General features: G+C 30.8%; 58 protein-coding genes. 2 read left to right on the top strand and 56 right to left on the bottom strand.

Features of this window, described 5'->3' with window-relative positions; genetic code table 11:
* Positions 1–101: 101 nt before the first annotated feature.
* The 4 genes from B5D16_RS08575 to B5D16_RS08560 form a co-directional block, all read right to left on the bottom strand.
* The gene (locus B5D16_RS08575) at positions 102–1,244 is read right to left on the bottom strand and encodes a glycoside hydrolase family 5 protein (RefSeq protein ID WP_242943022.1); all 1,143 of its coding nucleotides are present in this window, start codon (positions 1,242–1,244) and stop codon (positions 102–104) included.
* An 89-nt stretch (positions 1,245–1,333) separates the two neighbouring features.
* Entirely contained in the window at positions 1,334–2,380 is a 1,047-nt protein-coding gene (locus B5D16_RS08570; protein ID WP_341465207.1) for a D-2-hydroxyacid dehydrogenase, read from the bottom strand.
* Positions 2,381–2,398: 18 nt separating this feature from the next.
* Positions 2,399–2,986 (bottom strand): TIGR01440 family protein, encoded by a 588-nt coding sequence (locus tag B5D16_RS08565; protein ID WP_078766574.1) that lies wholly within the window; start codon positions 2,984–2,986, stop codon positions 2,399–2,401.
* A 106-nt stretch (positions 2,987–3,092) separates the two neighbouring features.
* Entirely contained in the window at positions 3,093–3,638 is a 546-nt protein-coding gene (locus B5D16_RS08560; protein ID WP_078766573.1) for an ECF transporter S component, read from the bottom strand.
* A 325-nt stretch (positions 3,639–3,963) separates the two neighbouring features.
* On the opposite strand from B5D16_RS08560, the gene B5D16_RS08555 reads away from it, so the two are divergent.
* Positions 3,964–4,512, top strand: a complete 549-nt coding sequence (locus B5D16_RS08555; protein ID WP_078766572.1) for an NADH peroxidase — start codon at positions 3,964–3,966, stop codon at positions 4,510–4,512.
* A 438-nt stretch (positions 4,513–4,950) separates the two neighbouring features.
* On the opposite strand, the gene B5D16_RS08545 is transcribed toward B5D16_RS08555, so the two are convergent.
* On the bottom strand, positions 4,951–6,417 hold the full coding sequence (locus B5D16_RS08545; RefSeq protein ID WP_078766571.1) for a CpaB family protein: 1,467 nt from the start codon (positions 6,415–6,417) through the stop codon (positions 4,951–4,953).
* Positions 6,407–6,931 (bottom strand): RNA polymerase sigma factor, encoded by a 525-nt coding sequence (locus B5D16_RS08540; protein ID WP_078766570.1) that lies wholly within the window; start codon positions 6,929–6,931, stop codon positions 6,407–6,409. Before B5D16_RS08540 ends, B5D16_RS08545 begins: the two co-directional genes overlap by 11 nt.
* Before the next feature lie 420 nt (positions 6,932–7,351).
* On the opposite strand from B5D16_RS08540, the gene B5D16_RS12675 reads away from it, so the two are divergent.
* A complete protein-coding gene (locus B5D16_RS12675; protein ID WP_242943021.1) occupies positions 7,352–8,272 on the top strand; it encodes a transposase in 921 nt (306 codons plus the stop codon).
* Here the strand turns inward: B5D16_RS12675 and B5D16_RS08530 are convergent.
* The 50 genes from B5D16_RS08530 to B5D16_RS08295 form a co-directional block, all read right to left on the bottom strand.
* Positions 8,159–8,902, bottom strand: coding sequence for a HipA domain-containing protein (locus B5D16_RS08530; protein ID WP_078766569.1), 744 nt, complete (start codon positions 8,900–8,902; stop codon positions 8,159–8,161). The genes B5D16_RS12675 and B5D16_RS08530 overlap by 114 nt on opposite strands.
* Before the next feature lie 4 nt (positions 8,903–8,906).
* Positions 8,907–9,452 carry a helix-turn-helix domain-containing protein gene (locus B5D16_RS08525; protein ID WP_078766568.1) on the bottom strand — a complete coding sequence of 182 codons (546 nt, stop codon included), beginning with the start codon at positions 9,450–9,452 and terminating at the stop codon, positions 8,907–8,909.
* Between the two features lie 157 nt (positions 9,453–9,609).
* The gene (locus tag B5D16_RS08520) at positions 9,610–11,052 is read right to left on the bottom strand and encodes a hypothetical protein (protein ID WP_078766567.1); all 1,443 of its coding nucleotides are present in this window, start codon (positions 11,050–11,052) and stop codon (positions 9,610–9,612) included.
* Position 11,053: 1 nt separating this feature from the next.
* Positions 11,054–11,560: an RNA polymerase sigma factor gene (locus B5D16_RS08515; protein ID WP_078766566.1), complete on the bottom strand. Its 507-nt coding sequence runs from the start codon at positions 11,558–11,560 to the stop codon at positions 11,054–11,056.
* 160 nt (positions 11,561–11,720) lie between these two features.
* On the bottom strand, positions 11,721–11,984 hold the full coding sequence (locus B5D16_RS08510; RefSeq protein WP_159444349.1) for a hypothetical protein: 264 nt from the start codon (positions 11,982–11,984) through the stop codon (positions 11,721–11,723).
* Between the two features lie 91 nt (positions 11,985–12,075).
* Positions 12,076–12,354: a hypothetical protein gene (locus B5D16_RS08505; protein ID WP_078766564.1), complete on the bottom strand. Its 279-nt coding sequence runs from the start codon at positions 12,352–12,354 to the stop codon at positions 12,076–12,078.
* 114 nt (positions 12,355–12,468) lie between these two features.
* Complete coding sequence (locus tag B5D16_RS08500) at positions 12,469–14,067, bottom strand: hypothetical protein (RefSeq protein ID WP_078766563.1); 1,599 nt, start codon at positions 14,065–14,067, stop codon at positions 12,469–12,471.
* The gene (locus B5D16_RS08495) at positions 14,067–14,588 is read right to left on the bottom strand and encodes an RNA polymerase sigma factor (RefSeq protein ID WP_078766562.1); all 522 of its coding nucleotides are present in this window, start codon (positions 14,586–14,588) and stop codon (positions 14,067–14,069) included. The genes B5D16_RS08500 and B5D16_RS08495 overlap by 1 nt, the downstream gene beginning before the upstream one ends.
* Positions 14,589–14,847: 259 nt before the next feature.
* A complete protein-coding gene (locus B5D16_RS08490; RefSeq protein ID WP_078766561.1) occupies positions 14,848–16,158 on the bottom strand; it encodes a hypothetical protein in 1,311 nt (436 codons plus the stop codon).
* Positions 16,145–16,672, bottom strand: coding sequence for an RNA polymerase sigma factor (locus B5D16_RS08485; protein WP_078766560.1), 528 nt, complete (start codon positions 16,670–16,672; stop codon positions 16,145–16,147). Before B5D16_RS08485 ends, B5D16_RS08490 begins: the two co-directional genes overlap by 14 nt.
* 211 nt (positions 16,673–16,883) lie before the next feature.
* The gene (locus B5D16_RS08480) at positions 16,884–17,381 is read right to left on the bottom strand and encodes a hypothetical protein (protein WP_078766559.1); all 498 of its coding nucleotides are present in this window, start codon (positions 17,379–17,381) and stop codon (positions 16,884–16,886) included.
* 185 nt (positions 17,382–17,566) lie between these two features.
* On the bottom strand, positions 17,567–18,064 hold the full coding sequence (locus B5D16_RS08475) for a hypothetical protein (RefSeq protein WP_078766558.1): 498 nt from the start codon (positions 18,062–18,064) through the stop codon (positions 17,567–17,569).
* 19 nt (positions 18,065–18,083) lie between these two features.
* Positions 18,084–19,400, bottom strand: coding sequence for an ATP-binding protein (locus tag B5D16_RS08470; RefSeq protein ID WP_078766557.1), 1,317 nt, complete (start codon positions 19,398–19,400; stop codon positions 18,084–18,086).
* Positions 19,401–19,549: 149 nt separating this feature from the next.
* A complete protein-coding gene (locus tag B5D16_RS08465; protein ID WP_078766556.1) occupies positions 19,550–22,060 on the bottom strand; it encodes a DUF6273 domain-containing protein in 2,511 nt (836 codons plus the stop codon).
* Positions 22,061–22,091: 31 nt separating this feature from the next.
* Positions 22,092–22,490, bottom strand: coding sequence for a hypothetical protein (locus tag B5D16_RS08460; RefSeq protein ID WP_078766555.1), 399 nt, complete (start codon positions 22,488–22,490; stop codon positions 22,092–22,094).
* 30 nt (positions 22,491–22,520) lie between these two features.
* Entirely contained in the window at positions 22,521–22,742 is a 222-nt protein-coding gene (locus B5D16_RS08455; RefSeq protein ID WP_078766554.1) for a hypothetical protein, read from the bottom strand.
* A 25-nt stretch (positions 22,743–22,767) separates the two neighbouring features.
* Positions 22,768–23,127 (bottom strand): hypothetical protein, encoded by a 360-nt coding sequence (locus tag B5D16_RS08450; protein WP_078766553.1) that lies wholly within the window; start codon positions 23,125–23,127, stop codon positions 22,768–22,770.
* Between the two features lie 184 nt (positions 23,128–23,311).
* Positions 23,312–24,754: an ATP-binding protein gene (locus B5D16_RS08445; RefSeq protein WP_078766552.1), complete on the bottom strand. Its 1,443-nt coding sequence runs from the start codon at positions 24,752–24,754 to the stop codon at positions 23,312–23,314.
* A gap of 174 nt (positions 24,755–24,928) precedes the next feature.
* The gene (locus tag B5D16_RS08440; RefSeq protein ID WP_078766551.1) at positions 24,929–25,381 is read right to left on the bottom strand and encodes a hypothetical protein; all 453 of its coding nucleotides are present in this window, start codon (positions 25,379–25,381) and stop codon (positions 24,929–24,931) included.
* Positions 25,382–25,538: 157 nt separating this feature from the next.
* A complete protein-coding gene (locus B5D16_RS08435) occupies positions 25,539–26,765 on the bottom strand; it encodes a protein kinase domain-containing protein (protein ID WP_078766550.1) in 1,227 nt (408 codons plus the stop codon).
* Between the two features lie 441 nt (positions 26,766–27,206).
* On the bottom strand, positions 27,207–27,329 hold the full coding sequence (locus B5D16_RS12730) for a hypothetical protein (protein ID WP_278286381.1): 123 nt from the start codon (positions 27,327–27,329) through the stop codon (positions 27,207–27,209).
* Between the two features lie 183 nt (positions 27,330–27,512).
* On the bottom strand, positions 27,513–27,992 hold the full coding sequence (ybaK, locus tag B5D16_RS08430) for a Cys-tRNA(Pro) deacylase (protein WP_078766549.1): 480 nt from the start codon (positions 27,990–27,992) through the stop codon (positions 27,513–27,515).
* A 10-nt stretch (positions 27,993–28,002) separates the two neighbouring features.
* A complete protein-coding gene (locus B5D16_RS08425) occupies positions 28,003–29,256 on the bottom strand; it encodes an ATP-binding protein (RefSeq protein ID WP_078766548.1) in 1,254 nt (417 codons plus the stop codon).
* A gap of 99 nt (positions 29,257–29,355) precedes the next feature.
* Complete coding sequence (locus B5D16_RS08420) at positions 29,356–29,892, bottom strand: metal-dependent hydrolase (RefSeq protein WP_078766547.1); 537 nt, start codon at positions 29,890–29,892, stop codon at positions 29,356–29,358.
* 26 nt (positions 29,893–29,918) lie between these two features.
* Positions 29,919–30,467: a GNAT family N-acetyltransferase gene (locus tag B5D16_RS08415; protein WP_078766546.1), complete on the bottom strand. Its 549-nt coding sequence runs from the start codon at positions 30,465–30,467 to the stop codon at positions 29,919–29,921.
* Positions 30,468–30,577: 110 nt separating this feature from the next.
* The gene (locus B5D16_RS12475) at positions 30,578–30,736 is read right to left on the bottom strand and encodes a hypothetical protein (protein WP_159444348.1); all 159 of its coding nucleotides are present in this window, start codon (positions 30,734–30,736) and stop codon (positions 30,578–30,580) included.
* A 139-nt stretch (positions 30,737–30,875) separates the two neighbouring features.
* The gene (locus tag B5D16_RS08410; protein WP_078766545.1) at positions 30,876–32,420 is read right to left on the bottom strand and encodes a hypothetical protein; all 1,545 of its coding nucleotides are present in this window, start codon (positions 32,418–32,420) and stop codon (positions 30,876–30,878) included.
* A gap of 236 nt (positions 32,421–32,656) precedes the next feature.
* Positions 32,657–33,289 carry a hypothetical protein gene (locus B5D16_RS08405; RefSeq protein ID WP_078766544.1) on the bottom strand — a complete coding sequence of 211 codons (633 nt, stop codon included), beginning with the start codon at positions 33,287–33,289 and terminating at the stop codon, positions 32,657–32,659.
* A 708-nt stretch (positions 33,290–33,997) separates the two neighbouring features.
* Positions 33,998–34,267, bottom strand: a complete 270-nt coding sequence (locus B5D16_RS08400) for a hypothetical protein (protein ID WP_078766543.1) — start codon at positions 34,265–34,267, stop codon at positions 33,998–34,000.
* Positions 34,268–34,315: 48 nt separating this feature from the next.
* Complete coding sequence (locus B5D16_RS08395) at positions 34,316–36,124, bottom strand: hypothetical protein (protein ID WP_078766542.1); 1,809 nt, start codon at positions 36,122–36,124, stop codon at positions 34,316–34,318.
* 2 nt (positions 36,125–36,126) lie between these two features.
* The gene (locus B5D16_RS08390) at positions 36,127–36,507 is read right to left on the bottom strand and encodes a type II toxin-antitoxin system death-on-curing family toxin (RefSeq protein ID WP_078766541.1); all 381 of its coding nucleotides are present in this window, start codon (positions 36,505–36,507) and stop codon (positions 36,127–36,129) included.
* A complete protein-coding gene (locus tag B5D16_RS08385; RefSeq protein ID WP_078766540.1) occupies positions 36,504–36,749 on the bottom strand; it encodes a hypothetical protein in 246 nt (81 codons plus the stop codon). The genes B5D16_RS08390 and B5D16_RS08385 overlap by 4 nt, the downstream gene beginning before the upstream one ends.
* A 144-nt stretch (positions 36,750–36,893) precedes the next feature.
* The gene (locus B5D16_RS08380; protein WP_078766539.1) at positions 36,894–38,297 is read right to left on the bottom strand and encodes a hypothetical protein; all 1,404 of its coding nucleotides are present in this window, start codon (positions 38,295–38,297) and stop codon (positions 36,894–36,896) included.
* Positions 38,287–38,808 (bottom strand): RNA polymerase sigma factor, encoded by a 522-nt coding sequence (locus B5D16_RS08375; protein ID WP_078766538.1) that lies wholly within the window; start codon positions 38,806–38,808, stop codon positions 38,287–38,289. The genes B5D16_RS08380 and B5D16_RS08375 overlap by 11 nt, the downstream gene beginning before the upstream one ends.
* A gap of 230 nt (positions 38,809–39,038) precedes the next feature.
* A complete protein-coding gene (locus B5D16_RS08370) occupies positions 39,039–41,426 on the bottom strand; it encodes a hypothetical protein (protein ID WP_078766537.1) in 2,388 nt (795 codons plus the stop codon).
* Positions 41,426–41,935, bottom strand: coding sequence for an RNA polymerase sigma factor (locus tag B5D16_RS08365; protein WP_159444347.1), 510 nt, complete (start codon positions 41,933–41,935; stop codon positions 41,426–41,428). The genes B5D16_RS08370 and B5D16_RS08365 overlap by 1 nt, the downstream gene beginning before the upstream one ends.
* A gap of 104 nt (positions 41,936–42,039) precedes the next feature.
* Positions 42,040–42,960: a LysR family transcriptional regulator gene (locus tag B5D16_RS08360; RefSeq protein WP_078766535.1), complete on the bottom strand. Its 921-nt coding sequence runs from the start codon at positions 42,958–42,960 to the stop codon at positions 42,040–42,042.
* A 213-nt stretch (positions 42,961–43,173) separates the two neighbouring features.
* Positions 43,174–44,601: a nitrogenase component 1 gene (locus tag B5D16_RS08355; RefSeq protein WP_078766534.1), complete on the bottom strand. Its 1,428-nt coding sequence runs from the start codon at positions 44,599–44,601 to the stop codon at positions 43,174–43,176.
* 22 nt (positions 44,602–44,623) lie between these two features.
* Entirely contained in the window at positions 44,624–45,943 is a 1,320-nt protein-coding gene (locus B5D16_RS08350) for a nitrogenase component 1 (protein ID WP_078766533.1), read from the bottom strand.
* A 28-nt stretch (positions 45,944–45,971) separates the two neighbouring features.
* Positions 45,972–46,682, bottom strand: a complete 711-nt coding sequence (locus B5D16_RS08345) for an amino acid ABC transporter permease (RefSeq protein WP_078766532.1) — start codon at positions 46,680–46,682, stop codon at positions 45,972–45,974.
* 14 nt (positions 46,683–46,696) lie between these two features.
* Positions 46,697–47,383, bottom strand: coding sequence for an amino acid ABC transporter permease (locus B5D16_RS08340; protein ID WP_078766531.1), 687 nt, complete (start codon positions 47,381–47,383; stop codon positions 46,697–46,699).
* Between the two features lie 20 nt (positions 47,384–47,403).
* Positions 47,404–48,216 carry a transporter substrate-binding domain-containing protein gene (locus B5D16_RS08335; RefSeq protein ID WP_159444346.1) on the bottom strand — a complete coding sequence of 271 codons (813 nt, stop codon included), beginning with the start codon at positions 48,214–48,216 and terminating at the stop codon, positions 47,404–47,406.
* 242 nt (positions 48,217–48,458) lie between these two features.
* On the bottom strand, positions 48,459–49,445 hold the full coding sequence (locus tag B5D16_RS08330; RefSeq protein ID WP_078766529.1) for a PLP-dependent cysteine synthase family protein: 987 nt from the start codon (positions 49,443–49,445) through the stop codon (positions 48,459–48,461).
* 180 nt (positions 49,446–49,625) lie between these two features.
* Positions 49,626–50,741: a hypothetical protein gene (locus B5D16_RS08325; protein WP_078766528.1), complete on the bottom strand. Its 1,116-nt coding sequence runs from the start codon at positions 50,739–50,741 to the stop codon at positions 49,626–49,628.
* The gene (locus B5D16_RS08320) at positions 50,742–51,260 is read right to left on the bottom strand and encodes an RNA polymerase sigma factor (RefSeq protein ID WP_159444345.1); all 519 of its coding nucleotides are present in this window, start codon (positions 51,258–51,260) and stop codon (positions 50,742–50,744) included.
* Between the two features lie 192 nt (positions 51,261–51,452).
* Positions 51,453–52,961 (bottom strand): helveticin J family class III bacteriocin, encoded by a 1,509-nt coding sequence (locus B5D16_RS08315; protein ID WP_159444344.1) that lies wholly within the window; start codon positions 52,959–52,961, stop codon positions 51,453–51,455.
* Between the two features lie 252 nt (positions 52,962–53,213).
* On the bottom strand, positions 53,214–54,257 hold the full coding sequence (locus tag B5D16_RS08310; RefSeq protein WP_078766525.1) for a hypothetical protein: 1,044 nt from the start codon (positions 54,255–54,257) through the stop codon (positions 53,214–53,216).
* A gap of 30 nt (positions 54,258–54,287) precedes the next feature.
* The gene (locus B5D16_RS08305; RefSeq protein ID WP_078766524.1) at positions 54,288–55,301 is read right to left on the bottom strand and encodes a hypothetical protein; all 1,014 of its coding nucleotides are present in this window, start codon (positions 55,299–55,301) and stop codon (positions 54,288–54,290) included.
* 1 nt (position 55,302) lies between these two features.
* Positions 55,303–55,812, bottom strand: coding sequence for an RNA polymerase sigma factor (locus B5D16_RS08300; RefSeq protein ID WP_078766523.1), 510 nt, complete (start codon positions 55,810–55,812; stop codon positions 55,303–55,305).
* Between the two features lie 176 nt (positions 55,813–55,988).
* The gene (locus B5D16_RS08295; RefSeq protein ID WP_078766522.1) at positions 55,989–57,266 is read right to left on the bottom strand and encodes an adenylosuccinate synthase; all 1,278 of its coding nucleotides are present in this window, start codon (positions 57,264–57,266) and stop codon (positions 55,989–55,991) included.
* Positions 57,267–57,671: the final 405 nt, after the last annotated feature.

The raw sequence follows: 57,671 nt of genomic DNA, 5'->3' as shown, positions 1-57,671 counted from the left end.
ACAATAAAGGCCACAGATATCTTAAAATTATCCATGACCTTTATTTCTATAGTTCAACATAAATGCACGTATTATAAGCATTTTAACTATCCAAAAATCAGCTATCTATACTTACTCTTTATCCAATTTCCCATTGTAGATAAATCACCATCAGAGAAGCCTGACTTTTTCTGGCAACCACTATTTAGTAATGAAGCTGATTCTGCTTTATTTGAAAGAGACCAACATACATAGCTTATCTTATTCTTATTAAGGAAACTAATCCAAGCATCACCTTCTGATGTGTTAATATAACCATCACCTGAACTTTCACAACAACTAAATTCAGTACAGAAAACTGGAAGTCCCTTATTAATAGCTGCCTGAACTTTATCTCTATAACTCTGTCCATGTGTTGCAGCATAAAAATGAACTGTATACATTACATTCTTCTTTTTCTTAACCGGAGAATTTGCTGCAATATCAACATCCTGTGACCAGTTAGGAGTACCAACAATTATAATAACCTTCTTATTAACCTTTCTAATTGTCTTAATTATGCTATTTGCATAAGTTCTAACTTCACTCCAACTAGTACCACCATTAGGTTCGTTACAAATCTCAAAAAGAACATTACCTTTTTTCTTATACTTTTTTGCCATCTTCTTAAAGAACGCTTTAGCCTGTTTCTGATACTTCTTAGGTGTTTTATCATTTAAAATATGCCAGTCAATTATACAATACATACCAAGGCTCTTAGTATACTTAACTGCCTTATTAATTGTATTTAAAAGATCCTTTCTAGAGTTCTCATCTGTAATGCAGTAGCCATTATAGTCCTCAGTATACATTGCAACTCTAACGCAGTTAGCCCCCATCTTATCTCTTAAGAACTTAAAAGCTCCATTATTAACATATGGCTTTCCAACATCCCAGTTAATACCATGTGTTGAAATACCTTTTATCTGAAACTTTTTACCCTTCTTATCTACAAGATATCTACCTTTAACCTTAAGTCTTCCATGAATAGCATATGGTGTCCTCTTTTTACCCTTTAATGCCTTATCAAACACAGGTTTATTGTGTTTTAAAACCTTATATGATAAGGTTGATTTCCTTCCAATCTCACTTCCCTTATTCACGTTATCGTTTACCCTGGAAAATTTATTCGTTGTTTCATCAAACAAACCCTCACCATAAACCATCGTACTCATCATACCTACACAAAGTGCCACAGCACTTGCTCTTTTAAAAAACTTCTTCATAACATTCTCCTATAATTCTACTCTCTCCATTAGTATTCATAATACATATTATCGGAATGTATATTTATGATTACTATACTAATGGAGATCTATTTATTTACTACATTTTGTTTTTCACCATCTAAAAAGCTTTTTAGGTTGCTAGCGACGACGTCAACTAATCGTTCTCTTGCTTCAAGACTTGCCCAAGCCATATGCGGTGTGATTGTTATGTTTTGGGCTGTAAGAAGTGGATTATCTGCTTTCATAGGTTCAACGGATACCACATCAACTGCTGCAGCTTTAACTTTACCACTATTAAGTGCATCAGCTAAGTCTTTTTCATTTACAAGACCACCTCTTGAAACATTAATAAGAATTACTCCATCTTTCATCTTATTGATATTTTCTTTTCTGATAATCTTATCTGTTTCATCTGTCATAGGGCAGTGAAGTGAAATAATATCTGATTTAGATAAGACTTCATCAATTGTAGTTAGTTGCAATCTACTACTATCTTTCACTTCATCATTATCATCTATATAACTAGCATTAATTCTTTTTACTTTTTTATCATATTTTTCAGGATGTGCAGTTGAAACCAAAACATTCATTCCAAAATCAAGTGCTAATCTAGCAACCTTGCTTCCGATATTACCAAATCCAATAATACCAAGTGTTTTACCTGCAAGTTCCATCATAGGTTCTTTCCAATAACAGAATGTTTCACTTCTAACCCAGTCACCATTCTTAACACTTTCATTATGCATGGATAATTTGCAAGCATTTTCTAAAATCATAGCCCACGTAAGCTGAACTACACTATCCGTACTATAAGCAGGAACATTCGTTACAACAACTCCATGTCTTCTTGCTGCATCTAAATCAATTACATTATATCCAGTAGCACAAACACCTACATACTTTATATTAGGACAACGACTAAATAATTCCTCATCCATTATAACTTTATTAACAAGTACGATTTCTGCATCACCTATGTGTTCGTACTTATTATCTTCAGTTGTATTATCAAAAATTGTAAGTTCACATATATCTTCTAATTTATCCCAAGATAAATCACCACTATTAATCGCACCTGCTTCAAGCAAAACTGCCTTCATCATAGACTCCTTTAATACATAATTATTTATCATCTTATAATCAAACAAATATTATTCGTACTTTGCTCTCTCGCCACCGATGTATTTAGGTCTAGTCTTAGCTGCAAGAACTAAAGCCTCACCTATATGATTATTCTGTAATCTCACTGGAACTGCAACTTTCTTTAAATGCATTCCGATAAGAGTACATCCTATATCAAGTCCGGCATGTGCTGCTATTTCCTCAACAGCTATAGGATCCTTAGCATTTTCGTAAACTGTAGTAGCCCATGATCCACCCGCCTTTGGCTTTGGAACTACGCATACTTCCTCAGCATAAGGTAGAGCTTCTCTTTCAATTATAATTGCACGATTTAAATGTTCACAACACTGTGCTGCAATGAAAACACCTGCTTCATCAGTTGCTTTCTTTATACCTTTATATACATATTTAGCTATATCAACACTTGATTCATGGCCAATTACGCCACCACCAATCTCACTACTTGAACATCCTACAACAAGAATATTACCTTTCTTAAGAGAAGCTTCGCCGATTATCTCCTTAGCAGCTTCGTAAGATTCTTTTTCAATCTTTTCAAGTACCTCTGTTGCAAATGTTTCCTTTGATACTCCATCAACTTCATATGTATCTGACATTTTATCATCTTCCTTTCATATAAAAAGTGCGCCTTTTTAGCGCACTTTCATTATATCACAATTTATATTATTATCAAATTTATACATTAACTATCTATATATGTAGTTATACTAATAATCTCTTAACAATACTTGTTACATGAACCTTTTCAAGAGCAGATACTATAACAATTGATATAATAACATTTGCTCCACCTTGGAATATATTACTTATAACAGCTGCCCCAGCACCTGCACCATATCTTAAAATAATAAACTCATATACAAAGTAACCTGCCACCATAATTGTTTCTGCAACAACAGCTGAAACTACATATGTAGCAATCTTCTTGCTATCTGATTTCTCCTTCTTACCAGTTCCTAATCTATATATAGCCCATGCAGCAATCGCCATTGTAAACTTAATAATTGTTGTTCCTGGAACATATGCACCATAGCCCGCTAAAAGATCAGCAAGTCCAGAACCAATTCCTGCTGCAAGGCCACCATAAGGACCGCCAATAACCCAGGCTGACAATAGAACAATTGAATCACCTATATTAACGTAGCCATTAGGTCCAAGCGATGGAACTCTAATCATCATTGTAACAACACATGTAATAGCAGCAAATACAGCAGCAAATACCATTTTTACAACCTTTTTATCACTCATAAAGTAACTCCTTTCATTACATAAATCATTTCCTTATCTATAATAAACTAGTGTTAACTCTTGCTTATTTCTTGCATATTCTATCTCAAATAGTATAAATTGTAAAGTAAATAATTTATATAATTTGTGATAAATAATGTTTATATCTACACAATTACAATCGTAAAGTACATCAATTTAAAATTCATTTTATTATAATTTGCTTATATAATATCAATTTCGTTCCCTAAAAAACAAAATATAAATAATCATTGCTTATATTTTTGCGCAATGTTAAAATGTCATTAGATGGCGAAAATATCGCAATGTAAAGGAGGAATTTATTATGGCAAAATATGTATGTACAGTATGTGGTTACGTTCATGAAGGCGACAATCCACCAGAAGAATGTCCAATTTGTAAACAGCCAGCAAGCGTTTTCAAGAAGATGGAAGAAGACGGCGAAAGAACATGGGCTGCAGAGCATGTAGTAGGTATCGCTAAAGACGTTAGTGAAGATATAAAGAAAGACCTTCGCGCTAACTTCGAAGGTGAATGTTCAGAAGTAGGTATGTACCTTGCAATGTCTAGAGTAGCTTTCAGAGAGGGCTATCCTGAAGTTGGTATGTATTATGAGAAAGCTGCTTTTGAAGAAGCTGAACATGCTGCTAAATTTGCTGAATTACTTGGCGAAGTACTTACAGACAGCACAAAGAAGAACCTTGAAATGAGAGTTGACGCTGAATTCGGTGCAACAGACGGTAAGACAGATCTTGCTAAGCGTGCTAAGGAAGCTGGTCTCGATGCAATTCATGATACAGTTCATGAAATGGCAAGAGATGAAGCTAGACACGGCAAAGCTTTCGAAGGTCTCTTAAAGAGATATTTTAGCTAAACAATAGTAATATAAAATGAGGTGGAAAAATCCACCTCATTTTTTACTATTTTTTAACAAAAATTTTTATTCTAGCAATAGTTTCCTTATAATCGAGTAGGAGGAATTTCTCACAAGTGAGAAATTCCGACCTCTCACACCACCGTGCGTACGGTTCCGTACACGGCGGTTCAATCAACTTAACAAGTAACACACCTTTCGGTGTAGTGATCTAACATTGAGACTAATCCAAATGAGGTTAGTCTCTTTGTACTTATAGCCTTTTGTACCCATCCATTGTGAGCGAATTTTGCATATCTGTCTCCACAATAGGCGATTTTATATGCCGCCCATCTAGGAACATCTAGCTTTATTAGCTTGCAGCTTCCTTCAGATTCCACCTCACAATGGACACCCTTGCTGTTCGGCTATACACTTCCCTTTCATATAATATTTTTATTACTTTGTTTTTTTCGTATTCATCGCCATTGTATAACTATCTTCACCAAAATAGCTAATTAATTTATAAATTTCTTTTGCTTGCTCCTCAGTTAATTTCAATGTAATATTACTATACATTTCAGTTCCAGTAGCATGATTTGATACCGCTAATATTTCAATATTATCATATCTTTTCACATCTAAATATTCATATACTTCCTCTAACGTCATATCTTGGTTTGGACCAAATAATGTTTCCACATCTTTCTCTCTCTTTATTAACTCCCTATCTATATTACTATCATTTTTCCTAGAATCTTTATATTTTCCTACCCCATTAATATAATCTCTTAAATCATCACCACCACCAGGCATACATAAAAAATCTATTGTATCACCAACTTCTTCATATCCATCAATGCCTTGTCTTTCAGAAGCTTTAATTGTGAATGCGACCTCACCATCTTTAAGTTTAGATGATAAGAATTTTTTATCAGTAACATTTTCACTGTTATGAAGAAGTAATGCACAATCTTCTAGTCCAAACATTGCATCTAATTTTTCTATTGCTTTTTCATCATCTTTTTTTAATCTAAGAGTAACATTATAATATTCTCCTGTAGTGTCAAAATAATTACTAATTGCTAAAATTTCTATGTCAGGAATTACCTCCGCATCAAATACACTAAGTATATCATCCAATATCATATCTTGGTTTGGACCATATAACAACTTTCCATCTTCATTCCTTTTTCTTAACTTACTATTTTTTTTACCTTCATTTTTCTCAGTATTTTTATACTTTCCTGTCCCATTAATATAATCTCTTATATCATCAATATCCCTTGGGATGAATAAAAAATCTACCTTATCGCCTACTGAAATATAACCATCAATAGCCTCTTTTTCATTAACTTTAATCGTATATGCAATTTCATCATTATTAAGTTTTATAGATTGATAATAATATGCTACTTTCAAACTATATTTATCAATCGTTTCTCCTGCATATAAACGACCAGAATTCACCTTATCTATTAATTCTTCTTTTGATGTTACTATATTATCTGGATTATCTAATGTTTTTAAATCAACTTTTTTTTCCACAAACTTCTTTTTAATGTCTTCTAAAGAAATAGGCGTTCCTGCCTTAATATCCTCCTTTGGTACTATGGCATTTATATATTTAGCTTCCATCGTATCCTTAGCCGCATCACTAGTTTTTTCACCTCTGTTATATAATGAAACACTAAATAAAATAGCTCCTGTAGCAATTATAGAAAATGATGCTACTAAAGCTTTCTTTAATATGTCACCATGTTTATTATTTTTCATCTTTTCAATCCTCCTAACACTAAGGTCTGATATTCCAGCCTTAAGTTCCTGCTTTTTTTCTATGCAATCAGCTAGGAGATCATTAACTTCTTCTTCATTCATCCCAAGATTTTCATATGCTTTATTCTTTTCAATATCCTTATATTTCATAAATCTTCACATCCTCTCCATACTTTTTTTCATAGGCCACTTTAACCTTATCTCTTGCTCTTTGTAATCTTTTTTTAACAGCATTTGCTGAGATTTCCAATATATTTGCAATCTCATCTATGGAGTAATCTTCATAATAATAAAGCATTATTACACTTTTGTATTTATAATTTAGATTAGCTATTTTTATTAATTCATCTATGTCTTTCTTTTCGATACCCTCTTTATATACAAGGCTTTGTTCTACTTGCTCATATGGAACATATGCACGTATCTTATGGGAGCGAAGAAAATCTCTACACCTATTCTGAGCAACTTTTAAGAGCCAAGCTTTTTTATGTTCTTCTTCATTAAAGCTTATGTTAGTTGTCATATATCTATAAAATGTATCCTGAACAACATCATCAGCATCAGCTTTATTCTTAAGCATAAAAAAGCTTGTTCTATATAAAAGATTGGTATATCTTCTTATTGTATTTTCAATATCTTCATCACTTCTTAAAAATATACTCATAAGCAGTTAATAATCTCCTTCAAAAAGTCTGCGCGCACCATCATGAATACCTATCATGATTTACCTTTTCACCCTGTACACGTACCAGAAACTAAAATGGTGACATTTTTTATTATAGTTTTATTATATCATCATTTAATAGCCTATACATACTCACTAATATAAACGTAGCCATAAACACAAGTTCATAACTGCTTTTTCATTAGGTGATTTTTATACTTGAAATCCAAATTAGAAATTCTCAAAAATTCTTCAAAATATCCATTATCATATTTTTCCTTTGAAGCAACTATACACATAAGTCTAAAAAAAGTCACAACTTTTTTATTTTACATTAAAAAAAGGGGCTGTAAAAAAACTAACCTAACAGAAAAACGGCTATGAGCTCGCGCTCATAGCCGTTTTTTGATATAATTAATTATGCTAAAAAATAAAAATATCAATGATAATTATACAGCACGTCAGCTAAAATTACCATTGGTTATCGAAAAAATAATTAATATTTCTGATCCAGTTTATACTTTCTGTGATGTAATGGATCACATTGACCTAACACCATACTTTGTAGAAGAGAAAGGCTACAAAACAGGTCGACCAAGATGTGATGCAGAAAAGTTGCTAAAAGTAATTCTGTTTGCTTTCATGGAGAACGGCTACTGTTCATTAAGAGAAATCGAAAAACTTTGTAATACTGACATAAGATTTATGTATCTGTTGGACGAAATGAAAGCACCTACCTTTGCCACATTCGGCAACTTTATCCGAAATGAACTAACCTCATCAATTGAGGAAATATTTAATGCCATAAATGCTTATATATTCAACAAGGAAAAAGTTGATCTTAATCATACATACATAGATGGAACAAAAATTGAAGCAAATGCAAATAAGTATACTTGGGTTTGGAAGAAATCCTGTATAACAAATCGAGATAAGGTTTTTGGACATGTTTCTGCATTAATTAATGAAATAAATTCTGAAGTATTATGTACATTTGGAATTAAGATTGAACATAGAGATGAATACGCAATTGAATATCTGGAGGAGATTTTAAAAAAATATACTGAATTAACATCACTTGATTTTGACTCTTTTGTCTATGGAAAAGGCCACAGAAAAACTATCTATCAACGGCAGTATGAGAAACTGAATAACTATAAAGAAATACACCTGCATTGGCAATGGCCAATACAGGTGTGTTATTTAGAGACTTTTTTTACATCCCCTTTATTTTGTCTTACTAAACAAATATTCATATTTTCTTCTCATCTGCATAATAAGTTCAATCACACGAACTTTAACATCATCATTATAAATATCTGCAATATCTACCTGTTCTGAAAAATCATCACAAAAAGTTTTAGCTTTAACTTTATCAACAATTAATAACACATCTTTAGATAGAGGATATTCCATCATTGTATCAGACATAAGCCCAGCACCATTATCAAATATAGGCGCAAGTTTAAACTCACCCTTATTATTTGTCATCACTGCTATATTATGCGTATGCCTATCCTCATTTAAAAATAATGCATCAATTGTTAACATTTTACTCATATACTTTCCAAAATCTTTTAAACCCGTTGCTCTTTCAACCTGTTCAACGAAAATTCGAAGTCTGTCACTATAATCTGGTATTGAATAAATTATTTCGTTAAGTCCTGTCCCATAGGTACTCTTAAAAAGTCTTTCTAATGTTATTAGACTCCAACCTTCTGTAAAATCCTTGCTTTTACATCCATTAAAAATATTACCATTATATTCTATCTGCTCAAGTTCATAATCAACATACTCAATCTTTTCAAGATTTGAAAAAGCAAGAAGTTTTGAAACCGTATATTCCACAAGACCCTCATACCCTAAGTAATCTGTTTTAAACCAATTTCCATTCCTTTCAAACTTTAACTGATTACCTTTAGAAGACCTTCTCCCTTGGTCTTTAATTTCTTCTTCAAAAAGTTTAATCAAACTATCACCTCTCTATTTTAATCCAAAACTTATCATCTGCCATTCTTCCCTCAGTTTTTTCTATTATCATTATAGGATCATAAAATGGAATTCCTAGTTTTTTTAATTCAATTTTCATCTTGTCTCTTGAACGCGGGAAGCATCTTGATTCTAAAAAATCTTCATACTCCTCAAATGATGGCTCTGTATTTACACCAAATGCTCTATATAACGTATTATCCACATAATTTCTTATTTTTACTTCTCTACTTACTTCATCAACATCTATAATTGTACATGTCATATTCTCATACATATACCAAAGACGAAGCTTAAGTTTTTTATTAGGTATTTCAAGTTTTTTAACAAAACCTGGTTGTCTCATAAGTATTTCAACCAAAGGAACAATAGGTCCCTTGATGTTCTCTCCGTTACTTTCCCAATTTTCAACTGTTCTTTTTGAACAATTAACAAATTCAGCAAATTCCTTCTGTGTCATAGCAAGAGTCTCTCTTACCTTTTTTATATCTTCGCTTGTCAGGTATTCTTTTACAACATATTTTTTACTCATAATATCACCTCTAAGTCGATTAAACCACATTTTTTGTGACAAGTCAATATGATTTTACCACATTTTTTGCGGTTTTCTTTATGATTATTTCAAATCACAAAAAAAGCTCATGTTATAACATATTATCCACGAGCTTTTAATGTATAATTTCAAATATTTAATTATTTTCTACAACATCTAATTTATGAGTAAGTTTTTTTGTATTAAAATCATAACTAGCTGTCTCAGCTTTATAATCAATATTATTATATCTAAACTTAACTCCTTCATCAGTTATATTTTCAATCCAAAGAGATATATCCACGTGATTCAAATTAGGAATAGTAATTGAATCAACTTTTTCAGTTTCATTTGTTGAAAAATCATAAGTCATAATTGTCATTTCTGAATAATCAGTAACTCCCGATTTCAATGATTTTTCAAAATTTACATAGTAAAATTTATTATCATTTTTAGCCGAAAAACACATTTCATCATATTTGCCTTCCTTACCTGTCCCTTCATCAAACCACCAATATGCACGTTCTCCTAATTTCTTAACAACTTTCATTTTACTATCTTCTAATTTTTCGATATATATAGTTTTCTCTTGATACATACTAGTATCTTTTGTGTATTTATGATTTGAACTATCTGCAGTAATCACCATATCATCACCTAAAAATGTTTGAAAATCCTTACTACTCATATAGATAAGTTTATCTTCCTTCTCATCATATGCATACATAAAATTAACTGTTTTATCTTCATATTCCCATTCATCATTTATGGATTTGTCATCTTCGCTTATGAATCCACTTATGTATATATATTTATCATTAATATTTTCTATTTCTATTTCATTATGTATTGTATCTTTATCAATTGGTGTTTTAATATCTTTAAACTTAAATAGATATTTTGACTTCATATTCTTCATATCGATTTTTTTTAGTCCATTAACATCAAAAAAGTATAAATCATGATTGCCATATGTACAAAAATTCAAAGGAATATTCATATCTGATACTTCTGCATAATCAACCTTTTTAAATTCATCGCCCTTTTTTATACTTATTGTATATCCATCCCAGGTTTCATTTCTTGATAAAAATATAACATGTTTACCAGCTTTTCCAATCTCATAGTTGCATTTTCGCAATTCACAATCATCTGTCACTTCCCCCTTTAAATCACATGTTTCCATACATACATACTCAAACTTTTTTCCACTTTTATTCTCTTCTTTTTTAATTGTATTCTGTGTTGTATTTTCCGTTTCTTTTTCTGTAGACTTTTCTGTTTCAACAGTTGTTGTTTCCTTTGCAACAATTGAATTATCTTTTGAATTTTTATTAGTATTATTGTATGTCACGACACCAGCAACAATCGCTCCTGTAGCTGCTAACGAAAGTGACGCAACCGCAACCTTCTTAAAAATCTCACCATGTTCTTTCTTTCTCATTTTTTCAATCCTCCTGATACTTAGACCATCAGCATTTCTAACTAATGAGTCTTCCTTATCTGCCATAATGCATGCTTCTAACATATGTTTTTTCACATCAGGATTAGCTTTAAGATTTTCATACGCTTTATTATTTCCATTCTTTCTATAACTCATATTAGTTAATCTCCTCTTTATAAATCATTTCAAAGGTCCCTTTTAGCTTCTCTCTTGCTCTTTTAAGTCTGGACTTTGCTGCGGATTCTGTTATTCCAAGAATATCTGCCGTCTCTTTAACAGAATACCCTTCAATATAATGTATTAAAATTACCGATTTATACTTATAACTTAATTTTGCGATATCTAATACTTCTTCTATATCTTCAACATCAAGAAAATCATGAGATACTATGTGTTCTTGTATCTCCTCATATGGTATATAAGCATGAACCTTATGAAATCTCAACATATCCTTGCATTTATTCTGAGATACCTTAAGTAACCAAGCCTTCTTATGTTCTTCATCTCTAAATTCAACATCTGCCCGCATGTATTTTATAAAAGTCTCTTGCATAACATCTTCAGCATCATGCGAATTTCTAAGAATCAAGAAGCATGTCCTGTATAGTAAATCACTATATTTTTCAATTGTCTGTTCTAAATCAATTCGTTTAATACTATCCATTAAGTATCTCCTAACATATGTCTAAAAAGTATCAGCGCTTTTACCTTTTCACTATATACACGATTCAAAATCTAATTTGGTTGCAAAAATATTTTTTATATTTTACCATGTTTTACCATAAAAAACCTGCTTGGCTTAAGCCAAACAGGTTCTTATAAATCTAAGCTATTGCTTTTATTACACTGCATATTATAAATCCCGCTATCAATAATGGAATTACAAATAAGAATATTCCCCAGAATACTATCATTGCAATCACAAATGCTGGAATAAAAAATAATAATAAAAATAATGTTCCACTAGTCATAAACAATACCTTAAATCCAAAAAATACTGCCTTCAAACATACTACAGATAAAAATATCATAAATAACAACGTCAACATTATTAACACCTCCTTTTCACTATCCTCTTTATTTTTCATGTTTGTAATTTCATTATAACACAATCCATAATTTTTTCATCTATATTTTTAGTATAATTCAAATACAGAAAATATGACTTTTAGTACTATTTTAAACAGAATTTCCTCCTCTAACCAACTCAACATTATTTTCCAGATGAACCTGATCCCATTCTAAACTCAACTTACCATTTTCAGTAAAGTTAACTTCTAAATCCTGGATATATATCATCTTTCTCATATAATCCTGTAATCTACAGATACTGTTATTACCAAGAATCTTAATTTCCACATCTCCTTCTGCCGCTTCAAGCATACTTACCTTACTCGCAGCAAATGCCACTAAAAACATAAGTACAATATAAATTCTTACCATCCAATTTTTCAACATAATATGTACCTCTTTTTTCCTTTTTTATTTAATTTTGATTTTAAATATAATATTAATAAAAGTCAAAAAAAGCGTAAAAGAGCATGGCTTCACCTAGCCATGCTCCCTATTATTTTAGTATGTTACTTTATCATCTTCTTCAACCACTGTTGCTTTTCCGGCTGTCGATACTACAATAATCTTTTCATCTAACTTATTAGTTTGAATATATTCATTTGACTTAGTTTTAATATATCTAACATCCTCAGCGAGAAGAGTAAATTTAGATTCAGCTGTCAAAGTAATCACACTTCTAAGTAATCCTAAGCAAGTATCATCTTCATCAAACTGACAAGTATGATTATTAAAAATACTAGGATAAGAACTCTTCATAGAATTTAAAGTGCTCTTAGTATAAGCTTTTGAAATCTTATCAAAAATAACATTATCAATTCTATAAAGATTATTATCATTAGAAACGTAATAAATGCAGCCATTTTCAATATCATTAATTACGTTATAATAGTGATTTCCAGCATCTTGATCCTCAACAATGCTTATCTCCTTAACAAGTTCTCCATCCTGAGTAAAGCATCCCATCTTGTAGCACTTAATCCCTGGCAAATCATAATCTGCCTGCTGATTCCCCATCTTATCACATATGAATTTCAAACTCTTTCTATTCCAATCATAAGCAATATCAGATATAGGAGCATCCATCATCTCAATCTTATCAAATACTTTTCTTGTCTTATTACTATCTGTATTTACCAAGTAATATTCATCTTCAGACTTATCATAATAATAATCAACATCTTCTTTTGTATTAAATAAATATTCGTACTTTGACTGGTCAAAAGATACTTCCTTAAATTCACCATAATTCTTATGTTTAAACACAGTATCTAAAACCAACTGATAAGCAACATCTTCAACCACAAAATAAACAACATTTGAAGGTGCCTCAACATCAAAATTTCCCTTATCCTGAGTAGCTGTAAGTTCAATAAAGTCTCTACCAACTATACTATAAGTTTTACCATTAGCACTAGTAAACGTCTTCTCTTCATATCCATCCTTAAGCGAACCATCTGCATAATAACAACTTTTACTTAACTTTTCTAAACGTTCATTAATCCAATTTGCTGGAGATTTAGCATCAGCAAATTCTGTTGAATCTTTTGACGTTTTACTATCTTTTCCAGATTTTTCACCTGACTTAGAAGAATTTGAAGAACCATCTTTACTTTCCTTTTTATTATTTGAAGAACTTGAATTGTTCTTATTATTTGAATCATCCTTATTCTTCTTATCTTTCTTCTTGTCTGTCTCACTTGTTTCAGTAACACTTTCTCTTTCCTTTGCAGTAGTAACTACAGTTGTAGTTTCCTTTGCAAGATTTGGTTTCTTTCTCATCTTATTGTAATTCATTGCACCTACAATAATTGCACCTGTTGCAACAATTGAAAATGAGGCAACTGCAAGCTTTTTAAACCAATCATCATAATCACTTTCTCTATCTAACTTCTCACTTCTCTTTAAACTTAATTCATCCGTACTCTCTCTGTTTATGCCAAAACTTTCGTCAGTTGTTCCAACAACTGTACTTACACTCTCTTTTTCATATTCCTCATCTAATACTTTTAAACATTCATTAAGAATACGTTCTTTTGATTCAGCGCTCATATTTAATTTATCATATCTTGTATTTTTACCATTTTTACTAAAACTCATTAATAAGCACCTCCTTTCAAAAGATCTTCTCTATCCTTAAATTCTATCTTTAATTTTTCCCGCCCTCGTTTCAATCGCATTTTAACTGCTGAAACGGAAATATCTAAAATCTTGGCGGTTTCCTCTATGGAATAATTTTCAATATAATAAAGCGTTATTACACTTTTATACTTATAACTCAAATTCGAAATCGCCAATAATTCTGACGAATCTTCTTCATATAGTTCCTTTTCCTCACCCGGTATAACTTCTTCCACATCATCAAATGGAACATATGCCCTAATCTTATGAGATTTAAGTAAATTTTTACACTTATTCTGAGCAACCTTTAATAACCATGCTTTCTTATGCTCTTCGTCATTTAACTCTGGATTATTCTTAATATATGCAATAAAGGTTTCTTGCACTATATCTTCACTATCCTGTTGATTTTTTAGCATCAAGAAACTAGTTTTATACAATAAATCACTATATTTATTTATAGTTTCCTCGACGTCGAGTTGTCGTTCTCTCTTGTCCATGCATAACTCCTAATCTAGCCAAAAGGACACAGTACTTTATCCTTTTCACTTTATACACAATTCATATTTTTAAAAAGTCACAACATCCCTTATTTTTTTATACTTCTTAGTAAAATCCATGGCTAATTATATCAATTTATTATTTGATAATCAATAATATTCAACTCAAAAAGGGCTATGAGCACAAGCTCATAGCCCTTTTGAGACTCCTTATAATCTACGTTTTTGTTATCAATCATTTAGAAGTATTCTCTTGTTCTTATAGATCCTCAACTTTCTTTGTTTCATATGTATATCTATACTCATACTCAGAATTAATAACAACTTCACAATACTTATCTTTAACTTTATTTATTTCGATATCTTCATCCACTGGTCTTGAAAAGTAACTTGTCTTTAATGTTGCCACTTCTTCAGCTTTTACTTCAGATCCTAAATCATCTTTTGATATTCTCATTAATTTTACTTCAGACTTATCGCAATAAAGTTCATCACGAATTTTCTCAAACTTTTCAAAATAAAAGTATTTTCTACTAACTGTAAGTTCTGTTGGTACAATATCTGAAAGTTCACCCAAAGATGTAATCTCTTCTAATTTATCGCCCTTAATCATTTCAATATATGTTTCGTATTGTTCACATTCCTGATTATCAGGATTCATATATCTACGTGTTACTAAACAGTTATTATGTGCTTCTAAAATTGCTCTATCCTCTTTAAATTTCTTAGTCTCCCCTGAAATTAAATTTAACGCATATATATCACATTCATCGTGTTCATTATTATCCTTATCATACATTGTGTGACGTACACTTAAATACATAACATCATTAAAAACATAACTCTTGCCAAAAAAGACTTGATTAGATTCATCATCAATATTCTCTGGAGCTGTGTCTTTTATTGTTTTAACAACATTTGTTTCTTCAAGTTTATTTTCTTTAATATTATATTTATATATTTTTTCGCCTTCTTTACCGTCAAAATAATAGATATATTCTCCATTTGTATAAACATCTGTAACACAATATAAGTCAATTACTTCTTTAAAATCTTTATCATCTTTACCTTTAACATATAAATATTCATTATTATCTTTTACATCAACTTTAAAATTAATTCCATTTATCTCAATTCCATCATTTCCAGGAGAATTTACTCCATAATCATTTCCATAAATTACTTTATATGTTGAATTATCAACCTCTACTTCTTTATTTACAACTGGATCTTTATCCTCTTCTGTAGTTGCAATAACGCCTGTCTTAGCTGGCATATTATTCTTACCATTCTGATAATTAGCAACTCCACCAATAATTGCACCACTAGTAATTATAGCAAATGCAGCAACTCCTACATACTTGAACACTCTTCCTATTCCATCATTCTTATTCATTTTTTCATTTCTTTTTGCAGTAAAATCACTGATAGCTTCAGTTTTAGTATTTGTTTTCTCTAATAAAATCTCCTCTCGTTTTTTCAAACAATTTGCAAGAAGTTCTTTCTTTTCCACATCACTCATACTTGTTTTTTCATATACTTTATTCTTTTCAACATTATCGTACTTCATAGCTCTTTTCTCCTCCTTTACTATTTTTTTCGTAGGCCCTCTTAACTTTTTCACGTGCTCTTTGTAATCTTTTCTCTGTTGCTGAAACTGATATTCCTAAAATATTTGCAACCTCTTCAATTGAATACTCTTCAAAATAATATAGCATGAAAACACTTTTGTTCTTATAACTTAAATTTGCTAATTCTACATATTCTTCTATATCCTTCTTTTCAACATCTTCATCATCTGAGTATCTTTCTTCAATCTCATCATATGTAACATAAGAACGTATCTTTTGCGATCTTAAAAGATCTTTACACTTATTTTGAGAAACCGTAATCAACCAGGCTCTCTTGTGATTTTCATTTCCAAAATCCATATCCGTTGTCATATATTTATAAAATGTTTCCTGTACAACATCGTCCACATCAGCTTTGTTCTTCAATATCAGAAAACTGGTTCTGTATATCAGATCTGAATACTTTTCAATAGTTTCTTCAACATCTGAAACTTCTCTTACAAATTTCTCCATAAGTAATTATACTCCTTTGCATTTTCTAAAATAAATGCGCGCCATTTATCTTTTTCACTAACTATACGTTTTAAAAATACTATTCCGGACATTTTTTAGAAAATTTTTTATTTTTTATTTTTTTCATTTTTCTCGTCGTAGTCTATCACAAAAAAATAGCATTATCAAGGCTAGTTTTTCGGGCATTTTCATGCATTTACTTATCCTCTTTTTATCTGTCTACTTCTTCATGTTTATCATTTTCAATATCATATCTCATTGCTACTTCATTATCGTTTTCATCGTAAGTAATGTAATATACAAATTCTCCATCACTATAAACATCATCTCTGCAGTAACATACCTTCTTAAACTTTTTACTATTCTCTCCTTTAACATATACATAATCATCATTGAAACCAGCTTTAATCTTAAATGTAGCTTTACCAATTTCAAATGGTTCACGTTCTGGACCGTTTTCATCACTTACATGTTCAAAAATGTATGTGTACTTAACATCATCAGTCTTTACTTCTTCTGTTGTTGTCTCTACCATATCTGTCACCTTTTCAGATGTAATAGTAACAACTTCCTTAACAGGCTTATTGCCCTTATGATTAGCTGCTCCACTAACAAATACACCCATAGCAACTACAGCAAATGCTGTAACTCCAACATATCTAAATACTCTTCCCATTCTTTCGTTCTTATTAATCATTTTATTCATCATTTTTATTTCTCCTTATCATACATAATTATATTTTTATATTTTTTTAAGTTCAAAAATAAACACGCGTTATTTATCTTTTTCACTAACTATACGTTTTAAAAATACTTTTCCGGACATTTTCCAAAAAAAATTTAAAAATTTAAAAATTTTTTCACAATAAAAAAACTGACCTATTAAGGCCAGTTTTACATATCTTTTCCAACAGTATCTAATGGAGCAAATCCATTCTCTATCAACTTCTCATCAAGATCATCAACATCAAAACTATTTATCCTTGTTTTAAAACAATAGTATAAAAAAGCATCTCTCTTATCTTTAATATATAAAGGACTAAATCCTGCACACTTAAGTGCTCTGTTAACCTCCTGCACCGAAAAACCAGCCGCATAAGCAATCCTAAATACTATGTCTCTCTTATTCCCGAGTTGATCCTTTCTTTCAAGAAGTTTATATCCATATCTTTCCTTAATATTCGCTCTAATAAAAATCTGATTACTATTATAAAACCTGTAATTCTTTCCCTCTTCTTTTGCCTTTGCCCTTTTCCTTGCTATAACCTCTGAGGCATACACATGGAACGGTTCAAGTTCATCATCAATTTCAAACTTCTTCTTGAAAGTCTCAAAGCTTTCATTTGGATTACTCAAAAAATCTTCTAAATCCTTAGTCTCTTTTTCGTTCATAGCCACACCTCACTTTTTGTTATTTATAGTTATCCATATTCCAAGCTAAATACAATGGCAAACTATATGTTTTAGTTTGTTCACACATATTTTCAGCTATATTTTTAGTAGATAACTTAAAGCCCAATCCTACCTTATACTTTTTACAAAACTGTCTATAACTCTTTGCTTGAGTATTATCTGCCGCTTTAACTTCAACCGGAACAATCTCACCTTCAGATTCATAAACAAAATCTATTTCTGCTGTGTTCCCTGATCTCCAGAAAAATGGTTCAATAGCATTTGCTCGTAACTCATTTAAAACATAATTTTCAGCAAATGCTCCCTTATATCTTATATACAAATCCTTTTCTTCAATTATAGTATTAGCATCTATTTTTGATTTTGCCCTTAACAATCCTACATCCGACATATATACTTTAAAATATGTTTTATCAGCAAATCCTGCAAGTGGGACCTCTGGTTTTTCAACAATATATAATCTTTTAATTAAACCTGCATCATCTAACCACTGCAAAGCATCCTCTAAATCAGCAGATCTCTTTCCTTCTTTTACATGTGAAAATACAAACTTATTATTTTCTTTTGCTAATTGAACAGGAATAGAATCCCATATCCATCTAATCTTAGGAACCTCACTTATTGGTGCGTGCTTTGAAAAATCATCAGCATAATCCTCTAAAATTTCCTTCTGAATCTCTTCTACATCCTCAATATTCTTTGTTTCAATCCAGGTTTTCACAACTTCAGGCATGCCACCAACAATATAATAATCCTTCAAAAGTTTTTGCATCGATTCTGAATATAACTCAGGAATCACCCTATCCGATGGCCAATTATCAAATGTTTCAATTAAATCTTCACGTCCATTTGCTATAATAAATTCCTTAAAACTCATAGGATATAATTGCATTCTATTTACCTTTCCAACTGGGAAAGAAATGTTTTCACTTTTTAATGCAACACCTAATAAAGAACCTGCACAAACCACATGAAGTTCTCTCATATTCTCACAAAAATACTTTAATGAAGTAATTGCCCTCGGACATTCCTGTATTTCATCAAAAAACACTAATGTTTTCCCTGACTCTATTTTTATTTTAAAATACAACTCTAATTCTTTAATTATACGTGCTACGTCTAAATCATAATCAAATATTGATGCTAACTTTTCATTACCCTCAAAATTAACATAAACATACTTATCAAAATTCTCCTTAGCAAATTCCTCAACTATATATGTTTTACCACACTGTCTTACACCAGTTAATAATAACGGTTTTCTTCGTGATTTATCCTTCCATTTCAACAAATCCTTAGTGATTTCTCTATACATATAATCCTCTCTTTCCAAAAAAGTCCTATGGATTTTGTAGTTATTATATCAAAAGTCGTGCCATTTTTGCAAGAATAATTGCAAAAGTCCTATGACTTTTGCAGATTCTACTGCAAAATCCATAGGACTTTTTAAATTATCCACTCATATTATATTTTCTTAATCTTTACTTTCTTACTCTGTCCTTTTTTATTAAATTTCTTCTTATAATTCTTAAATTTATTAGAAGGTACCTTTATAACACATTTCTTATGTATTCCTTTGAATGCATTCTTACCTACCTTTTTAAGAACAGTTGTATTAATTGTAATCTTTCTTAATTTCTTACAACCAGCAAATGATTCTTTACCAATTTTCTTAATGCCTTCAGAAATAACAACATTCTTTAATTTTTTATTATCCTTAAATGCACCATCTACAATCTGAATCACTTCATAAGTAATTCCTTTATTTGTTATTGTTGAAGGTACAATAAACTTAGAATTATTTGCATTCAACGGAGCTACAAATTCAACTGATCCCATAGCATTATCAGTACCCATTTTCAGAATCTTATATTTTACTTTTGAAATATTATCAACAACTACATCTCCAGCTTTCAATTTAATATCAACACTAGCATTATTCTTATTATCTTTTAATTGTTTTTCTAAATTTGCAACTGTAGATTCAAGTTCAGTCTTTTTATTACTGATTTTAGACAAATCTGACTGTAACGATGATATAGTTTCACTCATTTTCTTATTCTGTTCTTTCATTGAATCTAATTCACTACTATATGCATTCTTTTGTTCATTTGCCTGTTTCAATAAATCATTTAAACTTTCGTTATTACTTGTCAATACATCAATCAAATCATCTTTAGACTTAATAATTTTATTTTTATCGTCTTCTATCTGTTTCTTTTCTTTCTCAAGAGATTCAACACTATTATTTAATTCTTCGATCTCGTCTTCTAAATCCTTTTTGTCCTTTTTAAGCTGATTAATTAAACTTGTATTACTTTCCTTTTCACTTTGTAATTCCTGAATCTGAGTATTTAATTGCTCTACCAATTCCTGAGCCTCTGTTAGAAGATTACTTTTATTACTTATTTCTTCTTCTAATTGATTTATACTCTCTAAATAACTGATGGCAATTCTCAAAACAGAATATTTAGCATATAATTCTTTAGAAATCTTTTCTTTTTGTTTTGGCGATAAACTTTCAAACATTTCTATACATTCATCAATTTCTTTCTTATCAGATAATTTAACTTCTTCAACTAATGGTAAACCATCTATCATATCAATTACTGTATCAACATCTTCATCTTCTGTTAACACTAATTCCGCGTCTTTTAAATCAATATGGATAGCCGGGCGTATACCGAAGTTTGAACTAACCGCAGCACTTGATATACGACCATTCTTATCTACCATACATGCAGTCGTAACAGCATTTGAAGGAGACCTTAACCACCAATTTGAAGCAGAACCTTCTGAATTGTATCCAATCCTTGTTACTAAATCATAATCATTCCCCCAAAATCCATATTTTGCTTCTTTCAAATCTTCTAACGACAACAAAAACATTTTATCATATGTATCATATCCTCCCCATACTCCAGACGTAGGATTATCTTTATTTTCAACGTACGTTTCTTTTATAATCTTTTTTTCATTTTCATCAAATATTTCATTATATAGTTCTTCATTTAACCATTTTCGAAGCGAACACTCTTCCCATGTACTAGATATTACTTCATCATTATATTTTTTTAGTGTAAAAATATTTTCTGCTAATAAAAACACATCATTATTATCTCGGCTTAATACTCTCCATTTTATTTTTTCCCCACTATATCTTCCTAAAGAAACTGAATCATATTCTGCATCGATTGTTTTTATCTTTCTAACCTCTACACTATTCACATATTCTCTTTTAATTTTCATAGCAGGTCTTATGCCAATATAAGTATTATTTTTTACTCCAACAACATTTACTTTACCATTTGCCGAACTCACACACATACACTCTTCTTTAGTACTTCCTGTTGTACGCAACATATATCTACTTGCGTAATTATATCCTTCAGCATACCGAGATATGTTACATACCCTTGCATAATCATAGGAATTATAATCCCTATCGAATCCATACGAAACCATTTCATCATTAGAAGGTAGAAAAATTCTATCATATGTTAATGATGAAGTTGATGTATTATAAGTTATTACACTGCTATTGCTAATTTCCCATTTTTCATCATTAGAAAATGCTTCATTCCAAAATGTTGAATTTAACCACTTTCTTACACCTGATGTACTCCAATCACATGCATAGCTTATCTGGCCATTATCATCTTTAACTCCAACATTATTATATTGATAATTTGTCAAAATGACATCTGATAATAAAAATAGTTCTCCATTATTTTCGGATAAAACTTGCCATTTTATTGGTGTTTTTTTATCTACACTATTTACCACACCATTTCCATCTGTATCCTCTTGATAAAAGTTACCAAATGTGACTATTTCTCTTTCTAAATATTTAACCCTAGGATTATTTATTTCATAATCTTTTTCATTCGCACAAACTGAATTAATTTCATTCATATTAATTATCGAACTGGTTAAAAATAACGACATAACTATAGCTAAACTTTTTCTTATCATAATTACCTACTACCTTCCTATCATTATATTTTTATGGCCATTTATTAAGCTGTTCCCACAATGCTTTACTAGACAGCTGTGAAAATGATTTGTTGTCATTAATTTTCTCATCTATTTTATTAACCCAAACCCACTTCCAAGCTTCTTCTATAGTAAAATCTAGATTTTCATTCATGAATTGAACTAATTCATCTACTTTAATATCAACGTTCTTAACATACTGTATTTTTATTTCTACTTCGCTTCTTTTTAAATCATAATACTTTTGCACTGTTTGTATAATTCGCTCATCCTTAATTTTATTAAAAATAAGAGCTTTTATTAATATATGAATACCTAACTCTTGCTCTCGCATCATAATCTCAAAATCATGCTTATTACGTACTTCATTACAAGTATCTTGTAAAAATTTTACAATTCCTTCTCCCATACATTCTATTCCTTTCTTAGTAAATTATCCTTATACTTCATCAATCTCTATTTCATATTCATTATTATCCTCATCTTGAAAATCCGAAGAAATTTCATACCCAAGCCTCATCGCACCAAGTCTATCTTCCGCACACTCCATTGCTTCATCCTCATCATCAAAAAATTCATCGTCTGAATCAACATCATCACTATAATCGTAAACAACGCCTCCATACTCATCCAAAATTCTAAAGCTATATTTTTTCTCCATTTTATACTCCTTTCTCTATAATATCTTATTTAAATATCTTTATCGATTTTGTATATCCATCTACAAAAGTTTCATCATCCGCTAATTCAATATTGTTTTCCTCTGCGTATTTTGTTTTTTTGCTTGATCTTCTAAATCCTCTTGGTAACTTTCTTTTATAAGAATTAACGTTTAAATCTTTGTATCCTACTTCATCTATCCTTCCAAATTCTTCATCAGCCACAAAGTCATCAACATCATTTTCTATTACTCTATCAATCTCAGTTTTTGGTATACCTTCTTCATATTTTTTTCCTTTTCTATCAACTTTAAACAACGTATCTAACATTTTTATCAAAACCAAACCTGAAACAGTAAAAATCCTATATACATTTCTATTTTTCATAACCTAATACCTCCTTATATTCACTTAAAACCTTAAATTCCCGTACCATTTATATAATCTAATTATATTATTTAAACGCTCGTTATATTGCCCCATATTAGTGGCAATTTATCGATTACTTTTTATTTTTTTACAATAAAAAAGACCAGCAAGTTTTCACTCACTGGCCAATGTATCTTCACCCCTATCCCTTACATATTTCCTTTATATCTACAAGTATTATTTTGTTATTATTCAATGCTTCACTTTCTATCTTTTTATCAAATCCATTTGCTGAGAATAGGAAATAATATACTTCTGTTTTCTCACTATCTGCATAATTTTTTGAAACTGTATCCATGTATTCTTTATAAGAAAATGCTTTATTTTTAAACTTACATTCTCCTATTATACATTTATTCAATTTCTGAGGTGTTGCTAAAATATCTATTTCAGTTTCTACCGTTTCCTTTTTTCCATCATTAATTCTAGTAAGTTTTCCCCACCACCTACCGATTTTATTATATCTAAATGGTAATTCATTCTTTCTCTGTTTTGCACGCATATATTCCAAGCATATATCTTCAAAAGTTTGAGCTGCAAAATCATTTAAAGACGGTTTTATTACATATTCATATACACCATCCACATCTCCACTTTCTAATTCAGATATATTGTTAAAAACAAATGCATACCAAAATCTGAAATAATTATCTGTTATTTTATATAAGCCTCTACTATTATTCACTTTTTCTTTATCTTTTACATCAACAGAAAACTCACGTTTTATTATTTCTAGTTCAATTAAATTTTTTAAATAAACACTTACCTTAGAAGCATTATTAATGTATGACTTATTGCTTATATCATTTAATTTGCTATTACCATATGCAATTGCTTCAATTATTGAATTATACAATTGTGTTTCTCGTAGTTCTTGCTTGAGCATAAATTCAACTTCACTATATAAAACAGATCCCTTTGACAAAATATTCTTTTTTATATTATCTTCAAGTGATAAATCCGATGAAAACTGATTTAAATAATGTGGAATTCCCCCAAGTATTGCATATACTAACACCTTATCTCGCTCTGAATAATTTGGAAAGAATTTTATCGCATCATAAAATGACATAGCTTCCATTTTATAGATTCCTGTTGCTCTTCCATATAAAGGATTCTTTTCAGCTAACAATTCCTTTTCAATAAAACTCATAGAACTGCCACAAACAATAATCATAACGTTTTCATTTTTCAAAACATTATCCCAAAGATTCTGCAATATAGACATAATACTAGAATTACCCTTACACATATATGGAAATTCATCGATAATCAACAGTTTTTTCTCTTTCCCATACGGTAAATCAACAACAGCCTTAAAAGCATCTTCCCAATCAGCAAATTCATTTATATATTTGGAAGCTGGTATATCTTCCTTTAATAATTTGGCTGAAAAACTTATTAATTGCTGTCTGTCAGAAACCTCCTTGCATGAATAAAATACATTTGATTTATCCTTACAAAATTCCTTTAATGTTTCTGTTTTTCCAACACGTCTCCTACCGTATAGAACAACTAATTCACCTTTATTTGATTTATATTTTTCCTCTAAAAAATTTAATTCTTGTTCTCTACCTATAAACATATGCATCACCCACATTATTGTATATTTTATCTAATCACGATTAGTCTAATCGTGATTAGATAAAATTATTATACCTCAAATACGAATAAAATCAATACATTTAAAACAAAATATATATAAAACTCAAATTTTCAACATCAAAAAAAAGACCAGCAAGTTTCCACTCACTAGTCTTTATACATCTTCCTTTAATATCGCATCAAATCCATTCTTAACCAACAACTCATTAACTTCATTTATGTTCCCAGGTCTTTCATTAAAACACGCTATGAAGAAGGCATCTCTTGGAATCCTTGAATATAATTCAGGAAGTCTATACAACCTAAGGGCCATCTGTGTTTCATCAATGGTAAATGATGCGGCATAACAGATTCTTAAAATCATGTCACGCTGATTTGTATGCTTCTCTCCCGAAAGAAGCTTGTATCCATATCTATCAGAAATATCAGCCTCAATAAAAACCTCTCTACGACTAATTTTCTTTTCTTTCAATAGTTTCGAAAAGTATTCTCTAAACGCAGTATCTTTTATAAAGGCATCTTTATTTTTATCTATAAATTCAGCAAATTCTTCCACATGTGTGTGGGCTAAAACCTTGTTTAATTCGCTTGTCTGTTTCTCTATCATAAGCTACCCAATAACATACTAATAATCCAATAACCATACAAATTTGATACAAATCAATATTTGTTTAATTATTCAACAATTATTATATATATTATTGGTTTTCAATATTGCCCCATATTAGTGGCAATTTGCTATAAATTATAGTATCAAAATGCTACTATCCTATATGTGCATCATCTATCATGTTTTCATAACCACATCTATGACACTTCCAACTTCCTAATGTATCTGTAAAGCCTTCCTGAAGATTCAAGTAATCTCCACATTTATCACAATACCAGGAAACATCAGGATACTTTTCAGTGTTCGGTGCACCTTCTTCACCAAAAAGAAGCTGACCACACTTAGTACATACCCAACTTTTATTTCTTGGATCAAATCCAGTCTGTTTGTTAAGTATATCACCACAACGTGTACAAAAACATTCTTCTATAACCGGAAGATTTGGATTATATTTATCATTTAAAAAGCAATCTGGTCTTCCATCATCATAAGTTACATCTTCATTTTCAAGTGCATCTTCATTATCCAAAGTGTTTTTACTAACTTTTTCTCCAGTGTATTTCTCAAAATTCTTCACACTTCCTTTAAGTTCATTCCTTAAAAGTTCAACAGACGTATATCGTACATCTTTATCCATGAAAGTACATTTGCTAATAATAGGGGTAAGAGGATTTTGCATGATTGGTTTATTCGAATGCCCTCCAATTAAAAGCGTGTTCAAAACCATACCAAGTGCATAGATATCAACGCGCTCATCAGATACATCAAAACCAAATTGCTCCGGTGCAGCATAACCAGGTGTTCCAAGCATATGCGTGTCATGCTCCTTCATATTATCATCAGCACACTTGTTTCGACCTGCGCCAAAATCAACAAGGAAAATCTCACCATCAAAATTTCTAATGATGTTACTAGGCTTTATATCCCTATGAATAATCGGCGGATTTTGACTATGAAGATCCTCCAAAATATTGCAAAGCTTAATACCAATATCAACTACTTCTTCCGTTTCAAACTTGCCTGTTTCATTAATGTAAGCAAGCAAAGAGGCACCTTCTATGTAATCCTCAATAACAATATAATCAGCATCGTTAACTTCCACCATGGTTTGTAATTCTTTACTTAAACCAGTTTCCGTATCTTTCTGATTTACTGGAATAATCGCAAGCACATTTCCTATGTTATCTATATAAGTATTAAGTAGTTGCTTGTAAAGTTCAACAACATCTTCACTAATTGCTCTTACTACGTAGCATTTGCTCCCCAAGGAAATTTGATTAACCGTTCCTTTATCATTTAAAGGTTTTATGATTTTGCAATCAGATAAATCAAATTCATCATTCTTATTTACAAACTTTCCAAAAATATTATGAAAAACCACACTATCACCTTCTCTCTAAAAATCTCTATAAGAAAATTATACTTCACTTACTTACACTTCTCAACATACATAAAAAATCTCCCCACATCCTAAGATGCAGGGAGATTCCCTCTTTATAATTTTTTCATGTTTATTTTACAACTCCAATTTTTTCTAACTTATTTGTTTCAAAAGTATACTTGCATTCTGTAGTTTCATCTGTTTTATCATCAGTAATATATAATACTATGTCATCCTTCTTAAACTCATCAAACTCAATCCAGCCATCCTCGTAACCTAAATCTTTAACACTTACTTCACCGAATGTCTTGATTTCACGAGTATTTTTATCTAATGACTTAAATATGACCTTACTTTTATCATCTGATTTATCTGCTTTTTCACCAAATACTACAAAGTAAAGCTTGTCACCAAATTTTGCTTTATATCTTGAATGATCTCCTAATGTTGCAATTTCTTCAAATCCTGCTTGCTCTTAAGCATCAAGAAACATGTTCTATATAACACATGACTATAAGTCCTAATTGTACTTTCTATGTCTTCTTTTTCATATGTCTCTAGCATTAAGATTTTCCCTTTCAAATACTCAAAATAATTAAGCACTTATTTATCCCTTCATAATGTACACAATATCACGCAACATATGGTCACGTAAAAAGAATAAATTTTTTAGAAAAATTTTCACTCCCCGAAAATACCATAAAAACGCAGCAAATGCAACGAAGTTTCCTCCGTTGCATTACTAAATCAATCTACAATTATATTTGCACTTATGCAGTTAACTACCTTCATAAGGTCTGCTGGATTAAGTTCAATCTGCATGCCAACCTTACCAGCACTAACATAAATCCTCTCAAATGTAGGTGCCGTCTCATGAACAAAAGTCTTAAACTGCTTCTTCATACCAATAGGTGAACATCCCCCATGAACGTAACCTGTCAATGGCAGCAAATCCTTCTGCTTAATCATGGCAATGGACTTTTCACCTGCTGCCTTAGCAGCCTTCTTTAAATCAAGTTCAGCCTCAACCGGCACAACGAATACATAATAAGTATTAGTCTTACCCTGAGTCACAAGAGTCTTAAAAACCTTACTTGTATCCTCACCTAAAATCCCTGCAATCTGCGCACCCGTAAGAGTTGGATCCGCCTCATAGGCATGTGCTGTATATTCAATCTTCTTACTATCTAAAACTCTCATGACATTAGTCTTATCTTTTGCTTTCATATGTGCTCCTTTAGTTTTTTAAATATCTTGTTGCTCGGCCCTTACCGATACTCTTTACATAACCTGCTTCCTTTAAAACATTAATTTCTCTAATTGTTTTATCCTTACTCCATCCTGTCTTTTTTACAATTTCGCTGCTAGATAATTGCAATCCTGTATCCAATGTTTCCAAAAGAAGTTCACCATCTGTTGTTACATTATAAGACACACTTACAACTGGTAAAGTTACAGATATTGAATTTTCAAAAATTTCAAATTTAGGTGCATTAAATGCTCCCTCATATTTCTCCAATATTCTCTGTATACCCGTACCAAACATTTCAATATAATGCATTCTAAAAAACACATTACCAATAATAGGATTACGTAAATTTGAAATATTACCATTAAGATACTCATCTTTACTAATCCCCCTAGGAAGTCCACCAGGTGAAGTAATAACAACCTTATCCTCAAACATCGAAACCTTTATACAAGCATCAATATCCCATGTTCTATGAACAAGTGCATTCGCTATAGCTTCACGAAAAGCTTCCTCAGGAATAAGTTCAACAAGTTCTCTATCAAACCCCTTAATCCTCTCATACTGATAATATCTTTTAAACATAGCAACTATATCATCAAACTGTTTTAAAATACAACAATTCGAATATGTTTCTCTATCCAAAATCTCACTTATCGACCCACCAAATCTAGCAACATCAATCCCCTTAAAAGAGTTCTTATCAGCAAATAACTCAGCAGCAATATTTAGTTTCTTATCATCATTATAAAAACCAAATGTTCTAAGCATATCATCAGTTAGCTTTTTGATACCAATCTTTTCAACTAATTTGGATTCAAAATAACTAAACTCAAGCTTTTTCTTATTGCTAGAAAGTTCTTCGTAGTACATGTTATTACCTTCAAGCGTAAGTCTCTTAAATTCTAACTGATCAACTTCAACGGTTGAAGTATCACTTCTTCTATAAGCTTTTCCTTTATACAAATATGGTTTATACTTACCCTCATACACATGTAATGTAATAGTTTTATTATTACTATTAATCACCATACAATAATCCGGCTTAGGCTTAATGCTATCATTAATCTTATTCTCTATATCTAAACATACCTTTTCAATGTCTTCAAAACCCTTAGCCTTACCATTATCAAGTATTCCAAACTCAATAACACCTGTACAAAAATTTGCGTAAGCACTTACAGTTTTTAAAAAGGTATTAGTAACTTCTGATTTAAATTCTACAGTTCTACTCTCCTTCATAACGACGCACCTCCTCATGTAGATATTATAATATAAGTGCAACGAAAATGCAACGATTTTAAAATCGTTGCATTTTCGTTGTATACATATAGTTTAATATTATCTCAACTTGATAGCGTTATCACCTCTGCGTCCCATTGACAATAACAACCTCACGTCGGTCTCTCCACTGATCCAGTCTAGCAAAAGATGAGTCATGTAGCCAAGTGTAAATTCTATATACATACTTGGAATAATCGAATGTAAAATCATAGAAAGCAATAAACCCATATACACAGTATGCATATGCCTTCCAGAATCAAACTTGATACCAAACCCTAATATAATCATAAACATTAAGATCCCCATAATCCTCTCCCAAACAGGCATTTCCATAAAGTACTTATATTCTAGCCCTTGAACCATAAAGTCATGAATAATAGCTATTATAAACATACTCCATCCTATTATCTGTCCCATAATAATACCTGTCTTTTTCTTTCCATCATCTAAATCCTTATTAAACTTATCCATATCAGCAATCACACCACCAAGTGCCCCTCCAGCAAATGCGAACACAATCCCTTCAGGTGTCCTCGCCCAAGGAAATATAAGTGAAGCCGCCATCCCAGCTAATAAATGTGTTTTAGTTGTCATTAGTTTGTACCTCCTTAAGATACTTATTACAATTCTTTATACATCAAAATTTCATCATGGTAAGTACCATTCTCTAATAAATATGCATTATGTCGATAACCAGTTTCAACAAAACCATGTTTCTTATAAAGACTTAACGCTCTATAATTATCATCCATAACTTCAATATCTATTTGCTTAAAACCAATCTCTCTGGATAGTTCAATCGTATACTCCAACATAGCATTAGCAATACCTAGTCCCCAGTACTTCTTAAGTACAGATATTGATAAAGAAGCTCGATGTTTTACTTTTCTAAGATCGACAAATGGACAAATATAACAAGTCCCCACAACTTTACCCCCTACAATTGCAACCATTTCGCACTTCTCAGGATTAACTAGTCGACTGATGATTATTTTTCTTTCAATTTCAACATCATTGTCAACTTCATCAGAACAAAACACCGAATAATATGTTTCTCTTACCGTTCTTTTCTTATAAGCTATCATAGCTTCTGCCATGAACGGAGTAACTGGCATTAATGTACATTTTTTTCTATTTTTCAATCTTAATGTTCTCTCTTTAAATTTCATATTTTAATCCCCTCGTATTTATTAAAAACATATCATAAAGATGCGTAATAAATTAGACCTTATTGATGGTAATTTATTACTATTATAGTTAATTTAGAAGTAGCCATTGCTTATTTATAAGCAATGGCTACTTCCTTACCAGCGTCAATCATATGATTTAACACTTCTTTCGCAGATTCCACGTCTAGCTTTGATCCACAAGCTATTCCTAACGCAAATATGCCTACACCTACGGCAACTTTACAAGTAATCTTGATTGTAACACTCATATGTTTAGCTCCTTTCTTGGGTTATCCCCATTTACTAATATATATCTTTAGCTAAACATTACCGCGTGTTTTATTATGAGCATATTATACAAATTAAAAAATTATATTTCACGGAAAAAAAGTTGCGAAAACTATCATGCTATTTATTTAAAAAACGAACAATATTATCTTTTATTATTTCAAAACAAATAACATCCGTTAATTTATTTTCTTCTATAACATAATTTGTTATTCTTTTTATTTTTTCCAAAAATAATTTTCTCTCAGTCTCTTCTAACCACAATGTATAACCTATCTGATTAGTTGCAACTTCTATAGAATTAAATTCTATTTTTTTCTCTTTATACATCATTATTGAACTATTTCTTTCACCATAATTGATATTAACACTAATATAAATTGTATTATCATTGTGGCAATCAATCCAATTAAGCTGTCTTTCAATCCATTTCTTTATTTTTTCATAAACAACTAAATCTTCATATATATCATCTTTATTGTCATTCAAAAACAAATCTATACAATCTCCATTATACCCTGCTATTATCAAAAATAACAATTCAAAAACCCTATTTTCAATATCTTCTATATTATTTCTATGTTCAATATTCTCAGTATGGGATATTGGATTTCTATATGATTCTTTTAAACGCTTTACCCTTTCTATTATTTCTTCATTGTTTTCAAACAGTTCCTCATTTTCACCATAATACTTAACAAAGTTTAAATAACTAGATAAACTTCTTTCAACTTGATCCTCATTATCTTCAATAAAAATATAATCTCTCCCATTATGTTTTCTTAATTTTCTATTCTTATTTTCTTCGCTAAAAATGATAAAGTTCAATAACTGTTCTATTGATTTTATAGCTCCATATATATACCCGGTTAAATCACCTGTTTTTTCCTGAATATAACCATTAATTATATTCCATTCTGCATTATAAAAACTTTTTGCAAATTTCAAATCAGAAAACAATATTCTATATCTACTATCAATAAATCTATTTTCTAACTTTTCCATTTTATTCTTTGATATAAAAATCTTTTCATCATATTTATATTCTTTTATCTTTTTTATTATTATTTCCTGAATATGTTTCCAAACTTCCTCTGTTGGTTTATAAACAATATCCACCCCCATTTCTTTATATAAAACCGCATTATATTCTGACACAACCTCATAAAAAGCTGTCAAGCATTCTTCTGCAATTTTACGATTATTAAATATATACTCTAACAACGATAAAAAGTTTTTTTCCACTTCTTCCTTAAATAAAAAATTATTAAAATCAATCCATTTTATATCATATTTTTTTCCGTTTTTTGAGTCGTATTCATTTTTCATTAAATAATTTTCATGCGAAAGAGCAAACCCGTATAACATCTCTTTCCCATTTTTATTCACCTTAATAAGGTTTCCATAAATACTAACTTCTTTATTTTTGATTAAACATAAATGATAAAAAAAATTTGCAAAAACAAAAACCATGGTCTTTTCAACAGTTTTAATTTTTTGACTATATGAATCATGTTTTATAGGATAGAAATTTATTATCTTATTTTTATTTATCTCTTCATCAAATCTATCCATCACATCAAATCCATTTATAATTGACCCCTTTTTCTGTATCTTATGCTTAATATCTTCAAACATATCTTCATACATTGCTCTTATATCCATATTCAATTCCTCATTAATGTAATTCTATATTACCCACTCTTAATAATTTTATAAACTACAATCTATTAATTTTTCTGACTTGGTGTCTTTTTATTCCTCGAATCAAGCCTGATCAATTCAAACATTTATTTTTATTATTAATAACCATTACCATTTATAACCAATCAAACAACATTATCACCATAAATACTTCTATTTTTTATCTTACTTTTATATCTTCCTTCTCAATATTACAACTATTTAATATGCTCACGTAACATATTCCAATTACAATCAACATTTTTCTTAAGTTCTTTTACTTCTTTTTGCAATTTATCTATATCTAATTCTAACCAATTTCCTTTGTTATTTAATTGAATCATTTTATTAGTAATATCTAATATACATACATATTTGTTTTTTTCTTCATAAAGATTTTTTCTAATATCATATTCAGTTTGATTATTAATAAAATTAAACCCTCCAACTTGACCATTTTCAACAATAATATCTATATTCCTATTAAAAATGTGTTCTATACTATTTCTATATCTCTTATCACAAAGAATTGGATACTTATCTTCGTTAACTCCTAACGCCCTTTTATTTATTTCAATTCTTCTTTTGACTTCATTTTGTTTTTCGTTTCCTTCTACAAACCTCATCGCAATTTGTCCCATACAATACAAAAGATGATCCGTATAAAAATGATAATAAGCCGCATCATTTTCAAATATACCTAGATTCATAGTTTCTTTCATTATTTTTATATCAAACATATAAAACAAAGCAACTTCAATACTATTTAAATAATATTTCATATAATACAATAACTCAAAATCGTATTGTTCATTTCCATTACAATATATACCTGGCATCAAAAATCCCATTTTTTTCTCCTTTTGTATACACTTCATTTTCCATCAATCATATATATTGTCAGTTTATCACAACGTTTTCACTTTTTCTATAATTTCTCTGTGTATTTTGCATATATATTTTATATAATTTAACTATAGTTTTACAACTATGCAAATATTTATCTTTCTTTAATTATTTTATCAAATCATACACTTTAAAATTCCCACTAAGGCAGGGCAATTATTCATTCAAATAAAAAAAGAATCAGTCCAATATAACCAATTCTTACTTATTTGACATTCCTACTAATGTCTGCTATTATGTAGTTGAAGGTGCTACCCGGTTAACGGTTAGTTCCTAGAGTGTTAAAAAATAACCACCCAGGATTTGTGTAGTAGGGCGGTTATTTTTTTGCGTTTATATTCGCAAGTACAATTCCAAAGCTTATACTCGTAAGAACTAAACTAATTATACTAACTAAGCTTTCTGATGTAATCATACGCAGTTCCTCCTTTCGTTATATATTTTCAATTAGTATTAATCTAACTGAATTAAATAACTAAAAGGACTATATCCTTTATAAGAGGAACTAACCGTCCACCGTTTAGGGCAGCACCCATACATATATTTTATCGAATATACGTTCAGGTGTCAAGTGTCAATAAATATTCCTAAATCATAAAAGGAACCGGCCTCAGCCGATTCCTTCATCATATCTTATTTAATTTTCACACCACTCACCCATACATCCAAAATGGTATAGCAAGCGCTAAAAACAACATTAATGGAATCATTGGTAATATGGATAACACTTTAATCCATTTGCTGTTATGCTTATTAGTAAGCAAGGCAATCACACCTAATATACTTCCAATAAAGCATCCAATAAGAATTCCACCCTCTAAAGCCTCTTCATATTCAGGCTCTATTCTAAACATTATTTGTGTAGCTATAAACGGCGCAATAATCGCACATATAGCACATATTCTCGATATTGTTTTCTTCATTCTTCCTCCATTTTTGAAGAACTAAATAACAAATTATCACATACTTATCTATAACTTAACTTTCTTACTAAGTCCTAACTTTTTTAAAGCCTTCTTATACTTCTTCATAAGTTTCTTATCAACTACAAATTTAATTTTCTTAGGCGCACCTTTTAATGCAGACTTTTTAAACTTAAGTACTCTCTTACTTTTTATTTTAACCATCTTAAGTTTTTTGCATTTAGCAAATGCTTTCTTACCAATTGAAGTAACTTTATATTTAACTCCATTGATTTTAATATTATCTACTATTTTAACTGTTTTAACATTTCTTTTTATTGGTCTTACAAACTGAAGATTCCCACCTGTAATTTTACCCTTTTTCTTAATAATCTTTGTTATTTTGTAAATGCCATTTGCTGATATAATTTTTATCTTACTTCCAACATTTACTTTACCAGAATATTCATAACTAGATTTTGAGGACTGTTTAGTTTCAACCGACTTCTTTGATGAATCTACGATTTTAAATTCAAGTTCCTGAGATAGACTCTTATCATATAAACCTTTTATTATAACCTTACCTGTTCCAGCCTTATCATTATCCTTATACGTAACATAATATCCACAACCTTTTTTTATTCCTTCAGGTGGGATCACTTCAGGTTTTATCGGCTTTCCTTCATATAAGTATTCTGTTTTTTCAAGTTTAAAATCCTTTGGAATGTTAAATAATACTTCATTTTCAATATTATAAAATTTATATGGAATATATTTCTGTTTTTCTCGTTCTTCTTCACGTATATTGTATACTATCCATGATTCTTTAAAATCTGCAAATCCATAGAGCGTTATATCACAGTTAACATATTCTACATGTGATAACTTAGAAGAAAAAACACGATATATTGTACTATAAAAATTAAGTGGCTCTCTTATATTTTTCATAATATTTATAGTTCCACCCTCAAGTTTTATCATTTCTTCAACTTTAAAAAAACAATCCGAATTTATATAACGAGGTTCCTCACCAATTTCTCCATACTCAACATTAATTACACCACTTTTAATAGTCAAAGTACCATCCATGTCATTTTCTTTATCTGGATTTTTTATTGAGCCTTTATTAACATAAATTGGGTAATCATAATTTTTTATATTTAAAACAGGTCCATCAATGACAAGTGAACCCTCTACATCTATCGAACTATTACAAGAACCATCATTTACAAAATTTAAGCTTCCATTACCAACTATCTTAAGATTAATATTATATCCCCATATAGCCCCATCCAAAGTATTATCACCATTTACAACAATAATAACTGATGAACATTCTGTTTCTTTTTCATATCCCCTCTCATCATGAATAATTATTTCTCCACCGTTATAATTATCAAGTGTAAGAATATGATTTTTCAAATCATATTTTAATCCTTTTTGATTTCCATTAATCACAGGCTCAACTCTAATTCTTGTATCATCGTCTAATTCATAGAACTCCATAGAAGCTGTACCTGTTTCTCTAGTAAAAACCTCAAGCTGTTCAATTTCATTTCCTTTTGAAGTACACCACCAATCCCAGCCAACTACACCCTCATCATATATACCTTCTCCACCATTAGAATCAAGATATCTAATATCATATCTTTTTCCTATAAAATACAACTTATATTTTCCTGCATTTGCCATCTTCAGATTAAATACATATTTCTTTCCTTCTTCCAAATTATAATACTGTTTACAATAATTTGGTTCAACATCAATGTATGTCACATCATCTGCGAAAACTACTTTCTGCCCACAAACCATAATTGTCAGCAAGAATATCAACATTCCAATTCCCTTAAAAAATTTTTCTTTTATACAACCCTTCATATTTATTCACTCCTATGTTTCTCAATCCACTTTAACAAACTATAATAATCGCTGCTGCCATCGGCAACTGCCATGCCCATAGTGTACACATCATCATCAGACAAATTAAGTTTCACGCCATTAAGTTCAAGGAACACAAGCATGGCATACATTCCTATTCCCTTATTACCTTCAGCAAATGCATAGTTAGATATAATAGAAGATCCAAGCTTTGCAGCCTTCTCCTCTATACTTGGATAAAGCTCAGCTCCACCGTAAACAGAATATACATTACCAATTATTTCCTTAAGTAATTCTTCGTCCTTAACAGATACATCGCCATCAAGTGCCTGACTCATTAATTTATGTAATAACAACACTTTTTCTTTATTAAACTTTATCATCTTCCAAGCTCCTTAAATGCATTAATGTACTTATTCAAAACTCTCTTACCAATTATTTCAACTCTCTCATCTTCAGATAAATCAAAAATATAATTATCATTCTCAACATCAACCACAAGATACTTTGGTTTATTGTTTCTAAGAATCATAGCTTCACCAGCTCTATCCACTGTTCTAGCTACCGTTGAAAAATTCTGATTTGCCTGAGTCATGGAAAACATTGTTTCCGTATTTATTAGCATTTTCTCATCTCCTAACGTAAATAAAGTAGGATTTAAACATCCTACTTTATTATAATATAACACCTATGTTAGGTCAATGATTATCACATAAAAATCCTCCATGTCTTCACGTAGAGGATTCCTAAGTCATTTCTTTTTTCTTTATTATTTTCTTACAACTTTTTCAATTTTCTTAGTAGCAAATGTATACTTATATTCTTCTTCATTATAACTTTCATAACCTTCTGGTATTTCTTCAGTATCATCAAATGCTCTTGTAACCTGAAAGATAGCATATTCATCTGTAATTTCATTACATCCAAAAGACCACTCTTTATCTTTATTAAAATCTTCTACACTTATTGTAACTACTTCAGAATATTCTTCAGTATTCATATCAAAAGACTCTAATGTTAATACTGATTGATCTGCGTAAGTATAACCGTTCTCACTCTTCATCTTATTATATTTATCAAAATACATTATCTTATCATTACTTATGCCCATATCAACAAATATGTCTTTTCCCAAAGCTTTAATTTCCTTAATTCCATTATCTGTGACTTTCTCTATAAAATACTCTGTATTTTCAAATTTAGAATTTTTATAAACATCAGCTTCTGTAATTAAATATTCACCTGATATATATACTAATGCTCTGCCTTCTTTAAATAATTCTACTTTTCCACTCTCTAGATTATAAGTATACGCATTATATACTCCATCACACCAATCATTTTCTTTATTATCATAACTATGTTCTTCTTCGTTAAGATATACATAATTACCTTTAATTTCAAACAAGTTTACATTTTGATCTTCTCTCTTAGCACTTGTTTTAGGTACATCAATTTTTTCATTATGTTTTGTTTCAAGATCATAAATACATACATATGTAGGATCTGAAACACTTTCTTCTCCCTCATAAATAACTTTCTTTCCATCAGTATAAATTCTGGAAAACGCATCAGAATTAATAACACCAATTTCTGTAAACTTATCCTCACCTTTATCCTTAACCATTAATGTATGTATAGTTCCTTCTTCTGTACTTAACTTAAAAATTTTTCCATCACAATCCATTTCCTTATTTTCATAATCAAAAATCATTCTAGGTTCATCACCAACATGATCTTGGAATACTACTCCAAATCTAGAAGCATCTTTCTTTTTTCCTTCTTTGATTTCCTCCTTATCCATTACAACAGTTTCAAATTCAGCATCCTTATTCATATCTTCTGTAGACTTAGTAATAATTTCGCTACTAACTTCTGTAGTTCTTTTTGCTACAGAAATATTATTACTATCTTTCCCACTATTATAATTAGCAACACCTGCTATAATTGCTCCAGTTGCTGCAATTGAAAGAGATGCAACTGCTACTGTTTTAAATACTGAGCTAATATTATCTTTTTTCATTTTTTCTGTCCTCCTAATACTCAAATCAGGAATATCTGATTTAAGCTCCTTCTTTTTGCTTTTACACATTTCAAGGAGTTCGGACTTTTCTACATCACTCATATTAAGTTTTTTATATGCTTTACTTTTATTTAAATCTTCAACTTTCATAGCGCTTTTCACCTCCTATGTTTTTTTCATAGGCTTCCTTAATCTTTTCACGTGCTCTTTGAAGTCTTTTTTTGACTGCATTTGCTGAAATCCCAAGTATTTCTGCGACTTCCTCAACCGAATATTCTTCCATGTAGTGAAGCACAATCACACTTTTATTTTTATAATTTAGATTTGCAACCGTTAGTATATCCTCTATATCACTCTTTTCTAAATCATCTTCATGATATAACTTTTCTCTTATTTCGTCATAAGGGACATAAGCTCGTAATTTATGAGATCGTAGAAGGTCCTTACACTTGTTTTGAGAAACCCTAAGTAACCACGCTCTCTTATGATTTTCATCAGTATATGCCACATCCGTTGTCATGTACTTATAAAAAGTCTCCTGAATGATGTCATCAACATCTGCCTTATTTCTCAACATAAGAAAACTGGTTCTATATATAAGATCTGCATATTTTTCAATTGTACTTTCAATATCTTCATCACACCTTATAAATCTCTCCACAGTGCTACTCCTTTAATCAGATAAATTATTCGCGAATTATTATCCATTCATACGCTAAACGAATCATCTTTCCATATGGTGACGTTTTTCTATAAAAAATTCAAAATAAATTTTAATTATGTTTTTATATTTAGTCAAGCGCATAAAAATGCCGACCTCCAATCGTTAGATTTTTAGGTCTAACTATCAGAAGCCGGCAAAATATTAAAAGTAGTTTTTCTAATATTAAATTATTTCTTCTTCACTACCTTTTCAATTTCCCCAGTAGCAAATGTATACTTAAACTTAATTTGCTTCTCTTCCTTACTGTTCCATACAACAACAGTACATGATTCATCATCTAATTTTTTCAACTCAACATAGCCTTCATCTTGAACAAAATCAACAGAATCTAATGTTATAACTTCTTTTAATTCTTCTGTAGTTTTATCAAATGAAACTATTGTAAGTTTACTTTTATCTGGCATCTTATTTTCATCTAGTTTTTTATACCATTCAAAATAAATCTTATTATTGTCTGGAGTTTTGATAAAACTATAACTAGAGAACTCACCAACATCTTTAATTTCTTTTAATTCTCCATCTATATACTTACATATATATGTTTCATATTCATTAATTAACTCCGAGCTCTCCGATGTTATCTCATGTCCTTGTCTTCTAATGGTAATAATATAATCATCAGAATAAGCATATACTTCTCTATCTTCAGCCACACACTTAAATTCACCACTAGTTATATCATAAGCATAAATGCAATTGTTCATATTATAATAATCACCAGTTTCTTCATCCTGATCACCTGTCGAACAATTAATATACATAATTCCACCACTACTAGCACAAAGTTCAAAATATCCGTCTTTCGCTACTGCGCTATCATTCTTAAAATCAAAATATGTACATTCCTTAGTTTCCATATTAAACTTAAATAAATAATCTTCTAAATAGTATATATACTTTCCATTTGTAAATATACGATTAGGTGATCCAAGATTTGGAATCTCAACGTAATCACTATCTTCCTTACCCTTAATATAGAATTTAATGTCATGCTCATCTTCCTTAAACTCATAATCTCCTATATAATCAACAGGATAGCTAATTGTATTACCAAATGCTTTATGATAATTTAACTCTTCTCCATCTTCATATTTCATTACACTTAGATTCTTAACCTGTTCTTTTTTTCTTTCTAGTTCTTCTTGTTCTCCTTTCTTTTCTTTCTGTTCTTCAATGCTTGCCTTTTCATCAATATCCTTTACGTCAAATGGTTCAACTGCATCTTCATCCATAATTTTATGTTTTGAATCTACCCAAAGAATTCTTTCTTCACCGCCATAAAAATATCCATCTGTATGTTCCCATATTGCACAATCTTCATCAATATTTGCTGAAGTCTTTAGCTTTTCAGCTTCTGTTTGTTCATATTCAAGTTCCTCTACACCAGATGCAATAACTTCATCTTCATAATCTTTATCAACCATTAGTTTTCCTGTATCTAATATATTTCCATAATATGCTTTAGTAGTACTATAAATTGATTTTTTAGAAGTTTTAAAGCTTACATTCTTTATTCTGTGTAGTTTATTTTCTTTATCGATATAATATAAATCTGCATCTTTCTCATCACAATCTTCATCATAGAACAAATATGATGCTTTATTTAACGGATAAGCTTTTCCAACGACTTTATTATCATTCATAAGATTAAAATAAATATCAGATGTATTCGTATAATCATCATCTATATTTTTATCATTAAATCTAGGCAAACTCTCATCTTTATCCTTTACTATATTAATAAAAGCACTACAATATTTTATCCTTCCATCCTCTTCTTCAATACTGTCATACTCTCTGCTCTTATCAACACATACATCAAAACTAGAATTACATTTTATTCTATATAAAGAAGTTCCTCTAATAAAATAAACGTAATCATATGACATATAATCTTCATCTCTTTTTTCTGATTCTTCCTCCGTTACATCATAATCAAAATAATATAATAAAGTATCATCAGCATTAGTCTTTGTCTGTGAAGCACTTATTCTTACAAAATTCTTACCTGCAACTTCTATGTAATCTTCAGAATTTGTTGCCTGTATTTTTTTCACTTCGTATCCATCTTTTAACTTTCCCTCTGAATCATAGCATTCAGATTCAGTTTCTTTTAACACCTGGTTATCACCACTAACCGCTTGACCACTTATTTCTTCATACTGGTTTGTAAACACAAAATCTTTACACCCACGTGGTGTTAACAAGTCAAATACCGAACTATTAATTAATGTAATTCTATCCTCAATAGATTTACCACTTATATCTACTCTTTTAGTTACCTTCTTACTATCTTTTTTATTTACATTATTATAAACAATTACGCCTGCAATCATGGCAGCTGAAACTCCAACTGAAACCATTGCAACAGCAACTTTTCTCATAACTCCATTATTTTTTTTCATCCTTTCAATCCTCCTATCGTCTAGTTCGGATTTTGACGTAGCAGGCATATTCTTAAAGTGTTCTAAAACACCCTCAGTAATCTTTTCCCTAGATTCGGTACTTAATTCATATTCTTCGTAATTTTTATTTTTTCCGTCAAATATACTCATTATAGTACCTCCTTTTTCTGTATTTTTTCATAGGCCACCTTCATCTTTTCCCTGCCGCGTTTCAATCGCATCTTGACGGAAGATGTCGAAATTCCTAGTATATTCGCCACTTCCTCGATGGAGTATTCTTCCATGTAATAAAGCATAATCACACTTTTATATTTATAGTTCAAACCTGATAAATTTATTAAATCATCCATATATATTTCATCATATTCTTTACCACTACTAAAACAATATTCCACCGTTTCATACTGGACATGTACGTGTCTTTTCTTAAACTTCAGCAAATTTTTACACTTATTTTGACTTACTTTTATAAGCCAATTCTTCTTATGATTTTCACTAGCAAACACAGGTTTATCAGTATAATACTGAATCATAGTATCCTGAACTATATCCTCTGCATCACTCTTATTTTTCACCATAAGCATGCTCATCTTAAACAAAAGACTACCATATTTATCCATTGTAATTTCTAAATCTTTTTCTAAATTTTGAATATCCATAATTTTTCTCCGCATATGCTTTTAATTATACATATATTACAACATAGCCAAATAAAAAGTCACAAAAATTTTCAAAAAAATAGGCTGTAACATACAGCCTATTTTTACGATCTTTTTATATAATTTTTTAATTCCTTAATATACACTTCTCCAACTTCACTTAAAATATGGTTCTTTTTCATAATATATCCGATTTTCATATTCGTATTCATATGTTCGCCATCTTCACTAAAAGGAATTACTTTATACTCATCACCATTACTTTCCTCTGATATTATTCCTGAGCACAATGTATAACCATTTAATCCCTTCATCAAATTAAGCATAGTTGCTCTATCACTCGCGGTAACGGAATGTAGATATGCCTTTTCGCTTAATATTTCTTCTGCGAGATACACCGAACTTTCTCTTCCCTGTTCAAAAGACAAACAAGGATAGTCTTGCAGTTCATCAAAACTTATCTTATCCTTATTAGCCAACGGATGTTTCCTATGTAAATACACATACGCACTCGTATCAACTAATCCATCAAAAACAAGGTCATATTCATCAAAATAATGTTGTAAAACTTTAGAGTTTAATTTACTCAAAAAAAGAACCCCTATTTCACTCCTCCCCTCACCTACATCACGAATCACATTAAAAGTCTTTGTTTCTCTGATAGCAAAATGATACTCCTGTGTATCAAATTTTTTCACAGTTTCAATAAAACTTTTTGTAGCAAATGAATAGTGTTGAGTTGAAACACCAAATGTATATACTCTATTTTTTTCATCAAGAAACTGTTCCTCTAGCAACTCATACTGTTGATACACCTGTCTTGCATACTTCAAAAACTTAGTTCCCTCATTAGTTAAGGAAACACCTCTTTTACTTCTATTAAAGATAGTAATATCAACTTCACTTTCCAGTTCTTTTATAGTATTAGACAAGGCCGGCTGTGAAATAAATAATAGTTCTGCAGCCTTGTTCATTGATCCACAACGGGCAATAACCAAGACATATTTAATTTGCTGAATTGTCATATATAGTTTTCCTTTCGTACAAGTTATTATCGTTTTACGCCGACTATTTTATCTATATTAAGCTTTTCATTCTTCATCTAATATAACACGCATCCTAACTCTTACATAGTACGAAAAAATAATCAGTTTTGATAAATTATACTTATCATATTAAACCTATATATGACTAAACCGGAATTAGATTGTCATCCATTCCGGTTTACATTGTAAAAACTACTGATCTAACCACCAATCAGTATATGGCAATTCCACATGTTCAGCAATATTTTCAACAAATCTTCTAGTCTTTAAAGCCTTCAACGCTCTTCTGCCTAATGATATAATTCCATCATAAGCTATACTAAAGTTTCTGTTTCCTTCCACTAATGTAGGTATTCCAAGCATGATACCCATTGCAACAACTCCGTTATGCCTACAAATAAGGATGTCTGGTTTTGCTTCCTTTATGTGCTTTAATGCTACATATGGTTGTCTTGGACAAACATGAACTGGTACATCCTCAAAAGCTTTTTGTACCTTTATTAATTTTTCAGGTGCACCGATATCACCATCATCTAATTTTTGATCATGATGCAATGGTGATATTCCGACAACTTCCATTCCTAAATCTGCAACAATATTTGCCAATTGGAATGCAAAAGTATCTCCGCTCATTACATATACTTTTTTTCCTTTAAGTTCTGAGCGTAAATACTCAAGTTCAGCATCTATTTTTTCATGCTCTTCCTTAATCACCTCTGCAACCTGCTTTTGATGACCTGTTATTTCACCTATTTCAGTTAACCAATCATCAGTCCATTTAACACCAAACGGAGGTGGAGATGTTACTCTTTTTACATCATATTGTTCTTCTAATACTGCCGATACATATGTCGATAATGTATCACAGAATGTAACCGTACATGCTGCTGCAGCAAGATTCTGTAAATCTTCAAGAGTTGAAAATGCCGTTGCATAATTAGCTCTTAAATCTGCTTTTTCTAATAATGTTTTTAATCTGTCATCACCAATAAAGTTAATTATATTTACTAAGTCTACCTGCTTCTTTTCAGGTTTTTTTACAAGCTTTCTTAGTATTCCATGGTATCCCGCATCAAATCCTGATGACCACATTTTCGATTTAAATCCTTCACAATATATAGGAACTATAGGATAACCATATTTTTCTTCTGCTTCATTTGCTATACTTTCTAAATCTTCTCCTATAATACCGCCTACACATGAAGAAAGAATAAATGTTACTGTAGGATTAAATCTCTTATCTGCCTCATCTATTGCTTTTCGAAGTTTTTCAGATGCTCCATAAATGGTATCATTTTCATCTATATTAGATATTATTTGCCATATATGTCTATCCTGTCCTAATGTGTCACTCCTAGGTTTATCTGCATATTGAATACCACATAGACCACAACCTACTGGGGCATGATTTATAACTGCAGCACCCTTTATCCAGGCAACCATAGACAATGCATTTTCTTGTGCACAGATACCGCACTGTTCATAAGAACCACATTTATTACTTAATTTTTTTTCCTTTGACTGATCCACCAAATCCTTAAGAGTTCCATCATAAAACTGAATGGCACTCAAACGATTCTCTCTAATTCCTACCTCAGCCGTATTTTTAAAAACAGCCATTTATATATACCTCACTTTATAATTATTCAAATATGTCGTTACAAATTAATTTTAGTAACTCTATTCCGCCTCTATAACCTACATAGGTTGTATTAAGTGCCACCAACTGTGACAACGGAAGGCTTAGTTCAATATACTCATCTCCAAGGTCTTCGGCTAAATATTTTTCCCATGTACTACCAAATATTATTTCTTTTTCTTCCGTGTTTCTTTCACGTAAATCTTTCTGAATCAAACCACCATCTGCTTGAAAGAATACATTATCTATCAATTCATTTGACTGATTTTCAAAAGCTGATTGTATTTCTTTTTCATACTTTTTAGGTGGTACATCTGTTATGTACACTGCCTTTGGAAGCATTCCAAATTCATTATATAAAAAGCTGTTAACACCAAGTGCATAATTACTATCTGATACAAGATAATACTGATAAGGCAAATCTTCTCTGTATTCTTCAAGATACTCTATCAAAGAAGTAAAATAATCAAAATAAGTTCTTTCGTGTCCGCTTATAACTTCTTCAACCTTATCTCTATCAAGTTCCGCATATTCTGCTACATTACGGAGAAATCTGCTTGTTTCCTTTGCTCCTACAGGTATATAAGGAATATGTAAATACGGTGTACCATATTTCTTTTCAAGATGTTCAACCGTCTTTTTACCTACCCATGGAGATATCAAAAGATTAAACGCCGCATTCGGAATATCCTTCCATTCTAATACCCCGGCTGATTCACTTCCGTATAATATATTTACTTCTAATCCAATTTCAGTAAGTAAAGATTTTAGTTCCTGTAAATCAGCTTTCCAATATGGATTTTGGAAAGGCACTACTGTAAATACATTTACTAAATTTGGTCTTACTTTAGGTTCTACATTACCCACATACTGATCAATAATTGAATTTACAACTTGTGTATGACCATAATATGCATTACCTTTAAAACCTGCTGTTTCAGTTCCCACAACTGGATATCCTTCTGCAGCAAATCCCTTTGCTACATTTATCGTATCATCTCCAACTATGTCTGCTGTACATCCTGTAAGTACTACAAACAAATCAGCATCTATAATCTTCTGAGCACTTTCTATTTCATTTCTAAGTTTCTGCTCACCACCAAATACGATTTCTTTTTGAGTAGAATTAGTACAAGATATATGCGGTCCACCCGAATATCCTCCACCTTGATGTCCTCCGGAAATTACCGTAAATTTAAATGAGTTTTCAGAACATCCTGGTCCTGAATGAAGAATTGGATGTGCTTTAGGAATAGCAAGCACTGTATGTTGCGCAGATAACGCACATGCAAATCTTGGTTGTTCTATCAAAGATGATGCCATTTTTAACCTCCTTTAATTCACCATATAATCACGATCCTATTGTTGGCTGGTGAACAAATATTTTCTTTTCTATTTTTTCGAACACTATTGTAATTATAGCTATAAAAACAACATAAATAAGTGCTACAGCAGTATACGCTTCAAGATAACTATAACTTTTTGTTCCTTCTAATAGTGCTCCTTGCATTACCTCTATAACGCCTATAGCACCTAAAAGAGGAATGCCCTTAAGTACACCTATAATATTACTCATATATGAAGGAAATGCTACTGGAAACATTTGAGGTAATATAATTCTCCTTAATGTCTGTGTAGTAGTAAGTCCTACTGACTGTGCAGCCTCAAACTGTATTTTAGGAACAGCACTTAAGGCTCCACGAAAACATTCATTAACCCCGGTCATTGTTCCTAAAGTCATAACAAAATATGCTAAAGGATTGTATCCCACGTCATTAACCGTTAGATTTGAATGAAAAAACCTTGCTACGTCATTAAAATACATAACAAATATCAAATGGAAAATTAACATTAATACCATCATTGGTATTGCACGATATACGGTAATAAAAGCCGTTAATATTTGAGATATAACCGGTACTTTATAAAATCTTATAATCGCTACAATTAACGCCAAAACAGTACCTAGTGCAATAGATATTAATGCAATCCTCAAAGTTACAGGAAGGTACTTTAATCCTGAAATTAAACAATCCTTAAAAAAAGAAAAACTATAATTCATAACTTCTCTCCTCCCTAAGCTCCAAACGTATATTTCTTATCAACAAATCTGAAGAAACATTCTATTCCAATGCTTATAATTGCATAGACAAATGCAACATAAATGTACGCCTCTAATACATGACCTGTTCTAGCCGCAATGGTTTTTGTTTTCCCCAGAAAATCCAACAATCCAAACATATACGTTACCGATGATGATGCAAATATCCAAACTACATTTGTTCCATACATCGGTATCGCCACTTTAATTGCTTGAGGTAAAATAATGCGTCGAAATGTTTGCAGTTTTGTTAAACCTACTGCATAAGCAGCCTCACTTTGAAGTTTAGGAACTGATTCAAATGCACCTCTAAAGATTTCTCCCATAAAAGCCGCCTCATTAAGAGCAAATGCAATTTCAATAAATATGATTTTGTCCCACGATTCTATATTCTGTCCAAAAAGTATTTTCACTAAAAATGGTACATAATAATAGACTAGAAACAAAAGTACAATAAAAGGAATTGATCGTAATATAACTGTATATACTCTAAAAAATTTGGCAAAAAAAGGTACCTTATATACTTGTATAGCTGCCACTAACAGTCCTAATATAGTTCCAACCACTAAAGCTATAAGAACCACTTCAAGAGTAACTGGCAAGTATTTGTTAAGTTTAGGTATTACATCCCATAGCCTTTCAAAACTAAAATAACGACTCATCAAATCACCTCAATCATATGTTATACATTCCACTTCTTCTGTAATTTAGCTATAGTTCCGTCATCAATGAGTTCCTTAAGTGCTTTATCCCATTCATCACGAAGTTCCTGTTTTTCTTTATTAAAAATATGATATGTATCTTGTACAATAACTGGATCACCAACAGGCTTATATACATCTCCGTATGTTTTGTTTACATTATTTATAGATACTTTATTTGAAATAAGTCCTGCATAAGTTCCATTTTTAACAGCTTCAATACATGTTTCATCAAACTCTGTTCCGCCTCTTACATCAATTGTTATATTCTGCTCTGGATGTTCTTTTACATAATTATCCAAAAATGCATAATATGTTGATGAAGCATCTCCAGACCATAAATGAACATCCTGAAGTTCACTTATATCTTTTACATCACTATCTGCAGATACTACAAGATATACTTCTATTTGGTTAAATGGGACAGACGAGAAAAGATATTTTTCTGCTCTCTCATCGTTATAACCAAGTTCGAATGTTACAAGGTCATATTTACCTGAACCTACTGATGTAAGTAAATTTTCAAAATCCTCAATTCCAAATTCAACTTCATATCCAAGTTTATCACCTACTGCTTTTGCAACATCTATATCAAAACCCACAAGGTTATCATCTTCATCAAGGAATAAATATGGATTCCATACTGCTCCAGTACCAACCTTAATTACTTTCTTTCCAGATGAATCTTTCCCTTTACCTTTAGCTTCTGATGTATTTCCACATCCTGCTAACGAGCTTGCTATCAATGTAGCAGCAAGTGTTACACTTACTAATTTTTTAATTATTTTTTTCACTTGAATTTCCTCCTTTGTTTCTTTTTATTTATTCTCAAATTTTTATGCATAATATGAAATGAGATCTCCTTTAATGACAAAACTTATTTTAAAATATACAAACCAATTAGTATAATATGTATAAATTATTTAAACATATAATTAAAAGTGATAATAAACATAAGTCTGTCTTATTACACAAATTAAGTTTTAACACGGCCCCTATTTTTATCCGTATGCATATGTACTCCTTATAATCCGAACTAATCTTCAAATAAATCTGTAGACAAATATCTAAGCCCTGAATCTGGAAGTACTACAACAATATTCTTTCCTTTATTTTTAGGTTTATTTGCTATAATTTTGGCTGCATGTAAAGCTGCTCCCGATGATAAACCTACCAATATTCCATCAGTTTTAGCAATTTCTCTAGCTGCTATTTTTGCATCCTGTGTTTCCACATTAACGAACTCATCAACAATGTCCATATTCATCGATAAAGGTATTCTTTCCTCAGGCAATGCATCTAATGCATGAATTCCAACAATACCTTCAACATCAGGATGTTCTAGATTCTTTCTTGAATCAAGTCCTGGTTGTACTGCTACTAGATGTATATCTTTCTTTTTTTCTTTTAAATATTTGCCTGAACCTGATATAGTTCCACCCGTTCCTATTCCAGCAACTAAAATATCAATATCGCCTTCTGTATCTTCCCATATTTCTGGCCCTGTTGTTAATTCATGAATTCTTGGATTTGCTAAATTATGATCTTGATCCAAGAAATGCACATCATTTGTCTTTGATAAAACTTCATCCTTATACTTTTGAATTGCATAAACAAAGTTATTACCAGATTCTCTAAGTGCTTCACCTATAATTGGATCTTCACCAAATCTTAACGCCTCACCACCAAATGCTCTAATTGACTGAAATCTTTCCTCACTAACGTCATCTTCCAAATAGATTTTTGATTTATAACCTCTAGATGCAGCAACAGCTGCCACACCTATTCCGGTGTTACCGCTTGTCATCTCTAAAATAGTATCTCCCGGTTTTATCTTCCCATTTTTTTCCGCATCATCAATCATTGATGTTGCAATTCTATCCTTAGAACTTTGATTAGGATTATAGTATTCTAGTTTTGCATATATGGATGCTTTTAAATCATATTTTTTTTCATATTGTTTGATATGTAAAAGTGGTGTTCTTCCCACCAAATCTGAAATTGATTCATATATTCTTCCCATATGTCTAACCTCCAAATTCTCATTTTATTTCAACGAAAATGATTATAATGTAAATTTAAAAAACAGAATAATCCTTAAAAGTTATTATTATATATAAGAAATAATGATAATAAAAAAGCCTTCACATCCGTTAATAGATGTGAAGGCTTTTCCCTCTTATAAATTTTTCAAAATCTCAAATTACTCTCTTCCCAAAAAAGTTTTGTAACTATCTTTTAACTCTGTATTTCCCTCGCTTAAATCTGTCCACTTAATCTTTGTAGTCATATATTTGTATCCATCTTTAGTATACTTATTCTGATCGCAGTTTATAAACTCCTCCTCTGTAATAGGATTATCATTGAAATCTTTGTATTTACTGTTTACTCCTTCAATACCTTCAGATTCTCTTGTAGCAACAACGTTACATCCGAAATAACCATTTTCAAGAAGAAATTCGCATTTGCTCTCTAAATTAGTAACATTTCCGCCATCTTTAACAATAGTATAATCTGAAGCTATATATACATATCTTGCTTCATTGTAATATGTTGCAAGTTCATCTACCTGTGTAATATCTGGATATACCATTGTCGAAATTGCAGGGTCAGCATCATCCTGTATGCGCTCATTGATTTCTCCATCAACAAGTTCATAAATCTTCATTCTTGTATAATGTCCACTACCTTCCATTTTTGCAACAATGATTTCTGGATTTCCATTATGATCTAAATCAGTCATGGCATATTTTACTTCACCTGTTCCATTAGAAAATACATTTTTCCATGTATCCTCATAAATTGAGAACTGGTCGATAAGACCGTTAATTTTCCTATCATCACCATATGTACTTTCTTTTACTTCTTTAGTTTCTTTTACTTCTTTAGTTTCTTCTATTGTTCTTGTTTTTGCTTCTGTTTCTGCCTCACTTTCAATCTCTGTTGTTGTTTCTAAAACCTTAGTTACACCATCTGTAGTAACCTCAATTGTTTCTTTCCCCATAGCTGGTGATTTGCCACTCACGTTCTTTTCTTTAATATGATTAAGCGCTCCAAAAATAAGTGCTCCCGATAAAGCAATTGAAATAGCTGCAACTGATACGTTCCTTACCATTGTTCCATATAAATTTTTCTTTTTCATCTTTTCATTTCTCCTCTTTTTTAATGTGTAGTCAACATTATCCTCTTCATTAATGTCTTCATCTACAAACTCTTCATCAATTTTTTTCATTAATTCATCTAAAATTCGTTCTTTTGATTCAGTACTAAAATGCACATTATCGTAAATTTCGTTATTATCATTTTCCCAAACTTTCATTTAAAGTACCTCCTCTTCATAGATTTTTTCGTAAGCCTCTTTTAATTTTTCACGCCCTCGCTTCAGCCTCATTTTCACGGCCGAAATCGAAAGATTTAATATGTCAGCAGTTTCCGCGACAGAAAAGCCTTCAATGTAATGCAGCATAATAACACTTTTATGCTCATAACTTAAATTCGCAAATCTTAAAAATTCATCCATGTCTTCTTGCTCATAATCATTACCACATAGTAAGCATTCCTCAACATCCTCATATTGTATATGTGTATGCTTCGTCTTATACTTAAGCAAATCTTTACATTTATTCTGCGAAACTCTAAGTAACCATGCCTTTTTATGTTCATCCGATACAAATTCATACCCCTCTGACAGATAGGATATGTATTTCATATACGTATCCTGAACTATGTCTTCAGCATCATATTTGTTCTTCATCATCATAAAACAGGTCTTAAATATGAGTTCGCCATATTTATCCATTATGCGTTCAACATCTTTTTTAACTTCCTGTCTATTCATAACTACTCCTAACATATTTTAAAAAGTCTAGCGCTTTGCCTTTTCATATACTACACGATTGAATTCCCTATTAGGTCACTCTAATTTACAATTTTTTAAAAATATTTTTTAGAGTTAATTACATAAAGAATCCCCTGCTTTTTTCGCAGAGGATTCATATTTATTCTTATGTCAATTCTAAGTTACTAAGTATTATTTAAGGTCTTTCTTTTCAATATAAACTATCACATGCTTCTTGCTTTTTGAATCCTTTAGAACAAATTGAAGATTATCACCATCTATTCTAATACCCTCAATTTCAACCTTTCTATCAGAATTTTTAGCCCAAACGCTGCCATAATCAATATCACAGCTACTCTTTAAGTTTTTATTTGAATTATATCTATAAAGCTTAAGCTTCTTTCCAACTTCCTCATCACCAGAAGAAATATAAATCGAATATACTCCATTCTCACCATCAGATATATCTACGCCCTGAACCGAAGATGGAATGTTATCAAAATCCTTACACACAAGGAATCCACTATCTTCGTTCTGCATCTTAGCAAATGCCTCACTCTTACAAGAAACTTCATTATCATTTGCTGCATTCCATAAAGCATTCACCTTATCCATACTATAAATGATACAATCCTGTTTATCCTTAGTAGTTCTCTTCCAAACTAATAACTTCTTTCCATCAGATGAAAGCGCTGCACTAACTCTTTTAATTTGGTCACCCTTACGTCTAGTTCCCATATAACTTAAAAAAGTAAATCTCTTAATATCCCAGTTATAATAGATAGTACCATTTTGATACTTAATCCTTCCTATCTGGGTGGACCACTCATTACCAGTTGCCTTATCAAGATAATATCCACATTCAATTAAGAAGTTTCCGTCACCAAGATACTCAAGGGTCTGACCATGGCCAGCATTTATAAGATACATTGAGCTCTCATATACGAAAGCTCCTCCACTTAACTTATACTTACTAAGAACAACCACATTATCATTCTTAAATCCATCACCAATCTTCTTTGAGATTCCTTTTTTATCATCAGTTTTCTTATAAGCCTGTGTAATATAAAGATCATCTCCAACTTTAACACAAGCCTGCACTGCATGCTTAAAGTTTTTCAAGTTAATATCATATTGATGTTTAACACCAACCACCTTATTTGCTGCTGAAGTTGTAGCCTGTGTGTTTTTTATTATTTTTGTACTATTCTTAGTATTTGATTTTTTTGTAAGCTTAGTTTTCTTTTTGGTTTTTAGTTTATGTTTCTTATTTTTATATATCTTTTTATTATTCTTTGTTTTTAATTTTTTACTATTGGTTTTCTTATTCTTTTGTTTCTTTATTCTTTTAGTCTTTTTATTTGACTTAGTAGTTGTTTTCTTTTTATTTTTCTTCTTTAAACTATTTGTTTTGTTTTTCTTTTTATATAATTTCTTATATTTATTCTTTTTAGAAGTTTTATTCTTCTTAATCTTATTATTTTTAGCTTTTTTCTTTTGATTCTTTATAGTCTTAATCTTTTTCTTTAATTTTTTATTTGATTTATTATTTTTCTTGTTTTTCTTTGATTTCTTAACCTTCTTAGTTTTCTTTACCTTCTTAGCTTTCTTCTTGGTCTTCTTACTCTTCTTCACAACCTTACTGCTGCTACTCTTAGTCTTTGCATACACGCTTTCCAAGGTAGTGCAATGCGCAAACATCAAAGAAACAATCAAAAGAAAAACTAAAACCTTCCCACATCTTTTAGTTTTAAAATTCAATACCCTTATATACCTCCCAAAATGTAAAAACCTTTAACTCTGTCCCCACAACAGAAATACTAAACTATCATAAAGATAGCACCCCATATAACCATAATACCAACCTAAAAACAGAGTGTCAATACGCAAAAAAGTCCCCCGCACTAAACGTGCGAAGGATCTTTGTATGGTATAATTTTTTGGATATATATATTATTCTTCATTAATAAATACTTTATAGCAATCTAACAACTCTTGTGAGCCATTTTTTAGGTCTACCCACTTTAATTTTACTGTTGATTTTTCAAAGTCTTTACTTTCATCCAATGTCTTATCATCATATTTTTCATATTCTTTTTTAGTTATTTTGTTTCCATCCCAATCTGCGTATGTTGTTTTATTTTCTTTAGTTGTTTTAGTATTTCTTACAGTCAAATCAAACATACCATCATCTAATGAAAAATCTACTTTACTTTCAATTTTCATTACACCTTCTGCTTCTTTACTTTCAAAATAATCTATTCCCAAATATGTATATGAATCATTTAACATATCATGATAACAAACTAATTCATCAGATAGTGAAATATCTGGTAATGACATCATAGATTCACTATCTAATAATTTAACTCGTTCTTTTGGCTTTCCATCTTCAAGTTCAAAGATATGTAAGTTTGTACGATACATGGTCCCCTCAATATTGGTAACAATAATCTCAGGATTACCATTATGGTCAAGATCTGTCATTGTATATTTTACGCCATATTTAGAACCTTCATCTGAAAGCAAATCTTTCCATTTATCTGAGTATATGTCAAATTGGTCTATTGCGGCTTTTATATCTTTATAATCGCCATACATACCTTCTTCTTCACTAGTAACTAATTCCGTCTCTTTAGAATTGTCAGTTAATTTTTCTGCGTTTCTATCACTCAACTTTTCTGTTGTAAATCCAGTAGTATCCTTAGCCATCGATGGTGTACTTCCACCTTTATTCTTACCAATTTGATTAACTGCTGCAATTATAAGCAGTCCAGAAGCACAAATTGAAACAACTGCTACTGATACATTTCTAATTAGTGTTCCATAAACACTCTTATTCTCATTTATTCTCTCTCTTTTACTGCTCAACTCATCATCAGGACGTGAACTTTTTTCTTGTGCCTCCTTGCAAGCCTTAAGCATTTGCTGCTTTAAATCATCATTAACCACCAAATTTTCATAAAGTGTATTATCTCTATCTTCATCAAAAAACATATCAGTTCACCTCCTTTTATTTCTAGTAATTTAATTTTCGTTTATAAATGTTTTATAACAATCCACTAACTCATATATATCTTTCAATTCTGTCCATTGAATTTTAGTAGTCTTCTTTTCATAACCATTTTGCTCACACATTACTTTATCATTTAATGTTTTAAACTCTTTTTCAGTAATTATATTATTCTTTTCATCTCTATAAATGACTTCTCCGTCATTTTCATTTTTAGTCTGTTTACCTTCTACAGCAAATACTCCATCGCTCAATTTAAATATAACAGACTGTTCCATGGAAGAAGGATGTTTTCCTCCTCTCATATTCGAATAATCTGGACATTCATAATAATAAACATTATTTTCACTATCATAATATGTAACAAATTCATTAAATAGTGTTACATCTGGCATCTCCATTGTATTTTCCATACTCATGCCTTCAGTACGATTAATTATTTTTCCGTCCATAAGTTCAAAAATATGAATTTCCGAAATCATGGCATCTCCTAATATAGCTGAAGTGATTAGTTCTGGATTACCATTATGATCAAGGTCAGTCATTGTATATTTAATGCCTGTTTCTAGTATGTATTCATCAAATTCATGATCCCATTTATTTCTATATCTACTGAATTGCTCAACTACAGATCTAATGTCCACATAGCCATCCTTATTCTCAGTTTCTTTTATATTACTTTCAGTCTCATTTACTGTTTCAGTTGTTTTTTCTGTTATGGTTTCGCTTTCCTTTCCAACTCTTGGACTAACTCCACCACTATTACTATTCTTAATCTTCCCAATTCCGGCTATTATAAGCAAGCCAGATACCACGATTGAAACAATTGCTACGGAAGCATATGCAAACAAATTTCCATATGTACTTTTCCCATTTCTCTTTCTTTCTCTCTTCTCGCTTTCTCCCTTACTTGATTCTAATTCCTTGCTTTTAGCTTCCATGCATGCTTTTAGCATTTGCTCCTTCAAGTCATCATTTACAACCAAGTTTTCATATAATGTATTATCGTTTCCTCCGTCAAAAAACAAATTAGTTCACCCCCATCTCATAAACTTTTTCATAGGTTATTTTCAGGATTTCCCTTGCTCGCTTTAACCTCATTTTGACAGCAGAAGTCTTAATTTCAAGAATTTCAGCGGTTTCTTTAACGCTATATCCTTCAATATAATACATCATAACTACGCTTTTCAGATTATAACTTAACTCAGCAATTCTAAAAAGTTCGTCAACATCTTCTTCCAATATTTTTGCATTTGCTGGAAGTGTTTCTTCCAATTCTTCATACGATGTGTGCGCATGTGCCTTGTGAAATCTAAGTATGTTTTTACACTTATTTTGGGACACTCTTAATAACCATGCCTTCTTATGTTCTTCTGATACAAAGCCCATATTTGAAGTCATGTAACTTATAAATGTCTCCTGCATTACGTCTTCGGCATCCTGCTTATTTCTCAACATCAAAAAACAAGTTCTATACAACATATTACTGTATTTATCAATTGTTTTTTCAATATCCTTGTTTCCTAATATATTATCCATTTAGTACTCCTAACTATATCTACAAAAATATTAGCATTTAACCCTTTCACCTATTATACACATAACTATATCATTTGGTCACATATTAAATTGTAAATTTTTTTAAAAAAATATCAGGTTGCGATATTAATCGCAACCTGCTTAATAATCTTAATATAATTTGTATCAAAACGATACTATCTCTTAATGATTTCGTGTCTACTTGGACCATTTGAAACAAATGCAATTGGAACACCAAGTTCTTCTTCAATCTTTTCGATGTACTTTCTACAATTTTCAGGAAGCTTATCATACTCTGTAATACCTCTGATATCTTCCTTCCAACCTGGAAGTACTTCATAAACTGGTTTAGCTTTCTTAAGCTTATTAGTTGTAGGGAAGTCCTTTGTAACCTCACCATCAATTTCATATCCAACACAAATTGGAATTTCATCTAAGTATCCAAGTACATCAAGTACTGTAAGGGCAACCTTAGTTGTACCCTGAATTCTACAACCATATCTTGAAGCAACTGCATCAAACCATCCCATTCTACGTGGACGACCTGTTGTAGCACCGAACTCACCACCGTCACCACCGCGACGTCTAAGTTCATCAGCTTCATCACCAAATATTTCACTTACGAATTCACCTGCACCAACTGCTGATGAGTAAGCCTTAACAACTGTAACAACATCCTTAATTTCATATGGTGGAATACCAGCACCAATTGCGCCGTATCCAGCAAGTGTTGATGATGATGTAACCATAGGATAGATACCGTGATCTGGATCCTTAAGGGAACCAAGCTGTCCTTCAAGAAGGATAGTCTTGTTATCCTTAATAGCCTGTGCTAAGAATGCTGAAACATCACATACATATGGCTCAACCATCTTCTTGTATTCCATAAGTGTGTTGTAAATATCATCAACTTTAAGAAGTGGCTTCTTGTATAAATGTTCAAGAAGTACGTTCTTCTGTAAAATTACTCTTTCAATCTTTTCTCTGATTGTAGCTTCGTCATCAAATAATTCTGATACCTGGAAACCAATCTTTGCATATTTATCTGAATAAAAAGGTGCAATACCTGACTTTGTTGAACCAAATGACTTTCCTGCAAGTCTTTCTTCTTCATACTCATCAAACAATACATGATATGGCATAACCATCTGTGCTCTGTCTGATACTAAAATCTTAGGCATTGGAACTCCTCTGTCTACGATTTGTTTAATTTCATTGAAAAGCTTTGGAATATCAAGTGCAACACCATTTCCTATAATACTTGTAGTGTGATCATAGAAAACACCTGATGGTAATGTATGAAGTGCAAATTTACCATAATCATTAATAATAGTGTGGCCTGCATTAGCACCACCCTGGAATCTGATAATAATATCTGATTCTTCACTTAACATGTCGGTAATTTTACCTTTACCTTCATCACCCCAGCAAGCTCCAACAATAGCTCTTACCATTTTTTCCTCCTTATTGACTAGGTTTTTCCACACCTAATCTATATGTAAAATATATAGTTACTCTAGTATTTAAAAAAAGTCCGTAAATATTATACTATTACTTGTCTAAAAAATCTACCTAAAATTTAAAGGGACTGTAAAAAAAGTCTCTAAATAGCAGAACTGCATTGGCAATGGCCAATGCAGTTCTGTTTCTCTATGTATAATTATTATAATTGTTGATTTTAGAGGTACTTTAATAAGCCCTATGTTAATAAGAGCTTTTTTAATCTATTCAGTTACCTGATATCATGCAATCATCTTCAATCTCTTTCGTTTATTGTGATATTTATAAAGGTTAAAAGCACAAGCAATCAGGGTTAACTCTAAATTTACGTTTTCTAAGCCTCTTCTGAACAGTCTTTT

The organism is Eubacterium uniforme (assembly GCF_900167115.1).
GTDB lineage: Bacteria > Bacillota > Clostridia > Lachnospirales > Lachnospiraceae > Eubacterium_S > Eubacterium_S uniforme.
Note: the sequence above shows the minus strand (reverse complement) of the source record. Positions and strands in the feature narration are given on the sequence as shown.

Coding starts and splice junctions, on each gene's coding strand:
- B5D16_RS08575 (WP_242943022.1), bottom strand. CDS start 1,244: ATGAAGAAGTTTTTTAAAAGAGCAAGTGCTGTGGCACTTTGTGTAGGT.
- B5D16_RS08570 (WP_341465207.1), bottom strand. CDS start 2,380: ATGATAAATAATTATGTATTAAAGGAGTCTATGATGAAGGCAGTTTTG.
- B5D16_RS08565 (WP_078766574.1), bottom strand. CDS start 2,986: ATGTCAGATACATATGAAGTTGATGGAGTATCAAAGGAAACATTTGCA.
- B5D16_RS08560 (WP_078766573.1), bottom strand. CDS start 3,638: ATGAGTGATAAAAAGGTTGTAAAAATGGTATTTGCTGCTGTATTTGCT.
- B5D16_RS08555 (WP_078766572.1), top strand. CDS start 3,964: ATGGCAAAATATGTATGTACAGTATGTGGTTACGTTCATGAAGGCGAC.
- B5D16_RS08545 (WP_078766571.1), bottom strand. CDS start 6,417: ATGAAATATAAGGATATTGAAAAGAATAAAGCATATGAAAATCTTGGG.
- B5D16_RS08540 (WP_078766570.1), bottom strand. CDS start 6,931: ATGAGTATATTTTTAAGAAGTGATGAAGATATTGAAAATACAATAAGA.
- B5D16_RS12675 (WP_242943021.1), top strand. CDS start 7,352: ATGCTAAAAAATAAAAATATCAATGATAATTATACAGCACGTCAGCTA.
- B5D16_RS08525 (WP_078766568.1), bottom strand. CDS start 9,452: ATGAGTAAAAAATATGTTGTAAAAGAATACCTGACAAGCGAAGATATA.
- B5D16_RS08520 (WP_078766567.1), bottom strand. CDS start 11,052: ATGAGTTATAGAAAGAATGGAAATAATAAAGCGTATGAAAATCTTAAA.
- B5D16_RS08515 (WP_078766566.1), bottom strand. CDS start 11,560: ATGGATAGTATTAAACGAATTGATTTAGAACAGACAATTGAAAAATAT.
- B5D16_RS08510 (WP_159444349.1), bottom strand. CDS start 11,984: ATGAAAAATAAAGAGGATAGTGAAAAGGAGGTGTTAATAATGTTGACG.
- B5D16_RS08505 (WP_078766564.1), bottom strand. CDS start 12,354: ATGTTGAAAAATTGGATGGTAAGAATTTATATTGTACTTATGTTTTTA.
- B5D16_RS08500 (WP_078766563.1), bottom strand. CDS start 14,067: ATGAGTTTTAGTAAAAATGGTAAAAATACAAGATATGATAAATTAAAT.
- B5D16_RS08495 (WP_078766562.1), bottom strand. CDS start 14,588: ATGGACAAGAGAGAACGACAACTCGACGTCGAGGAAACTATAAATAAA.
- B5D16_RS08490 (WP_078766561.1), bottom strand. CDS start 16,158: ATGAAGTACGATAATGTTGAAAAGAATAAAGTATATGAAAAAACAAGT.
- B5D16_RS08485 (WP_078766560.1), bottom strand. CDS start 16,672: ATGGAGAAATTTGTAAGAGAAGTTTCAGATGTTGAAGAAACTATTGAA.
- B5D16_RS08480 (WP_078766559.1), bottom strand. CDS start 17,381: ATGATGAATAAAATGATTAATAAGAACGAAAGAATGGGAAGAGTATTT.
- B5D16_RS08475 (WP_078766558.1), bottom strand. CDS start 18,064: ATGAACGAAAAAGAGACTAAGGATTTAGAAGATTTTTTGAGTAATCCA.
- B5D16_RS08470 (WP_078766557.1), bottom strand. CDS start 19,400: ATGTATAGAGAAATCACTAAGGATTTGTTGAAATGGAAGGATAAATCA.
- B5D16_RS08465 (WP_078766556.1), bottom strand. CDS start 22,060: ATGATAAGAAAAAGTTTAGCTATAGTTATGTCGTTATTTTTAACCAGT.
- B5D16_RS08460 (WP_078766555.1), bottom strand. CDS start 22,490: ATGGGAGAAGGAATTGTAAAATTTTTACAAGATACTTGTAATGAAGTA.
- B5D16_RS08455 (WP_078766554.1), bottom strand. CDS start 22,742: ATGGAGAAAAAATATAGCTTTAGAATTTTGGATGAGTATGGAGGCGTT.
- B5D16_RS08450 (WP_078766553.1), bottom strand. CDS start 23,127: ATGAAAAATAGAAATGTATATAGGATTTTTACTGTTTCAGGTTTGGTT.
- B5D16_RS08445 (WP_078766552.1), bottom strand. CDS start 24,754: ATGTTTATAGGTAGAGAACAAGAATTAAATTTTTTAGAGGAAAAATAT.
- B5D16_RS08440 (WP_078766551.1), bottom strand. CDS start 25,381: ATGATAGAGAAACAGACAAGCGAATTAAACAAGGTTTTAGCCCACACA.
- B5D16_RS12730 (WP_278286381.1), bottom strand. CDS start 27,329: ATGCTAGAGACATATGAAAAAGAAGACATAGAAAGTACAATTAGGACT.
- ybaK (WP_078766549.1), bottom strand. CDS start 27,992: ATGAAAGCAAAAGATAAGACTAATGTCATGAGAGTTTTAGATAGTAAG.
- B5D16_RS08425 (WP_078766548.1), bottom strand. CDS start 29,256: ATGAAGGAGAGTAGAACTGTAGAATTTAAATCAGAAGTTACTAATACC.
- B5D16_RS08420 (WP_078766547.1), bottom strand. CDS start 29,892: ATGACAACTAAAACACATTTATTAGCTGGGATGGCGGCTTCACTTATA.
- B5D16_RS08415 (WP_078766546.1), bottom strand. CDS start 30,467: ATGAAATTTAAAGAGAGAACATTAAGATTGAAAAATAGAAAAAAATGT.
- B5D16_RS12475 (WP_159444348.1), bottom strand. CDS start 30,736: ATGAGTGTTACAATCAAGATTACTTGTAAAGTTGCCGTAGGTGTAGGC.
- B5D16_RS08410 (WP_078766545.1), bottom strand. CDS start 32,420: ATGGATATAAGAGCAATGTATGAAGATATGTTTGAAGATATTAAGCAT.
- B5D16_RS08405 (WP_078766544.1), bottom strand. CDS start 33,289: ATGGGATTTTTGATGCCAGGTATATATTGTAATGGAAATGAACAATAC.
- B5D16_RS08400 (WP_078766543.1), bottom strand. CDS start 34,267: ATGAAGAAAACAATATCGAGAATATGTGCTATATGTGCGATTATTGCG.
- B5D16_RS08395 (WP_078766542.1), bottom strand. CDS start 36,124: ATGAAGGGTTGTATAAAAGAAAAATTTTTTAAGGGAATTGGAATGTTG.
- B5D16_RS08390 (WP_078766541.1), bottom strand. CDS start 36,507: ATGATAAAGTTTAATAAAGAAAAAGTGTTGTTATTACATAAATTAATG.
- B5D16_RS08385 (WP_078766540.1), bottom strand. CDS start 36,749: ATGCTAATAAATACGGAAACAATGTTTTCCATGACTCAGGCAAATCAG.
- B5D16_RS08380 (WP_078766539.1), bottom strand. CDS start 38,297: ATGAAAGTTGAAGATTTAAATAAAAGTAAAGCATATAAAAAACTTAAT.
- B5D16_RS08370 (WP_078766537.1), bottom strand. CDS start 41,426: ATGAGTATATTTGACGGAAAAAATAAAAATTACGAAGAATATGAATTA.
- B5D16_RS08365 (WP_159444347.1), bottom strand. CDS start 41,935: ATGGATATTCAAAATTTAGAAAAAGATTTAGAAATTACAATGGATAAA.
- B5D16_RS08360 (WP_078766535.1), bottom strand. CDS start 42,960: ATGACAATTCAGCAAATTAAATATGTCTTGGTTATTGCCCGTTGTGGA.
- B5D16_RS08355 (WP_078766534.1), bottom strand. CDS start 44,601: ATGGCTGTTTTTAAAAATACGGCTGAGGTAGGAATTAGAGAGAATCGT.
- B5D16_RS08350 (WP_078766533.1), bottom strand. CDS start 45,943: ATGGCATCATCTTTGATAGAACAACCAAGATTTGCATGTGCGTTATCT.
- B5D16_RS08345 (WP_078766532.1), bottom strand. CDS start 46,682: ATGAATTATAGTTTTTCTTTTTTTAAGGATTGTTTAATTTCAGGATTA.
- B5D16_RS08340 (WP_078766531.1), bottom strand. CDS start 47,383: ATGAGTCGTTATTTTAGTTTTGAAAGGCTATGGGATGTAATACCTAAA.
- B5D16_RS08330 (WP_078766529.1), bottom strand. CDS start 49,445: ATGGGAAGAATATATGAATCAATTTCAGATTTGGTGGGAAGAACACCA.
- B5D16_RS08325 (WP_078766528.1), bottom strand. CDS start 50,741: ATGAAAGTTTGGGAAAATGATAATAACGAAATTTACGATAATGTGCAT.
- B5D16_RS08320 (WP_159444345.1), bottom strand. CDS start 51,260: ATGAATAGACAGGAAGTTAAAAAAGATGTTGAACGCATAATGGATAAA.
- B5D16_RS08315 (WP_159444344.1), bottom strand. CDS start 52,961: ATGTTTGCGCATTGCACTACCTTGGAAAGCGTGTATGCAAAGACTAAG.
- B5D16_RS08310 (WP_078766525.1), bottom strand. CDS start 54,257: ATGTTTTTTGATGAAGATAGAGATAATACACTTTATGAAAATTTGGTG.
- B5D16_RS08300 (WP_078766523.1), bottom strand. CDS start 55,812: ATGGATAATATATTAGGAAACAAGGATATTGAAAAAACAATTGATAAA.
- B5D16_RS08295 (WP_078766522.1), bottom strand. CDS start 57,266: ATGGTAAGAGCTATTGTTGGAGCTTGCTGGGGTGATGAAGGTAAAGGT.